This window comes from Oceanomicrobium pacificus, assembly GCF_009833495.1.
In the GTDB taxonomy this organism is placed as follows: Bacteria; Pseudomonadota; Alphaproteobacteria; order Rhodobacterales; family Rhodobacteraceae; genus Oceanomicrobium; species Oceanomicrobium pacificus.
Genome location: NZ_WUWG01000003.1, coordinates 505,801 through 561,876 on the forward strand (window position 1 = coordinate 505,801; position 56,076 = coordinate 561,876).

55 protein-coding genes (2 of these 55 cut by a window edge) are annotated in these 56,076 nt (G+C 64.5%); 46 read left to right on the plus strand and 9 right to left on the minus strand.

Features of this window, described 5'->3' with window-relative positions:
• A protein-coding gene (locus GSH16_RS08970; protein WP_205524049.1) for a DUF333 domain-containing protein crosses the window boundary here: on the minus strand, window positions 1–71 show its start. The gene continues 466 nt to the left of window position 1, outside the view; the window shows 71 of its 537 coding nt (coding positions 1–71); the start codon lies at window positions 69–71; its stop codon lies beyond the left edge, outside the window.
• A 173-nt stretch (window positions 72–244) separates the two neighbouring features.
• On the opposite strand from GSH16_RS08970, the gene GSH16_RS08975 reads away from it, so the two are divergent.
• The 13 genes from GSH16_RS08975 to GSH16_RS09030 all read left to right on the plus strand — a co-directional run bounded on the left by GSH16_RS08975 (window position 245) and on the right by GSH16_RS09030 (window position 12,843).
• Window positions 245–736 carry a hypothetical protein gene (locus tag GSH16_RS08975; protein ID WP_160854177.1) on the plus strand — a complete coding sequence of 164 codons (492 nt, stop codon included), beginning with the start codon at window positions 245–247 and terminating at the stop codon, window positions 734–736.
• Window positions 737–903: 167 nt separating this feature from the next.
• On the plus strand, window positions 904–2,232 hold the full coding sequence (locus tag GSH16_RS08980; protein ID WP_160854179.1) for an aspartate aminotransferase family protein: 1,329 nt from the start codon (window positions 904–906) through the stop codon (window positions 2,230–2,232).
• Window positions 2,233–2,245: 13 nt separating this feature from the next.
• Window positions 2,246–3,505 carry a Zn-dependent hydrolase gene (locus GSH16_RS08985; RefSeq protein WP_160854181.1) on the plus strand — a complete coding sequence of 420 codons (1,260 nt, stop codon included), beginning with the start codon at window positions 2,246–2,248 and terminating at the stop codon, window positions 3,503–3,505.
• A 99-nt stretch (window positions 3,506–3,604) separates the two neighbouring features.
• A complete protein-coding gene (gene hydA / locus GSH16_RS08990) occupies window positions 3,605–5,065 on the plus strand; it encodes a dihydropyrimidinase (RefSeq protein WP_160854183.1) in 1,461 nt (486 codons plus the stop codon).
• Window positions 5,066–5,130: 65 nt separating this feature from the next.
• Window positions 5,131–5,931 carry an ABC transporter ATP-binding protein gene (locus GSH16_RS08995; protein WP_205524050.1) on the plus strand — a complete coding sequence of 267 codons (801 nt, stop codon included), beginning with the start codon at window positions 5,131–5,133 and terminating at the stop codon, window positions 5,929–5,931.
• Complete coding sequence (locus tag GSH16_RS16010) at window positions 5,924–6,058, plus strand: hypothetical protein (protein ID WP_268893953.1); 135 nt, start codon at window positions 5,924–5,926, stop codon at window positions 6,056–6,058. Before GSH16_RS08995 ends, GSH16_RS16010 begins: the two co-directional genes overlap by 8 nt.
• Window positions 6,055–6,930 carry an ABC transporter permease gene (locus tag GSH16_RS09000; protein WP_160854187.1) on the plus strand — a complete coding sequence of 292 codons (876 nt, stop codon included), beginning with the start codon at window positions 6,055–6,057 and terminating at the stop codon, window positions 6,928–6,930. Before GSH16_RS16010 ends, GSH16_RS09000 begins: the two co-directional genes overlap by 4 nt.
• Window positions 6,927–7,772, plus strand: a complete 846-nt coding sequence (locus GSH16_RS09005; protein WP_160854189.1) for an ABC transporter permease — start codon at window positions 6,927–6,929, stop codon at window positions 7,770–7,772. The genes GSH16_RS09000 and GSH16_RS09005 overlap by 4 nt, the downstream gene beginning before the upstream one ends.
• A 39-nt stretch (window positions 7,773–7,811) precedes the next feature.
• The gene (locus tag GSH16_RS09010; RefSeq protein WP_160854191.1) at window positions 7,812–8,801 is read left to right on the plus strand and encodes an ABC transporter substrate-binding protein; all 990 of its coding nucleotides are present in this window, start codon (window positions 7,812–7,814) and stop codon (window positions 8,799–8,801) included.
• 76 nt (window positions 8,802–8,877) lie between these two features.
• A complete protein-coding gene (locus GSH16_RS09015; protein ID WP_160854193.1) occupies window positions 8,878–9,174 on the plus strand; it encodes a DUF1330 domain-containing protein in 297 nt (98 codons plus the stop codon).
• A 91-nt stretch (window positions 9,175–9,265) separates the two neighbouring features.
• Entirely contained in the window at window positions 9,266–10,603 is a 1,338-nt protein-coding gene (locus GSH16_RS09020; RefSeq protein ID WP_160854195.1) for an NAD(P)-dependent oxidoreductase, read from the plus strand.
• Window positions 10,604–10,606: 3 nt separating this feature from the next.
• A complete protein-coding gene (preA, locus tag GSH16_RS09025) occupies window positions 10,607–11,911 on the plus strand; it encodes an NAD-dependent dihydropyrimidine dehydrogenase subunit PreA (RefSeq protein ID WP_160854197.1) in 1,305 nt (434 codons plus the stop codon).
• 2 nt (window positions 11,912–11,913) lie between these two features.
• Entirely contained in the window at window positions 11,914–12,843 is a 930-nt protein-coding gene (locus GSH16_RS09030) for a DMT family transporter (RefSeq protein ID WP_160854199.1), read from the plus strand.
• On the opposite strand, the gene GSH16_RS09035 is transcribed toward GSH16_RS09030, so the two are convergent.
• Window positions 12,818–13,441, minus strand: a complete 624-nt coding sequence (locus GSH16_RS09035) for a TetR family transcriptional regulator C-terminal domain-containing protein (protein ID WP_160854201.1) — start codon at window positions 13,439–13,441, stop codon at window positions 12,818–12,820. The two genes, GSH16_RS09030 and GSH16_RS09035, sit on opposite strands and share 26 nt — an antisense overlap.
• A gap of 53 nt (window positions 13,442–13,494) precedes the next feature.
• Window positions 13,495–13,932: an Lrp/AsnC family transcriptional regulator gene (locus GSH16_RS09040; protein ID WP_160854203.1), complete on the minus strand. Its 438-nt coding sequence runs from the start codon at window positions 13,930–13,932 to the stop codon at window positions 13,495–13,497.
• Between the two features lie 143 nt (window positions 13,933–14,075).
• On the opposite strand from GSH16_RS09040, the gene putA reads away from it, so the two are divergent.
• The 21 genes from putA to GSH16_RS09145 all read left to right on the plus strand — a co-directional run bounded on the left by putA (window position 14,076) and on the right by GSH16_RS09145 (window position 37,046).
• Complete coding sequence (putA, locus tag GSH16_RS09045) at window positions 14,076–17,696, plus strand: bifunctional proline dehydrogenase/L-glutamate gamma-semialdehyde dehydrogenase PutA (RefSeq protein WP_205524051.1); 3,621 nt, start codon at window positions 14,076–14,078, stop codon at window positions 17,694–17,696.
• Between the two features lie 186 nt (window positions 17,697–17,882).
• The gene (locus GSH16_RS09050; protein WP_160854205.1) at window positions 17,883–18,248 is read left to right on the plus strand and encodes an NADH-quinone oxidoreductase subunit A; all 366 of its coding nucleotides are present in this window, start codon (window positions 17,883–17,885) and stop codon (window positions 18,246–18,248) included.
• Window positions 18,239–18,787: a NuoB/complex I 20 kDa subunit family protein gene (locus GSH16_RS09055; protein WP_160854207.1), complete on the plus strand. Its 549-nt coding sequence runs from the start codon at window positions 18,239–18,241 to the stop codon at window positions 18,785–18,787. The genes GSH16_RS09050 and GSH16_RS09055 overlap by 10 nt, the downstream gene beginning before the upstream one ends.
• 10 nt (window positions 18,788–18,797) lie before the next feature.
• Window positions 18,798–19,400, plus strand: coding sequence for an NADH-quinone oxidoreductase subunit C (locus GSH16_RS09060; RefSeq protein WP_160854209.1), 603 nt, complete (start codon window positions 18,798–18,800; stop codon window positions 19,398–19,400).
• A gap of 1 nt (window position 19,401) precedes the next feature.
• Window positions 19,402–20,613, plus strand: coding sequence for an NADH-quinone oxidoreductase subunit D (locus GSH16_RS09065; RefSeq protein ID WP_160854211.1), 1,212 nt, complete (start codon window positions 19,402–19,404; stop codon window positions 20,611–20,613).
• Window positions 20,613–21,707 carry an NADH-quinone oxidoreductase subunit E gene (locus GSH16_RS09070; RefSeq protein ID WP_160854213.1) on the plus strand — a complete coding sequence of 365 codons (1,095 nt, stop codon included), beginning with the start codon at window positions 20,613–20,615 and terminating at the stop codon, window positions 21,705–21,707. The genes GSH16_RS09065 and GSH16_RS09070 overlap by 1 nt, the downstream gene beginning before the upstream one ends.
• Window positions 21,708–21,745: 38 nt before the next feature.
• Entirely contained in the window at window positions 21,746–22,228 is a 483-nt protein-coding gene (locus GSH16_RS09075; RefSeq protein WP_160854215.1) for a hypothetical protein, read from the plus strand.
• Window positions 22,229–22,258: 30 nt separating this feature from the next.
• Window positions 22,259–22,477 (plus strand): DUF5337 family protein, encoded by a 219-nt coding sequence (locus GSH16_RS09080; RefSeq protein WP_160854217.1) that lies wholly within the window; start codon window positions 22,259–22,261, stop codon window positions 22,475–22,477.
• Between the two features lie 3 nt (window positions 22,478–22,480).
• Complete coding sequence (nuoF, locus tag GSH16_RS09085) at window positions 22,481–23,776, plus strand: NADH-quinone oxidoreductase subunit NuoF (RefSeq protein ID WP_160854219.1); 1,296 nt, start codon at window positions 22,481–22,483, stop codon at window positions 23,774–23,776.
• Window positions 23,776–24,279, plus strand: a complete 504-nt coding sequence (locus GSH16_RS09090) for a DUF3291 domain-containing protein (RefSeq protein WP_160854221.1) — start codon at window positions 23,776–23,778, stop codon at window positions 24,277–24,279. The genes nuoF and GSH16_RS09090 overlap by 1 nt, the downstream gene beginning before the upstream one ends.
• Window positions 24,280–24,282: 3 nt before the next feature.
• Complete coding sequence (gene nuoG / locus GSH16_RS09095) at window positions 24,283–26,304, plus strand: NADH-quinone oxidoreductase subunit NuoG (protein WP_160854223.1); 2,022 nt, start codon at window positions 24,283–24,285, stop codon at window positions 26,302–26,304.
• A gap of 3 nt (window positions 26,305–26,307) precedes the next feature.
• Window positions 26,308–27,342 (plus strand): NADH-quinone oxidoreductase subunit NuoH, encoded by a 1,035-nt coding sequence (gene nuoH / locus GSH16_RS09100; RefSeq protein ID WP_160854225.1) that lies wholly within the window; start codon window positions 26,308–26,310, stop codon window positions 27,340–27,342.
• Window position 27,343: 1 nt separating this feature from the next.
• On the plus strand, window positions 27,344–27,838 hold the full coding sequence (gene nuoI, locus GSH16_RS09105; protein ID WP_160854227.1) for an NADH-quinone oxidoreductase subunit NuoI: 495 nt from the start codon (window positions 27,344–27,346) through the stop codon (window positions 27,836–27,838).
• A 104-nt stretch (window positions 27,839–27,942) separates the two neighbouring features.
• Window positions 27,943–28,551: an NADH-quinone oxidoreductase subunit J gene (locus tag GSH16_RS09110; RefSeq protein WP_160854229.1), complete on the plus strand. Its 609-nt coding sequence runs from the start codon at window positions 27,943–27,945 to the stop codon at window positions 28,549–28,551.
• Complete coding sequence (gene nuoK, locus GSH16_RS09115) at window positions 28,548–28,853, plus strand: NADH-quinone oxidoreductase subunit NuoK (protein ID WP_160854231.1); 306 nt, start codon at window positions 28,548–28,550, stop codon at window positions 28,851–28,853. Before GSH16_RS09110 ends, nuoK begins: the two co-directional genes overlap by 4 nt.
• Window positions 28,854–28,859: 6 nt before the next feature.
• Entirely contained in the window at window positions 28,860–30,833 is a 1,974-nt protein-coding gene (gene nuoL, locus GSH16_RS09120; protein WP_160854233.1) for an NADH-quinone oxidoreductase subunit L, read from the plus strand.
• Window positions 30,833–32,377, plus strand: a complete 1,545-nt coding sequence (locus GSH16_RS09125) for an NADH-quinone oxidoreductase subunit M (protein WP_160854235.1) — start codon at window positions 30,833–30,835, stop codon at window positions 32,375–32,377. The genes nuoL and GSH16_RS09125 overlap by 1 nt, the downstream gene beginning before the upstream one ends.
• A 15-nt stretch (window positions 32,378–32,392) precedes the next feature.
• Complete coding sequence (gene nuoN / locus GSH16_RS09130; RefSeq protein ID WP_160854237.1) at window positions 32,393–33,832, plus strand: NADH-quinone oxidoreductase subunit NuoN; 1,440 nt, start codon at window positions 32,393–32,395, stop codon at window positions 33,830–33,832.
• A 3-nt stretch (window positions 33,833–33,835) separates the two neighbouring features.
• A complete protein-coding gene (locus GSH16_RS09135) occupies window positions 33,836–34,600 on the plus strand; it encodes a biotin--[acetyl-CoA-carboxylase] ligase (RefSeq protein WP_160854239.1) in 765 nt (254 codons plus the stop codon).
• A complete protein-coding gene (locus GSH16_RS09140) occupies window positions 34,600–35,376 on the plus strand; it encodes a type III pantothenate kinase (RefSeq protein ID WP_160854241.1) in 777 nt (258 codons plus the stop codon). The genes GSH16_RS09135 and GSH16_RS09140 overlap by 1 nt, the downstream gene beginning before the upstream one ends.
• Entirely contained in the window at window positions 35,373–37,046 is a 1,674-nt protein-coding gene (locus GSH16_RS09145) for a ribonuclease J (RefSeq protein ID WP_160854243.1), read from the plus strand. The genes GSH16_RS09140 and GSH16_RS09145 overlap by 4 nt, the downstream gene beginning before the upstream one ends.
• Before the next feature lie 82 nt (window positions 37,047–37,128).
• On the opposite strand, the gene GSH16_RS09150 is transcribed toward GSH16_RS09145, so the two are convergent.
• The gene (locus GSH16_RS09150; RefSeq protein ID WP_160854245.1) at window positions 37,129–39,138 is read right to left on the minus strand and encodes a DEAD/DEAH box helicase; all 2,010 of its coding nucleotides are present in this window, start codon (window positions 39,136–39,138) and stop codon (window positions 37,129–37,131) included.
• Between the two features lie 207 nt (window positions 39,139–39,345).
• On the opposite strand from GSH16_RS09150, the gene GSH16_RS09155 reads away from it, so the two are divergent.
• A complete protein-coding gene (locus GSH16_RS09155; protein ID WP_160854247.1) occupies window positions 39,346–40,149 on the plus strand; it encodes a ferredoxin--NADP reductase in 804 nt (267 codons plus the stop codon).
• A gap of 55 nt (window positions 40,150–40,204) precedes the next feature.
• Here GSH16_RS09155 and GSH16_RS09160 read toward each other — a convergent pair whose 3' ends face one another.
• Window positions 40,205–41,812 (minus strand): peptide chain release factor 3, encoded by a 1,608-nt coding sequence (locus GSH16_RS09160; protein WP_160854249.1) that lies wholly within the window; start codon window positions 41,810–41,812, stop codon window positions 40,205–40,207.
• A 98-nt stretch (window positions 41,813–41,910) separates the two neighbouring features.
• Here GSH16_RS09160 and GSH16_RS09165 point away from each other — a divergent pair, with 98 nt between their 5' ends.
• The 8 genes from GSH16_RS09165 to GSH16_RS09200 all read left to right on the plus strand — a co-directional run bounded on the left by GSH16_RS09165 (window position 41,911) and on the right by GSH16_RS09200 (window position 48,821).
• The gene (locus tag GSH16_RS09165; protein WP_160854251.1) at window positions 41,911–42,534 is read left to right on the plus strand and encodes a hypothetical protein; all 624 of its coding nucleotides are present in this window, start codon (window positions 41,911–41,913) and stop codon (window positions 42,532–42,534) included.
• A 112-nt stretch (window positions 42,535–42,646) separates the two neighbouring features.
• Window positions 42,647–43,426 (plus strand): SDR family oxidoreductase, encoded by a 780-nt coding sequence (locus tag GSH16_RS09170; RefSeq protein WP_160854253.1) that lies wholly within the window; start codon window positions 42,647–42,649, stop codon window positions 43,424–43,426.
• Between the two features lie 150 nt (window positions 43,427–43,576).
• Window positions 43,577–44,980 (plus strand): SLC5/6 family protein, encoded by a 1,404-nt coding sequence (locus tag GSH16_RS09175; RefSeq protein ID WP_160854255.1) that lies wholly within the window; start codon window positions 43,577–43,579, stop codon window positions 44,978–44,980.
• 56 nt (window positions 44,981–45,036) lie between these two features.
• Entirely contained in the window at window positions 45,037–46,173 is a 1,137-nt protein-coding gene (locus GSH16_RS09180; RefSeq protein WP_160854257.1) for an ABC transporter ATP-binding protein, read from the plus strand.
• A gap of 110 nt (window positions 46,174–46,283) precedes the next feature.
• A complete protein-coding gene (locus GSH16_RS09185) occupies window positions 46,284–46,499 on the plus strand; it encodes a twin-arginine translocase TatA/TatE family subunit (RefSeq protein ID WP_160854259.1) in 216 nt (71 codons plus the stop codon).
• Window positions 46,500–46,534: 35 nt separating this feature from the next.
• Window positions 46,535–47,113 carry a Sec-independent protein translocase protein TatB gene (gene tatB, locus GSH16_RS09190; protein WP_160854261.1) on the plus strand — a complete coding sequence of 193 codons (579 nt, stop codon included), beginning with the start codon at window positions 46,535–46,537 and terminating at the stop codon, window positions 47,111–47,113.
• Window positions 47,113–47,967: a twin-arginine translocase subunit TatC gene (gene tatC, locus GSH16_RS09195; RefSeq protein WP_160854263.1), complete on the plus strand. Its 855-nt coding sequence runs from the start codon at window positions 47,113–47,115 to the stop codon at window positions 47,965–47,967. The genes tatB and tatC overlap by 1 nt, the downstream gene beginning before the upstream one ends.
• A gap of 2 nt (window positions 47,968–47,969) precedes the next feature.
• Window positions 47,970–48,821 carry an ATP-binding protein gene (locus GSH16_RS09200; RefSeq protein WP_160854265.1) on the plus strand — a complete coding sequence of 284 codons (852 nt, stop codon included), beginning with the start codon at window positions 47,970–47,972 and terminating at the stop codon, window positions 48,819–48,821.
• A gap of 77 nt (window positions 48,822–48,898) precedes the next feature.
• On the opposite strand, the gene GSH16_RS09205 is transcribed toward GSH16_RS09200, so the two are convergent.
• From GSH16_RS09205 to serS, 4 genes are all read right to left on the minus strand, one after another.
• Window positions 48,899–50,050 carry a peptidoglycan DD-metalloendopeptidase family protein gene (locus GSH16_RS09205; RefSeq protein ID WP_160854267.1) on the minus strand — a complete coding sequence of 384 codons (1,152 nt, stop codon included), beginning with the start codon at window positions 50,048–50,050 and terminating at the stop codon, window positions 48,899–48,901.
• Window positions 50,051–50,095: 45 nt separating this feature from the next.
• Window positions 50,096–50,764 carry a protein-L-isoaspartate(D-aspartate) O-methyltransferase gene (locus GSH16_RS09210; RefSeq protein ID WP_160854269.1) on the minus strand — a complete coding sequence of 223 codons (669 nt, stop codon included), beginning with the start codon at window positions 50,762–50,764 and terminating at the stop codon, window positions 50,096–50,098.
• 8 nt (window positions 50,765–50,772) lie between these two features.
• Entirely contained in the window at window positions 50,773–51,558 is a 786-nt protein-coding gene (surE, locus tag GSH16_RS09215; protein WP_160854270.1) for a 5'/3'-nucleotidase SurE, read from the minus strand.
• Between the two features lie 100 nt (window positions 51,559–51,658).
• On the minus strand, window positions 51,659–52,954 hold the full coding sequence (gene serS / locus GSH16_RS09220; RefSeq protein ID WP_160854272.1) for a serine--tRNA ligase: 1,296 nt from the start codon (window positions 52,952–52,954) through the stop codon (window positions 51,659–51,661).
• A 225-nt stretch (window positions 52,955–53,179) separates the two neighbouring features.
• On the opposite strand from serS, the gene yajC reads away from it, so the two are divergent.
• The 3 genes in view from yajC to secF are tightly spaced (at most 47 nt apart) and all read left to right on the plus strand, a layout consistent with a single transcriptional unit that may run on beyond the window.
• The gene (gene yajC, locus GSH16_RS09225; RefSeq protein ID WP_160854274.1) at window positions 53,180–53,503 is read left to right on the plus strand and encodes a preprotein translocase subunit YajC; all 324 of its coding nucleotides are present in this window, start codon (window positions 53,180–53,182) and stop codon (window positions 53,501–53,503) included.
• Window positions 53,504–53,550: 47 nt separating this feature from the next.
• On the plus strand, window positions 53,551–55,215 hold the full coding sequence (gene secD, locus GSH16_RS09230) for a protein translocase subunit SecD (RefSeq protein WP_160854276.1): 1,665 nt from the start codon (window positions 53,551–53,553) through the stop codon (window positions 55,213–55,215).
• Window positions 55,216–55,227: 12 nt separating this feature from the next.
• On the plus strand, window positions 55,228–56,076 hold the 5' portion of the coding sequence (secF, locus tag GSH16_RS09235) for a protein translocase subunit SecF (protein ID WP_160854278.1). The gene runs 132 nt beyond the window's last position; 849 of the gene's 981 nt are visible here — the first part of the coding sequence; it begins with the start codon at window positions 55,228–55,230; its stop codon lies off the right edge, out of view.

Consider the following 56,076-nt stretch of genomic DNA (forward strand, 5'->3'; position numbering starts at 1 on the left):
GCGCCAGCGGGCAGGACCGGGGCGGTGCAGGCAAGGGCAAGGGCGGTGAGGCAGGTACTGCGGTGTGACATCATCGGTCGCGGCCTTTCGCTTGTGGGCTGGGCGGTGAGTCTTTCAAACGCCACTATTGCCACCAACGCGAAAGATACCAACAGGAAACCGCATGGGTTCGCACTGGGAAAGCTGGCCGACCCTCCCTATATTCGTTTGATAATCCTGTGATTTTGTCCGGCCGGAGGACCCGATGCCCATTGCCCTGAGTGCCATTGTCTTTCTTGCGCTGCTCTACGGGGCGTTCATGGTGCCGCGATTCCGCTGGGCCTTTGCCGTGGCTGCGGTTCTGATGGGGCTTGGTGTCGTCGGCTATATGGTCGTCAATGACCGTGCCCGTCCGGCGCAGGAGGCGCGGATCGCGGTGGAAGAGGTCGAATTGAGCGACCTCAGCTTCACACCCGGGCCACGGTTCCTGACCGTGCAGGGGCGGGCGGTGAACGGGTCCTCGGACTGGGACCTGCTCGACTTCACCCTTCAGGTGACGGTGTTCGACTGCCCCGATCTGGAAGCCGCTCCGCAGGGCTGCGACACGATCGGCCAGTCACAGGGCATTGCGCGGGTCTCCATCCCGCCGGGCCAGTTGCGCAGTTTCTCGGTCCCGCTCAGCTTTCCGAACCTGCCCGACGTCATCGGGGAGCCGTTTTGGGAAGAGGAAATCGTCTCGGTGCGCGCGGGGCGCTGACGGACCGGTGGCTCCGGTCGCGGTTGACCGGGAAGGGCGAATCCGGCAGGGAAATTTCTTGACCGGTTGTGGCACTCTGATAACGTGATTTTGACCAACGGGTCAATTTTTCAATCCCTTGCGTCCTGCGCCATCACGCAGGCGGCAAGATTGTCACGAGAGAGACTATGACTGACGCCCGTTCCATCGCTCCCAACGACCTGCGCGCCTTCTGGATGCCCTTCACGGCAAACCGCCAGTTCAAATCCAATCCGCGCATGTTCGTGGCGGCGCAGGACATGCATTATACCACGCAGGACGGGCGACAGGTGCTGGACGGCACGGCCGGGCTCTGGTGCTGCAACGCGGGCCACGGGCGCCCCAAGATCACCGAGGCCATCCGCCAGCAAGCGGGCGAGCTCGATTATGCGCCCGCCTTCCAGATGGGCCACCCGAAAGCATTCGAACTGGCCAACCGGCTGGTCGATATCGCGCCGGAGGGGATCGACCATGTGTTCTACACGAACTCCGGATCGGAAAGCGTTGATACGGCTCTTAAAATCGCGATTGCATACCATCGCGCTCGGGGCGAGGGCACCCGGACCCGCCTGATCGGTCGCGAGCGCGGCTATCACGGCGTGAATTTCGGCGGCATCTCGGTCGGCGGCATCGTGGCCAACCGCAAGCATTACGGCACGCTTCTGACCGGCGTCGACCACCTGCCGCACACGCACCAGCCGGACCTGAACGCCTTTACCCGCGGTCAGCCCCAACATGGCGAGGATCTGGCCGACGAGTTGGAGCGGCTGGTCGCGCTGCACGATGCATCCACCATCGCGGCGGTGATCGTCGAGCCGATGGCCGGCTCCACCGGCGTGCTGATCCCGCCGAAGGGCTATCTGAAGCGCCTGCGCGAGATCACCAAGAAGCACGGCATCCTGCTCATCTTCGACGAGGTCATCACCGGTTTCGGCCGCCTCGGCTCGCCCTTTGCCGCCCAGCATTACGATGTGCTGCCCGACATGATGACGACGGCCAAGGGCCTGACCAACGGCGTGATCCCGATGGGCGCGGTGCTCTGCACTTCCGACATTCATGACGCGTTCATGACCGGGCCGGAGAACATGATCGAACTGTTCCACGGCTACACCTATTCCGGCAACCCGATGGCGGCGGCAGCCGGTATCGCGACGCTCGACACCTATGCCGAGGACGGTCTTCTGACCCGCGCGGCGGAACTGGCACCCTATTGGGAGGATGCGCTCCATTCGCTGAAGGGCCTGCCGCATGTGATCGACATCCGCAACACCGGCCTGATCGGCGGCATCGAACTGGAGCCGATTGCCGGTGCGCCGACGAAACGCGCCTTCCAGGCCTTCCTCGATTGTTATGACCGCGGCGTGCTTGTGCGCACGACGGGCGACATCATCGCGCTGTCCCCGCCGCTCATCATCGAGAAATCGCATATCGACACGCTCGTGGGCACCATCGCTGATGTGCTGAAACAGCTGGACTGACAGGGAGACACACATGGCCGCACCAGCGGAGAACATGAAGATCAATGGCGACCGCCTGTGGGACAGCCTCATGGAAATGGCCCAGATCGGGCCAGGTGTCGCAGGCGGCAATAACCGCCAGACACTGACCGACGAGGATGCCGAGGGCCGGGCCCTGTTCCAGAAATGGTGTGAGGATGCCGGGCTGACGATGGGTGTCGACCAGATGGGCAACATGTTTGCCCGTCGCGAAGGCACCGATCCGGACGCGCTGCCGGTCTATGTCGGCTCGCATTTGGACACCCAGCCCACCGGCGGCAAATATGACGGTGTGCTGGGTGTGCTCGGCGGGCTGGAGCTGGTGCGGACCCTCAATGATTTCGGCCTAAAGACGCGGCATCCGATCGTTGTGACCAACTGGACGAACGAGGAGGGCACCCGCTTCGCACCGGCCATGCTCGCCTCGGGCGTTTTTGCCGGTATGCACACGCAGGACTGGGCCTATGACCGGGTCGATGCCAAAGGCAAGCGCTTCGGCGACGAGCTGGAGCGGATCGGCTGGCGTGGTGAGGAGACCGTCGGCGATCGCAAGATGCACGCCTTTTTCGAGTTGCATATCGAACAGGGTCCGATCCTCGAGGCCGAGGACAAGGATATCGGCGTCGTCACGCACGGGCAGGGGCTCTGGTGGATTCAGGTCACGCTGACCGGCAAGGAAAGCCACACCGGCTCCACGCCGATGCCGATGCGCCGCAATGCCGGCCTTGGCATGGCGCGGATCACTGAACTGGTGCACGAGATCGCGATGGACAACCAGCCCGAGGCCGTCGGTGCCATCGGGCATATCGACGTCTATCCCAATTCGCGCAACGTGATCCCCGGCCAGACGGTCTTCACCATCGATTTCCGCTCGCCGCATCAGGATGTGCTGGATGCGATGAAGGCGCGGCTGGAAAAGGAAGCGCCGAAAATCGCCGAGGATCTGGGGCTGGAGATTGCCTTCGAGGAGGCGGGGCATTTCGATCCGGTGACCTTCGACGATGATTGCGTCGCCGCCGTGCGCCGCGCGGCGGAACGGCTGGGCTACAGCCACCGGAACCTGATTTCCGGCGCCGGACATGATGCCTGCTGGATCAACCGGGTGGCCCCGACCGCGATGGTCATGTGCCCCTGCGTCGACGGGCTGAGCCACAACGAGGCGGAGGAGATCAGCCCTGCCTGGGCCGAGGCGGGCGCCAATGTGCTCTTCCACGCAGTGGTGGAGACCGCCGGTCTCGTGGAAGAGGATGACTGACAGACTTTCGCGCCCGCGCACCCGGACAGGGGCGCGGGCGCATCAGCAAAGAGGATCGGGTCACGCAATCCGGTCCCGCCGCACCAACAGGAGGGTCGTATGACCAAGGTTATCAAAGGGGGCACCGTCTGCACGGCCGACCGGACGTGGAAGGCCGACGTGCTCATCGAAGGCGAGATCATCAAGCAGATCGGCGAGGATCTGAAAGGTGACGAATATATCGACGCCGAGGGCGCCTATGTGATCCCGGGCGGGATCGACCCGCATACCCATCTGGAAATGCCCTTCATGGGCACAACGGCGGCCGAAACCTTCGAGAGCGGCACCTGGGCGGCGGCGGCGGGCGGCACCACCATGCTCGTCGATTTCTGCCTGCCCGGCGCGGACGGTTCGATCAAGAACGCGATCAACGAATGGCACCGCAAGTCCGCGCCGCAGATCTGCTCGGATATCGGCTATCACATGGCGATCACCGGCTGGGACGAGACGATCTTCGCCGAGATGGAGGACGCCGTGAAAATGGGCGTCAACTCCTTCAAGCATTTCATGGCCTACAAGGGCGCGCTGATGATCGAGGATGACGAGATGTTCGCATCCTTCAAGCGCTGCGGCGAGCTGGGCGCACTGCCCATGGTCCATGCGGAGAACGGCGATCTGGTGGCCGAGTTGCAGCAGAAGTACCTGGCCGAGGGCATCACCGGGCCGGAAGGTCATGCCTATTCGCGCCCGCCGGAGCTGGAGGGCGAGGCCGCGAACCGCGCCATCACCATTGCCGACGCGGCCGGCGTGCCGCTCTATATCGTGCATGTGTCCTGCGAACAGGCGCATGAGGCGATCCGGCGCGCGCGCCAGAAGGGGATGCGGGTCTATGGCGAGCCGCTGATCCAGTTCCTGACGCTCGACGAGTCGGAATATTTTGACAAGGATTGGGACCATGCCGCGCGGCGGGTCATGTCGCCGCCCTTCCGGTCCAAGGACCATCAGGACAGCCTCTGGGCGGGTCTGCAATCGGGGTCGCTGCAAGTGGTCGCGACGGACCACGCGGCCTTCACGACCGACCAGAAGCGGATGGGAAGGGACAATTTCACCCTGATCCCGAACGGCTCGAACGGGCTGGAGGAACGGCTCGCCGTGCTCTGGACCCGAGGTGTGGAAACCGGCCGGCTGACGCCCAACGAATTTGTTGCGGCCACCTCGACCAACGTGGCCAAGATCCTCAACATCTATCCGCGCAAGGGCGCGATCGTCGAAGGGGCGGATGCTGATATCGTCGTCTGGGACCCGAAGATTTCCAAGATGATCTCCACCTCCAACCACCATTCGGTGCTCGACTATAACGTCTTCGAAGGCTTCGACGTGTCGGCGCAAGCCCGTTACACGCTCAACCGCGGTGACGTGATCTGGGCCTGGGGCAAGAACAGCCAGCCGCAACCGGGGCGTGGCAAGTTCATCCCGCGTCCGGCCTTCCCGTCGGCAAGCGTCGCGCTGTCCAAATGGAAGGAACTGACCGCGCCGAAACGGATCGAACGCGATCCGCTCAACATCCCCGCCGGGATCTGACCAAGGGGGCAAGGCGCCTGCGCGCCGGCCCGCACCGTCCGCCCGAAGGGGCGGGCGGCCCGACCATGAAAGAAAGACCAGACGTGACAAAGACCCCGGTGATCGCGGCCCGCGACCTCAGCCTGACCTTCGAGACAAATGACGGGCCGGTCCACGCCCTGAAAGATGTGACCCTCGACATCGAGGAAGGGGAGTTCGTTTCCTTCATCGGACCGTCGGGCTGCGGCAAGACGACGTTCCTTCGGGTGATCGCGGATCTCGAACAGCCGACCGGCGGCACGATCACCGTCAACGGCCAGACCCCGCGCCAGGCGCGCCTGGCGCGCGCTTACGGCTACGTGTTCCAGGCGGCGGGCCTGCTGCCCTGGCGGACGATCGGGCGCAACATCGCCCTGCCGCTGGAGATCATCGGCCTGTCGAAAGAGGAACAAGCCGAGAAGGTCGCGCAGGTCCTCGATCTTGTCGACCTGTCCGGGTTCGACAAGAAGTATCCCTGGCAGCTGTCGGGCGGCATGCAGCAGCGCGCGTCGATCGCGCGGGCGCTGGCTTTTGACGCGGACATCCTTTTGATGGACGAACCGTTCGGCGCGCTCGACGAGATCGTGCGCGACCATCTGAACGAACAACTGCTCGCGCTCTGGGCGCGTACCGGCAAGACCATCGGCTTTGTCACCCATTCGATCCCCGAAGCCGTCTACTTGTCGACCAAGATTGTCGTCATGTCGCCGCGGCCGGGGCGCGTTACGGACGTGATCGAGAGCAGCCTGCCGAAGGAGCGGCCGCTCGATATCCGGGAGACGCCGGAGTTTCTGGAAATCGCGCACCGCGTGCGCGAGGGCCTGCGCGCGGGGCATTCCTATGATTGAGGCGGTTCTGCACCGGGTAGCACGGATCGGGCTGCGGCTCCTGTGTGCGGTGGCTTACGCCGCCGGCGTCGGGGCCGGACTGATGCGGGGTGTGCGGCTCGGCCTGAACGGGCGGTTGCCGTCATGAGCCGGTTCCTGTCCCACGCCCTGCCGATCCTGACCGTCGTCGCCCTGATCGTCGGTCTCTGGTATCTCGCGGCCATCGCGCTCAACGCCCCGTGGGCACGCGATCAGGCGACCCGCGCGGGCGTTGACCTCAGCGCGTCGGAACTGGTGGCCGACACGTGGAGCCAGGACAAGCCGAAATTGCCGGCCCCGCACCAGATTGCCACCGAGATCTGGGAAACCACGGCAGAAAAGAAAATCACGTCGAAGCGCTCGCTCGTCTATCACGGCTGGATCACGCTCTCGGCGACGCTCTTGGGCTTCGTTTTCGGCGCAGGCTTCGGCATCCTGCTTGCCATCGGCATCGTCTATAACCGGGCGATGGACATGAGCGTCATGCCCTGGGTCATCGCGAGCCAGGCGATCCCGATTCTGGCCATCGCGCCGATGATCATCGTGGTGCTGAACGCGGTCGGCCTGTCGGGCCTGATCCCGAAGGCAATCATTTCCATGTATCTGAGCTTCTTCCCGGTCGTCGTCGGCATGGTCAAGGGGCTGCGCAGCCCTGACGCGATGCTGATCGACCAGATGCGGACTTATAGCGCTTCGCCGGCCCAGACCTTCTGGAAATTGCGCTTCCCCTCGTCGGTGCCGTATCTCTTCACGTCGCTGAAGGTCGCGGTGGCGGCCTCGCTCGTCGGTGCGATCGTCGGCGAGTTGCCGACCGGCGCGGTCGCCGGGCTCGGCGCGCGCCTGCTTGCGGGCAGCTATTACGGGCAGACGATCCAGATCTGGTCGGCGCTCATCTCGGCCGCGGCGCTCGCGGCCTGCCTTGTCGGGATCGTCGGGCTGGTCGAGCGGGTTGTGAACAAACGTATGGGGTTCGCGCGATGAACGGGCTCATCATCCTTGCCGCACTCCTGTTCTGGCTGGCCGCATGGGCGGTGAATGTGCGTCTGTCGAAGAACCCCGACAAACCGGGCCGGCGGATCATCGTGCCGGTGCTCTTCGGCATCGCGATCATCGTCCTGTGGGAAGGGCTGGTGCGCGGCCTGGAGGTCAAGGCGGTGCTCCTGCCGCCGCCGTCGGCCATCGTGGTGGCGCTCGGCGACAAGGCGGGCACGCTCTGGATCGATTTCGTCCAGACCTTCATCAAGGGCGCGCTCACCGGCTATGCGATCGGCTGCGGCGCCGCCTTCCTGACCGCGATCCTGATCGACCGCTCGCCCTTCCTGCAGCGCGGGCTGCTGCCGGTCGGCAATTTCGTGGCCGCGCTGCCGATCATCGGCATGGCGCCGATCCTCGTCATGTGGTTCGGGTTCGACTGGCAGAGCAAGGCGGCGGTGGTTGTCGTCATGTGCTTCTTCCCGATGCTCGTGAACACGGTGCAGGGGCTGCAGCAGGCCGATCCGATGAGCCGCGACCTGATGCGGACCTATGGCGCGAGCTACTGGCAGACGCTGTTCAAGCTGCGGCTGCCGGCAGCGGGACCGTTCATTTTCAACGGATTGAAAATCTGCACCACGCTGGCCCTGATCGGGGCTATCGTGGCGGAGTTCTTCGGCTCTCCCATCAAGGGGATGGGCTTTCGCATCTCGACCGAAGTGGGGCGGCTCTCGCTCGACATGGTCTGGGCCACCATCGTGGTATCCGCGCTCGCGGGCACCGCATTCTATGGGGTGGTAACGCTTCTGGAGAAAGCGGCCACTTTCTGGCACCCGAGCCAGCGGAGGTAACGCAAGTCGGGCAACGAGGTTCAACAAGGAGAGTAAAAAATGAAAAAAATACTAATCGGGGCCGCGGTTGCGGCCATGGCCCTCGGCGCTGGCATGGCGCAGGCGGCCGATGACCTGACGCTGCAGCTCAAATGGGTCACCCAGTCGCAGTTCGCCGGCTATTATGTGGCGCTCGACAAGGGCTTCTACGAGGAAGAAGACCTGAACGTGACCATCCAGCCCGGTGGGCCGGACATCGCGCCGACGCAGGTGATCGCCGGTGGCGGCGCCGACGTGACGGTGGAATGGATGCCCGCTGCACTGGCCGCGCGTGAGAAAGGCCTGCCGCTCGTCAACATCGCGCAGCCGTTCAAATCGTCGGGCATGATGCTGACTTGCCGCAAGGATACCGGCATCGCCTCGCCGGACGATTTCGCCGGCAAGACGCTGGGCGTCTGGTTCTTCGGCAACGAATTTCCCTTCCTCAGCTGGATGTCGAAGCTCGGCCTGTCGACCGAAGGCGGCGACGAGGGCGTGACGGTTCTGAAACAGGGCTTCAACGTCGATCCGATCCTGCAGGGCCAGGCGGACTGCGTGTCCACTATGACCTATAATGAATATTGGCAGATCATCGACGCGGGCCTGACGCCCGACGATCTGGTGGTCTTCAAATATGAGGATCAGGGCGTCGCAACGCTGGAGGACGGTCTTTACGTGCTCGAAGAGAAGCTCGCCGATCCGGCCGAGGTCGACAAGCTGGTGCGTTTCGTCCGCGCGTCGATGAAAGGCTGGAAATATGCTGAGGAAAACCCGGACGAAGCCGCGATGATCGTGCTCGACAATGACGCGACCGGTGCCCAGACCGAGGAGCACCAGAAGCGCATGATGGGCGAGATCGCCAAACTGACCGCAGGGTCGAACGGCGCACTTGATCCGGCCGATTACGAGCGGACGGTTGAATCGCTCCTCTCGGGCGGGTCCGATCCGGTCATCACCAAGGCCCCGGAAGGCGCCTGGACGCATGACATCACCGATGCCGCGCTCAACTGAGCCACGCTGACAGGGTGAGTGCATGAGGGGCGGGTCCGGACGGGTCCGCCCTTCTTCATTCCCGAGGGAGAACGACATGACAGCCTATCTGATCGTGGATACGAAAATTTCCGACCCGGACGCCTATGAGGAGTACAAGCGTCTGGCCCGCCCGATTGCCGAGAAATTCGGCGGCCGCTACCTCGCCCGAGGGGGCGCGATGGAGGTGATCGAGGCCGATCTCTGGTCGCCCACACGGATGGTCCTGATCGCCTTTCCCGATATGGAATCGGCGCGCGGCTTCATCGACAGCCCCGAATATGCGCCTGTGAAACCGATCCGCCACGCCAACGCGGACTGCACGATGGTGCTCTTCGAGGGGACAGGAGCCTAACGGCCGGAAAAGCGTAATATTTTACCAGTTGATAAAAAAATGGACCTGACTTACGCTTTTTCCAACCGATAAAAAAACAGGGAAGTTCAATATGGACGCCACTGCCACGCCGGGCATTGAAGCGGGCCGCCTCAGTCCCGAAGACTATGCCAAGAATTTCAGTGACCTGCATCCGGCCTACGACGCGCATGAGGCGCAGGTGGCCGCGGATCGCTGCTATTTCTGCCACGATGCGCCCTGCATCACCGCCTGTCCGACGGATATCGATATCCCGCTCTTCATCCGCCAGATCGCGACAGGTGCGGAACTGGCCGCGGCGGATACGATCCTGTCTCAAAACATTCTTGGCGGCATGTGCGCCCGCGTCTGTCCGACCGAAACGCTCTGCGAGGAGGCCTGCGTCCGCGAGGCGGCCGAGGGCAAGCCGGTGGAGATCGGCCGCTTGCAGCGCCACGCGACCGATACGCTGATGGCCACGGGACGGCATCCATTCACCCGCGCGGCTGCGACCGGCAAGACGGTGGCCGTGGTCGGCGCGGGTCCGGCTGGCCTCGCCTGTGCACACCGGCTTGCGATGCACGGTCATGATGTGACGCTTTACGACGCGCGCCCCAAAGGTGGCGGGCTCAACGAATATGGCATTGCCTCCTACAAGACGGTCGACGGGTTCGCGCAGGCCGAACTGGACTGGCTGCTGGAGATCGGCGGGATCACCCTCAAAACCGGGACCGCGCTCGGGTCGGATCTGACCCTTGACGGTCTGCTCGGCGAACATGATGCTGTATTTCTCGGCATGGGGCTTGGTGGCGTGAACGCGCTCCGGGCCGAAGGCGAGGGCAAGGCCGGTGTCGAGGATGCGGTCGACTTCATCGCCCGCCTGCGACAGGCCGATGACTTGGCCACCGTGCCGGTTGGCAAGCGGGTCGTGGTGATCGGCGGCGGCATGACGGCGGTCGATGCCGCCGTGCAGGCCAAGCTCCTCGGCGCTCAGGATGTGGCCATGGTCTACCGCCGCGGGCGGGATGCGATGGGTGCCTCGCGCTTCGAACAGGATCTGGCCGCGTCCAAGGGCGTGCGGATCGTATTCAATGCCCAGCCGGTCAAGGTAGAGGGCAACGGCGCCGCCACGGGTGTCGTGTTCGAGCGCACCGCATCCGGCCCCGACGGGCTGGTGGCGACCGGAGAGACATTCGTGATCGAGGCCGATCAGGTGCTCAAGGCCATCGGCCAGCGGCTCGACGGCACGCCGGACGGGCTCACGCTTGCGGGCAATAAGATCGCGGTAGACGGTCCGGGGCGCACGAGCCACGACCGGGTCTGGGCCGGTGGCGACTGCGCCGCGGGCGGCGAGGACCTTACCGTGACAGCCGTGGCCGAAGGCCGCGATGCCGCCGAAGATATTCATGCGAAACTGATGGGGAAGGGGTGAACCATGGCTGATCTCAGTGCCGACTTCGTGGGGATCAAGTCCCCCAATCCGTTCTGGCTCGCCTCGGCGCCGCCGACCGACAAGGAATATAATGTCCGCCGCGCCTTCGAGGCGGGCTGGGGCGGCGTCGTCTGGAAAACCCTCGGCGAGGCCGGACCGCCGGTCGTGAACGTGAACGGGCCGCGCTATGGCGCGATCTGGGGGGCCGACCGCCGGTTGCTCGGGCTCAACAATATCGAGCTCATCACCGACCGCCCGCTGGAGGTCAACCTGCGCGAGATCAAGGCGGTCAAGCGCGACTATCCGGACCGCGCCTTGGTCGTGTCGCTGATGGTGCCCTGCGAGGAAGAGGCGTGGAAACGCATCCTGCCGCTCGTCGAAGAGACCGGCGCAGACGGGGTGGAGTTGAATTTCGGTTGCCCGCACGGGATGAGCGAGCGCGGCATGGGATCTGCCGTCGGGCAGGTGCCGGAATATATCGAGATGGTAACCCGCTGGGTGAAGCAGAACACCCGCATGCCCTGCATCGTGAAGCTGACGCCCAATATCACCGATGTCCGGCGGCCGGCCGAAGCCGCTCATCGCGGTGGCGCCGATGCGGTGAGCCTGATCAACACGATCAACTCGATCACCTCGGTGGATCTGGACCTGTTCGCGCCGGAGCCGACCATCGACGGCAAGGGCGCACATGGCGGCTATTGCGGCCCGGCGGTGAAGCCGATCGCGCTCAACATGGTGGCCGAGATTGCCCGCAATCCCGAGACCGCCAACCTGCCGATCTCCGGCATTGGCGGCGTGACGACCTGGCGTGACGCGGCCGAATTCATGGCGCTCGGCGCGGGCAATGTGCAGGTCTGCACCGCGGCGATGACCTACGGGTTCAAGATCGTGCAGGAGATGATCACGGGTCTTGGCCAGTGGATGGACGAGAAGGGCCACGACAGCATCGACGCCATTGTCGGCCGCGCCGTGCCCAACTGTTCCGATTGGCAGAACCTGAACCTCAACTACATCACCAAGGCGCGGATCAGCCAGGAGGACTGCATCAAATGCGGGCGCTGCTATGCCGCCTGCGAGGACACGTCGCATCAGGCGATCTCCATGTCCGAAGACCGGACCTTCGAGGTGATCGACGAGGAATGCGTGGCCTGCAACCTCTGCGTCAATGTCTGCCCGGTCGAGGGCTGCATCACGATGGAGGAACTGGCCCCCGGGGCGACCGACCTGCGCACCGGCAAGGTGGTCGAGGCCACGCCGGCCGACTGGACCACGCATCCCAACAACCCCGCCCGCGTCGCGGCGGAATAGGGATGGACCAGACAGCGTCCCCGGCGGAGCGTCGCCGGGGGCATCTCGCCATGCTGCTCTTCTCGGCGCTGGTGGCGGGCAGTTTCGCGCTTGGCGGGCTGGCCGCGCCGGCGATCGACCCGTCGGCGCTCAACCTTGTCCGCTTCGTCATTGCCACGGCGGCGGTCGGTCTGGTTGCGCGGGCGCAAGGACACAGGCTCGGCTGGCCGGAGCATCGCGCCGCGTGGCGGTTTCTGCTGTTGGGTGCGCTCGGCGCGACCTATTTCGTGACCATGTTCCACGCGCTGCAGATCACCGACCCGGTGGCGACCTCGGCCGTTTTCACGCTGACGCCCTTGATGGCCGCCGCTTGCGGCTGGATCCTGATGCGTCAGCGCACCTCCATTGCGATGCTTGTGGCCATGACCCTCGCGGCAACGGGCGCGCTCTGGATTATCTTCCGGGCCGACCTCGGTGCTCTGCGCGCCTTTGCCATCGGGCCGGGCGAGCGGATCTTTGCCATCGGTTGCCTCGCCTATGCGTTGCAGACGGCGCTTGTGCGCCCGCTCAACCGGGGCGAGCCGGTCATCCTGTTCAGCTTCTACACGCTCGTCGCGCAAACCGTCGTGATCGGGATCTGGGGCTGGAGGCCGATCCTCGCAACCGACTGGCTGGCGCTGCCGGCGATTGTCTGGGTCACGATCCTCTACACGGCGCTTGCGGCGAGCGCGGCGACCTTCTTCCTGATCCAGTATTCCGCCCTGCGGCTGCCGGCGGGGCAGGTCATGGCCTATACCTACCTGACACCGAGTTTCGTGCTGGTCTGGTCGGGGCTACTCGGGCAGGGCTGGTCCGATCCGGTGATCTGGGTCGGTACGGCGCTCGCGGCGGCGGGCCTCGGACTTCTGCTCGTCACCGGTGCGCGGGTCAGGGGCGCGGCCGCAGCCCGCTGAAGACGAGCGTTTCCACCGCCCGGGCCGCATCGTTGAACCGGCCGTCGCCGGAATCGTCGAGCACCGTGCGCACCTGCGCGTCGAAATCCGCATAGTGTTGCGTCATCGCCCAGATCGCGAAAAACAGGTGTCGCGGGTCGATCTCGGCCATCTGGCCGCGCGCGATCCAGCCGCGGATGATCTCGGATTTCTCGTTCACCAGCGTACGCAGATCCTCAAGCTCCTCGGTGATGATCGGCGCGCCACGAATGATCTCGTTCGCATAGAGCCGGCTCTCGCGCGGAAAGTCGCGCGCCATTTCCAGCTTGCGGCGGATATAGTTGCGCAGTTCCGACACTGCATCGCCGTCCGGGTCGATGGCGCGCAGCGGCTCCAGCCAATTGTCGAGCGTGGCGTCGAGCACGGCGCGATAGATCTCTTCCTTGGTGGCGTAATAGTAGAGCAGGTTCGGCTTCGACATGCCCGCCGCCGCCGCGATCCGGTCGATGGTCGCCCCGCGAAACCCTTCGGCCGAGAAGACGTCGAGCGCGGCCTCCCGGATCTTGCGCGAATTCTGCTTCTGGATGCGGGTCTGTCCCTTGCCGGACTGGTCGTTCATGCCTGTTCCCCGAACTGCCTGAAATCACAGCATGCGCCGTTCTGACCTTTTGGTCAAATATCCTTGACCGGTTCCATCGACACATAGGTCGAGGTTTTGCCCACATGCGGCAGGCCGGAGATGGATTCTCCGAGAATACGCCGGAAATGCTGGATGTCGCGGGTCCGCACTTTCAGCAAATAATCGAAATCGGCGGCCATCATGTGGCACTGTTCGATTTCGGGAATGGCATGCACGGCCTTGTTGAACGCGGCGAGTGCGGCCGAGCGCGTGTCGCGGAGCGAGACCTGCACGAAGGCGATATGGCCGGCCTGCAACTGGCTATGGTCCAGCACGGTGGTGTAGCCCTTGATGATCCCGCGGCGCTCGAGCGCGCGCACGCGCTGCTGCACGGGGCTCTTGGACAGGCCCACGCGGTCTGCAAGTGCGGTCATGGTCATGCGTCCGTCTGCGGACAGGGCGGCGATGATGCGGCGGTCTATGATGTCCATTTTTCCTGCCGTGGTCCGTTTCGCAGCATTTTTGGCTGAAAATGAATGAAACTGAAGTTCAAAATTGTGCAGCCGCAGAAAATTCGGGCAAAATGCGCTTCAGGACCGGCGTAGACTTGTACAGTTTCTGGCGGAGTTCACCTATGACCGACCTTCTTTCGCGCCACCGGGACATGATCCGGTCCGCAACCCTTGCCCCCGAAGCCGAATGCCTGTCGGTTCTTGTCGATCTGGCTGCCCTGTCGCCGGAGGACCGGCGGCGCATATCGGGGCGCGGCGCCGCGCTTGTGCGCGCTGTGCGCGATCACAGCGAACCGGCCGTGATGGAGAGTTTTCTTGCCGAATATGGCCTCTCCTCGGAGGAGGGCGTCGCGCTCATGTGTCTGGCCGAGGCGCTGTTGCGCGTGCCCGATGCCGAAACGATCGACGATCTGATCGAGGACAAGATCGCACCGCATGACTGGGCCGCCCATGTGGGCGACAGCGGCTCGATCCTTGTCAATGCCTCGACCTGGGCGCTGATGCTGACCGGACGTGTGCTGGAGGATGAGGAACCGGGGGTCGTCGGCGCGCTGCGCGGCGTGGTGCGGCGACTGGGCGAGCCGGTGATCCGCGTGGCCGTGCGCAAGGCGATGCGCGAGATGGGCGACCAGTTCGTGCTCGGCGAGACGATGGATGCCGCCATTGCCCGCGGTGCGGGCGACCGGGCAAAAGGCATCACCTTCTCCTATGACATGCTGGGAGAGGCCGCGCGCACCCATGCCGATGCAGAGCGCTATTTCAACGCCTATGCCGATGCGATTGCCCGTCTGGCCAAGGCGCCGTCCGCGCCCGACCTGCGTGACGCGCCGGGGATCTCCGTCAAACTGTCGGCGCTCCATCCGCGATACGAATATGGCCAGAAGGCCCATGTGGTGCCTGCGCTCGGCGCACGGTTGCTCGATCTCTGCCGTGCCGCGAAGGATGCCGGCATCGGCCTCAATGTCGATGCGGAGGAAGCCGACCGGCTCGACCTGTCGCTCGACATTCTGGACCATGCCCTGTCGTCGCCCGACCTTGCCGGATGGGACGGGTTCGGCGTCGTGGTGCAGGCCTACGGGCGCCGCGCGCCGCATGTGCTCGACTGGCTGCATGCGCTGGCCGAACGGCACGACCGCCGCATCATGGTCCGGCTTGTGAAGGGCGCTTATTGGGACACGGAGATCAAGCGGGCGCAGGTGCTGGGGCTCGACAGCTATCCGGTTTTCACCCGCAAGGTCGCGACCGACGTCAGCTATATTGCCTGTGCGCGCAAGCTGCTGGGTATGCGAGACCGGATCTACGGGCAGTTCGCCACGCACAATGCCCACACGATGGCCGCGATCCTGCATATGGCGGGCGAAGACCGGGATGGGTTCGAGTTCCAGCGCCTGCACGGGATGGGCGGGGCGCTCCACGATATCGTGCGCCGCGATTTCGGCACCCGCTGCCGTGTCTATGCGCCTGTGGGCGCCCATCGCGACCTGCTGGCCTATCTGGTGCGACGGCTTCTGGAGAATGGCGCCAATTCGAGTTTCGTGCACCAGATCGTGGACGAGAATGTCGCACCCGAGGAGATCGCTTCCGATCCGTTCACGGCGCTGGAGGTGGCCGAACCTGTCGCCAATCCGGCGATTCCGGCGCCGCCCGCGATCTTCAGCCCGGTGCGGGAGAATGCGCGGGGTTGGGACCTGACCGATCCGGACACGGTCGACCGGATCACCGGATCGGCCTTCATGGGGGACCATCGCTGGGAGATGGCGCCCGAGGGCCTCTCCGGACCGGTCCAGACCCTGACCAATCCCGCGCGGCCCGGCGACAGCCCCGGCTCGATCCGTCAAGCCGCGCGTAGCGATGTCGCACCTGCAGTTGCCCGCGCGGCGGCTGCAGCGCAGGCTTGGGCGGCGACGCCGGTTGCAGAGCGGGCGGCCTGTCTGTCCCGCGCGGCCGCCCTGTTCGAGGCGCATGCGCTGGAACTGTTCGCGCTGGCCGCGCGGGAGGCCGGCAAGACCCTGCCGGACTGTGTGGCCGAACTGCGTGAAGCGATTGATTTCCTGCATTATTACGCCGCCGAGGCCGAAGAGGCTTGTGCCGGATCGGAGGCGCGCGGCCCGCTCGTCTGCATCTCGCCCTGGAACTTTCCGCTGGCGATTTTTACCGGACAGGTGGCTGCTGCGCTCGTTACCGGCAACACGGTGCTGGCCAAACCCGCCGAACAGACGCCGCTCATCGCGGCCCGCGCGACCGCCTTGCTGCACGAGGCGGGCATCCCGCGCGATGTGTTGCAGCTTCTGCCGGGCGACGGGCCGGAGGTCGGGGCAGCCCTGACCGCCGATCCGCGCATAAAAGGGGTCTGTTTCACCGGCTCGACGGAAGTCGCACGGCTAATCGAGCGGTCCCTTGCCGCCCATGCGGCGCCTGATGCGATGCTGATCGCCGAGACGGGCGGCCTCAATGCGATGATCGTCGACAGCACGGCGCTTCTGGAACAGGCTGTGCGCGACACGCTGGCCTCGGCCTTCCAGAGCGCGGGCCAGCGCTGTTCCGCCTTGCGCATCGTCTATGTGCAGGAGGATATCCGGGCACCTTTCATCGAGATGCTGACAGGCGCGATGGATGCGCTGCGGCTGGGCGATCCGCGCGACCCGGCGACCGATGTCGGCCCGCTGATCGACGCGGAAGCGCAGGCGGATTTCGCAGCCTATGTTGCCAGCGCCGCGGCGGACGGCCGGCTCATCCACCGCACCGACGCGCCGTCCGAAGGCCATTTCCTGGCGCCGACGCTTCTGGCCGTGGACGGGATCGGGGCGATGGAGCGCGAGATCTTCGGCCCCGTCCTGCATCTGGCGGGGTTCCGCGCGGACAGGATCAATGCGGTGATGGCGGAGGTGAATGCCCGCGGCTACGGGCTGACCTTCGGGCTGCATACTCGGATCGACCGGCGCGCACAGGATGTGGTGGACCGGATGGAGATCGGGAACCTCTATATCAACCGCAACCAGATCGGCGCGATCGTGGCGGCCCAGCCATTTGGCGGGGAGGGGCTGTCAGGCACCGGACCGAAAGCGGGCGGGCCGCACTATCTGCCGCGGTTCCGCAAGCGGGCAGGGGCAGGACCGGCTCCTGCGGGGCAGGGTCCGGCGCAGTCCGATGCAGGTGCAGATACGGACCTGCTGGCCGCGCTTGATAGACTGTCCGCACGGCCGATGCCGCCCGGTGATCCTCTGGGCGCGTTGCGGGCCGCTCTGCGCGGCCGCGGGCGTGCGGCACTGGCGAAGGCTGCGCAAGTCGATATGGGACCCGTGGACCTGCCCGGTCCGACCGGAGAGGCGAACAGCCTCAGCCTGCACCCGCTTGGCACGGTGGCGATTCTGGGGCCCACGGCAGCGGATTTCCTGACCCAGGCCATTCATGCGCTGCGGTGCGGAAACCGTGTGCTGGCCGTCGGCGCGCAGGCTGGCGCGCTGTCCCACCTGTCGCGCGCCGGGTTGCCGCTGGAGATTGTCCCCGCGGATGCCACGTCCGATGCGCTGGCACACGTGCCGGTGGCCGCATTTGCCATCGATCCGGCCGCACCGCTGCTCGCCCCCCTGAGGCGCGCACTGGCCGCAGAGGACGGCCCGATCCGCCGGATCATATCGGACGCGGACCGCCCGGCGGCCTTCGCGCTTGAGCGCGCTGTCTGCGTCGACACGACCGCCGCCGGTGGCAATGCCGCGCTTCTGGCGGAAACGGGGGGCGATTAACCGAGCAAAACAGTCTGAAATCCGTCCCGTGGGTGGGACGATTTAACCCGGAACAAACCCGGTTTTTCGGGCCGTTGGCGGGGGTCATTCAGTTGACCTCCTACCGGGGGGCGGCTAAACGGAGGCAGTCCTGTGGCGTGCCTCTCGAGTCTGGTCCGTCACCGCAGCCAAGAGGAGAACCGGGTCTTGGACGAACTGCTTCGCGAATATCTTCCGATACTCGTTTTTCTGGGTCTCGCCATCGTGCTGGGCCTCGTGCTCGTGCTGGCCGCCGTCGTGGTTGCCGTGCGCAATCCCGACCCTGAAAAAGTGTCCGCCTATGAATGCGGGTTCAACGCGTTCGATGATGCGCGCATGAAGTTCGACGTGCGCTTCTACCTCGTGTCGATCCTGTTCATCATCTTCGACCTCGAAGTGGCGTTCCTGTTCCCCTGGGCGGCCGGGTTCCAGCATATCGGCGAGTTCGGTTTCTGGTCGATGATCGTCTTCCTCGGCGTGCTGACCGTCGGTTTTGTCTATGAATGGAAGAAGGGAGCGCTCGAATGGGAGTGACCCAGTCCGCTTCGCCCGCCCTGTCCACCGCTGCCGGTGAGGACAAGGAGGCGACCACCCGCGCGCTCAACGCCGAACTGGCCGACAAGGGGTTCCTCGTGACCTCGACGGCCGATGCGATCAACTGGGCCCGCACCGGATCGCTGCACTGGATGACCTTCGGTCTGGCCTGCTGCGCCGTGGAGATGATGCACACCTCCATGCCGCGCTACGATCTGGAACGGTTCGGCACCGCGCCGCGGGCCTCCCCGCGCCAGTCCGACCTGATGATCGTCGCGGGCACGCTGACCAACAAGATGGCCCCGGCGCTGCGCAAGGTTTACGACCAGATGCCCGAACCGCGCTACGTGATCTCCATGGGGTCCTGCGCCAACGGAGGCGGCTACTATCACTACAGCTATTCCGTCGTGCGCGGCTGCGACCGCGTGGTGCCGGTGGACATTTACGTGCCCGGTTGCCCGCCGACCGCGGAAGCGCTGCTCTACGGGATCATGCAGCTCCAGCGGAAAATCCGCCGGACCGGCACGATCGTGCGCTGAGGAGGGAGCGATGAGCGAAAAACTTCTCGAACTCGCGGCCCATATCGAGGCGCGCCAGCCCGATTGCGTGATCGCGACCTCTGTCGCGAACGGAGAACTGGAAGTGACGGTGTCGCCCGAGGCGCTGCCGACCTTCACCGAGTTCCTGAAATCCGACGCGACCTGCGAATTCACCACGCTGACCGACCTGACCGCCGTGGACTATCCGGGCCGCGATCGCCGGTTCGACATGGTCTACCTGTTCCTGTCGATGACGCAGAACCAGCGAATCCGCGTGAAAGCACAGGTGCACGAATCCGCGCTGGTGCCGACGATCACCGACGTGTTTCCCTCCGCAAACTGGTTCGAGCGCGAAGTGTTCGACATGTACGGGATCCTCTTCTCGGGTCATCCCGACCTGCGCCGGATCCTGACCGACTACGGGTTCCGCGGCCATCCGCTGCGCAAGGATTTCCCGACCACCGGCTATGTCGAGCTTCGGTATGACGAGACGGAAAAGCGCGTGGTCTACGAACCTGTCAGCCTGACGCAGGACTATCGCCAGTTCGATTTCATGTCGCCGTGGGAAGGGGCCGAATATATCCTGCCCGGCGACGAGAAGAAGGGAGCCTGACATGGACGGTTCCAATCCCGACGCCCTCAGCGGCGAACAGCAGATCCGCAATTTCAACATCAACTTCGGGCCGCAACACCCTGCGGCGCATGGTGTTTTGCGGATGGTGCTGGAGCTTGACGGCGAGATTGTAGAGCGTACCGATCCGCATATCGGCCTGCTGCATCGCGGCACCGAGAAGCTGATGGAAAGCCGCACCTACCTGCAGAACCTGCCTTATCTCGACCGGCTCGACTATGTGGCGCCGATGAACCAGGAACATGCCTGGTGCCTCGCAATCGAAAAGCTGACCGGGACCGAGATCCCGCGTCGCGCGAGCCTGATCCGGGTGCTCTTCTCCGAGATCGGCAGGGTTCTGAACCATCTTCTGAACGTGACCACGCAGGCCATGGATGTCGGCGCGCTGACGCCGCCGCTCTGGGGCTTCGAGGAACGCGAGAAGCTGATGATCTTCTACGAGCGGGCCTGTGGCGCACGCTTGCACGCGGCCTATTTCCGGCCGGGCGGGGTGCATCAGGACCTGCCGCAGGAGTTGATCGACGATATCTTCCAGTGGACCGAGGAATTCCCCGAAATTCTCGACGATATTTCCGGCCTGCTGACCGAGAACCGCATCTTCAAGCAGCGCAATGTCGATATCGGCGTCGTGACGCCCGAGGAATGCCACAGCCTGTCCATGTCAGGCGTGATGGTGCGCGGCTCCGGCCTGGCTTGGGACCTGCGCCGCGCGCAGCCCTATGAATGTTACGACGAGTTCGAGTTCCAGGTGCCGGTTGGCACGCGGGGCGACTGCTATGACCGCTATCTCTGCCGGATGGCCGAGATGCGGGAAAGCGTCAAGATCATGCGTCAAGCGATTGAAAAGATGGAACTCACCAAGGGTGAGGACGTGCTGGCGCGGGGCAAGTTGACGCCGCCCAAGCGCGACGAGATGAAAACCTCGATGGAGGCGCTCATCCACCATTTCAAACTCTATACCGAAGGGTTCCACGTGCCCGCGGGCGAGGTCTATGCCGCCGTCGAGGCGCCGAAAGGCGAATTCGGTGTATATCTCGTCGCCGATGGCACGAACAAACCCTACAAAGTGAAACTGCGCGCGCCGGGTTACCCGCACCTGGCGGCCATGGACCATGTCTGCCGCGGCCACCAGCTGGCCGATGTCTCGGCGATCCTCGGCTCCATGGATGTCGTGTTTGGGGAGATTGACCGCTAATGCTCCGCCGCTTGCATCCCGAACAGCCGGACAGCTTCGAGTTCACCCCGGCCAACAAGGCCTGGGCCGAGGGCCAGATCCGCAAATATCCCGAAGGGCGGCAGGCCTCTGCCGTGATCCCGCTTCTGTGGCGGGCGCAGGAGCAGGAGGGCTGGGTGACCCGTCCGGCCATCGAATATGTGGCCGACATGCTCGGCATGGCCCATATCCGTGTGCTCGAAGTGGCGTCCTTCTACTTCATGTTCCAGCTTCAGCCGGTCGGCTCGGTCGCCCATATCCAGGTCTGCGGCACCACGTCCTGCATGATCTGCGGGGCCGAAGCGTTGATTGCCGTCTGCAAGGAGGTGATCGCACCGAACCCGCACGAATTGAGCGCGGACGGCCGGTTCTCCTGGGAAGAGGTGGAATGCCTCGGGGCCTGCACCAACGCGCCGATGATCCAGGTCGGCAAGGATTTCTACGAGGATCTGACGCCGGACAGCTTCCGCGAGATCCTCGAAGGGCTCGAGCGCGGCGAGGTTCCGGTTCCGGGCCCGCAGAACGGACGTTTCGCGGCCGAACCGCTCGGCGGTCCGACGACGCTCGAAGAGTTTGCCAATGGCGACCATGCGCAGAATGCATCCGTCGCGCGTGCCCTTGAATATGGCGACACGATCAAGCGGATCGACGGGACCGAGGTGCCGATACTGACCGGCGCGGCCCTGAAGCGTGCCGCGAACGAGAAGGCCGCGAAGAAGGTCGAGGCCGAGAAGCCCGCGAAAAAAGCGGCCAAGAAAGCCGCCAAGTCGGTCGACAAGCCCGAAGGTCCGAAAAAGGGCGCGGACAAGCCTGTTGCGCCGAAGTCGGACGGGCCGACGCCGGAACTGCTCGACGCCCCGCGTGGGGGCGGAGCCGATGATCTGAAGAAGATCACCGGCATCGGGCCGAAGTTGGAAGAGGAACTGAACAAGGCGGGGATCTGGCATTATGACCAGATCGCGCAATGGTCGGATGAGGAAGTGGCCTGGGCGGACGAGAATCTCGTGCGCTTCAAGGGCCGGGTGACGCGGGACGACTGGCGGGCGCAGGCCCGTGCGCTCGTCAAGGCGGACTGAGTTTCAGTTCCGCCGCTGGCACGGAAAGGAGTGACAGGATGAAGAACAATTGGGCGTTTTTGCAAAAACCCGCCAATGTCGCGCTTCTGGGAGCGGTTCTGGTCTTTGTCCTGCTCTTCGTGCTCTTCGACGCGGGCTTCATCCTGTCTTTGGTGCTTGGCGGGGCGGCCTGGTTCGGCCTGTCGAAATTCCTGACCGACCGGATGGCCGCTGAAGTGGCCGAAGCCGCCGACCGGTTCGAGGACAAGGCCCGTGCCGCCGTGGCCGACCTGCCCGAGACGATGGACAAGGCCACCAAGGCCGCGCGCGACGCCGCCGCCGAAGTGAGCGGGGCCATCGACGAGCAGGTCTCGAAACTGCGCGACCAGGGGTCTTCGGATGACGAGGGCGAGATCATCGAGGGCACTGCCAGTGCCGCGCCGGCATCGGGTGCCTCCGGACCGCGTGTGAAGCCCAGCAAGAGCCTGCCCGGGCAGGCCGATCTGGCGGCCCGCAAGGGCACATGGAAATACGAGGGATGAGCGCAGAACGCGCCAGCAGGAAAGACGGACGTGCCGGACCAGACCGAACAGCAGCGCCGACAGACGCGTCAGGCCGCCATCGTGATCGCGGTGGCCTTTCTCGGCTGGATGGGCGTGTCCTTCCTCGGCGGGCAGCTTGGCCTGCCGGTGCGCTATGCCTTTCTGGCGGATTTCGCCGCCCTCGCGGCGCTCGCATGGGCGCTGATCGTATTGTTTCGCGTCTGGCGGCAGCGCCAGCAAGGAGAGTGACGGATGCTCGCTGACAAGGATCGGATCTTTACCAACCTCTACGGGATGCATGACCGCACCCTGGCCGGCGCCAAGGCGCGGGGCCATTGGGATGGCACGGACAAGCTCATCCAGAACGGGCGCGACTGGATCGTGGAGCAGGTCAAGGCCTCGGGGCTTCGCGGCCGCGGCGGGGCAGGGTTCCCGACCGGCCTGAAATGGTCCTTCATGCCCAAGGAAAGCGACGGGCGGCCGGCCTATCTGGTCGTCAATGCCGACGAATCCGAACCGGGCACCTGCAAGGACCGCGAGATCATGCGCCACGATCCGCACACGCTGATCGAGGGCTGCCTGATCGCCGGGTTCGGCATGGGCGCGAATGCGGGCTATATCTATATTCGCGGCGAGTTCATCCGCGAGCGCGAGGCGCTGCAGGCCGCGATCGACGAGGCCTACGACAACGGGCTTCTGGGCAAGAACGCCGCCGGTTCGGGCTGGGATTTCGACCTCTACCTCCATCATGGGGCAGGCGCCTATATCTGCGGCGAGGAAACGGCGCTTCTGGAAAGCCTCGAGGGCCGCAAGGGCATGCCGCGCCTGAAGCCGCCATTCCCGGCCAATACTGGCCTTTACGGCTGTCCGACCACGGTCAACAATGTCGAATCCATTGCCGTTGTGCCGACCATCCTGCGCCGCGGCGCGGACTGGTTCGCGGGCTTTGGCCGCCCGAACAATGCGGGAACCAAGCTCTTTGCCATCTCGGGCCATGTGGAGCGCCCGTGCGTGGTCGAGGAAGCCATGTCGATCCCGCTGCAGGAATTGCTGGAGAAACATTGCGGCGGCGTGCGCGGTGGCTGGAAGAACCTGAAGGCGGTGATCCCGGGCGGCTCTTCCGTGCCGCTCCTGCCGGCCGATATTTGCGGCGATGCGATCATGGATTTCGACTGGCTGCGCGAGCAGCGTTCGGGCCTCGGCACCGCGGCCGTGATCGTGATGGACCAGTCCACGGACGTCATCAAGGCGATCTGGCGCCTGTCGAAATTCTACAAGCATGAAAGCTGCGGCCAGTGCACGCCCTGCCGCGAAGGCACAGGCTGGATGATGCGGGTCATGGACCGGCTCGTCACGGGCGATGCAGAACCCGAAGAGATCGACATGCTGCTTGATGTGACCAAGCAGGTCGAGGGTCACACGATCTGTGCACTCGGGGATGCCGCCGCCTGGCCGATTCAGGGCCTGATCCGGCATTTCCGCGACGAGATCGAGGACCGGATCAAGCACAAGCGCACGGGCCGTGTCTCCGCGGTGGCCGCCGAATAATGGTCCAGCCGGCAGGACATAACCTGGCCCAGCTCAACATCGGGCGGCTAGTGGCGGATCCCGGTGATCCGGCCGTGGCCGATTTCGTGGAGGCCATCGACCGCGTGAACGGGCTCGGCAAACGCATGCCGGGTTTCGTGTGGATGATGGGAGGGTCCGGTGCGCCCAATGCCGGCAATCTGGAGACCAAGATCGACGACGATCCGCGCTTCGTGTCCAACCTGACGGTCTGGACCGATGCGGCAAGTCTGGAGAATTTCGTGTGGAACACGGTCCACCGGCAGTTCTATGAGCGCCGGGCCGAGTGGTTCCGCGTGATGGACGGGATGCATCTGGTGATGTGGTGGGTGCCCGAAGGGCATGAGCCGACGCTGGAGGAGGGGCTTGCCCGCCTCGCGCATCTGGAAGAACAGGGAGACAGCGACCATGCATTCGGCTGGCGCTGGCTCCAGGACGCAAACTTGTGGCGCACGCACCAGTGCGGCGCCGTCGCGGCGGAGTAACGCATGTCTGACCTGCGCAAAATCATCATCGACGGGACGGAGATCGAGGTCGATCCGGCCATGACGATCCTTCAGGCCTGTGAAGTGGCCGGTATCGAGGTGCCGCGCTTCTGCTATCACGAGCGCCTGTCGATTGCCGGCAACTGCCGCATGTGTCTGGTCGAGGTCGTCGGCGGGCCGCCGAAACCGGCGGCCAGCTGCGCGATGCAGGTCCGCGACCTGCGGCCCGGGCCCGAAGGCCAGCCGCCGGAGGTGAAGACCAAGTCGCCGATGGTCAAGAAGGCCCGCGAGGGGGTGATGGAGTTCCTGCTCATCAACCACCCGCTCGACTGCCCGATCTGCGATCAGGGCGGCGAATGCGACCTGCAGGATCAGGCCATGGCCTATGGCGTGGACTTTTCGCGCTACCGCGAGCCGAAACGTGCCGCGATCGACCCCGATCTCGGTCCGCTCGTGGCCACCACCATGACGCGCTGCATCTCCTGCACCCGCTGCGTGCGCTTCACCACCGAAGTGGCCGGCGTGTCGGAGATGGGCCAGACCGGCCGCGGCGAGGATAGCGAGATTACCTCCTATCTCGGCCAGATGCTGACCTCGAACCTGCAGGGCAACGTGATCGATCTGTGCCCGGTCGGGGCGCTCACCTCGAAGCCCTATGCGTTCACCGCGCGGCCTTGGGAACTGACCAAGACCGAGAGCATCGACGTGATGGACGCGCTCGGCTCGAACATCCGCGTCGACACCAAGGGCCGCGAGGTCATGCGCATCCTGCCGCGCAACCATGATGGCATCAACGAGGAGTGGATCTCCGACAAGACCCGCTTCATCTGGGACGGGCTGCGCCGCCAGCGGCTCGACCGGCCCTATATCCGTGAAAACGGCAAGCTGCGGCCCGCAAGCTGGGGCGAGGCGCTCGCCGCTGCCGCAACCGCGCTCAAGGGGAAGAAGGTCACCGCGCTGGCGGGCGACCGCGCACCGGTTGAAGCCATGTATGCGCTCAAGGCGCTGGTCGACGGGCTGGATGGCGCCGTGGAATGCCGCACCGACAATGCCAAGCTGCCGATCGGCAACCGTGGTGCCTATGTGGGCACGGCCAACATCGCGGATATCGACGATGCGGAGCGGATCCTGCTGATCGGCACCAACCCGCGCGACGAGGCCGCCGTTCTGAATGCGCGCATCCGGAAAGCCTGGCTGAACGGTGCGGAAATCGCGGTTGTCGGCCCGGCCGCCGACCTGACCTATGACTATCACCATGCGGGCGACGATATCGCCGCGCTGCAGTCGGTTGTCGACATGGGCGGCTCGGACGAGATCAAGGGCAAGAAGAGCCTCGTCATCATCGGGCAGGGCGCGCTGGCGCGGTCCGACGGTGCAGCAGTTCTCGCAGCGGCCCAGACCATTTGTGACAATACCGAAAGCGGCCTTCTGGTGCTCCACACCGCGGCAGCGCGCGTCGGCGGCATGGATATCGGCTTTGCGACCGAGGGCGGCATGGGCGCGATCATGGACGGGGCGGAGGTAGTCTACAATCTCGGCGCAGACGAGATCGACATCGCCGAGGGTCCGTTCGTCATCTATCAGGGCAGCCACGGGGATCGCGGGGCGCATCGCGCCGACCTGATCCTGCCGGCGGCCGCCTATACCGAGGAAAGCGGCATTTTCGTCAACACCGAGGGCCGGCCCCAGATGGCCGCGCGGGCCGGTTTTGCACCGGGCGATGCGCGCGAGAACTGGGCGATCCTGCGGGCGCTGTCGGGCGAGATGGGTGCGACACTGCCCTATGACAGCCTGCCCGCGCTGCGCGCCGCGCTCTTTGCCGACCATCCGCATCTGGCCGCGATCGACCAGGTGCCGGAAAACGAGGTCGTGCGCGTCGAGGCGTCGGGCGGCTTTGCCGACACGCCGTTCGAGTACGTTATCAGCGATTTCTACCTGACCAACCCGATTGCCCGGGCATCCACGGTGATGGCCGACCTGTCGAAACTGGCCGCCGCAGTGGCGCTGCCGGTGGCTGCGGAGTAAGACATGGAATATTTTGACAGCGGTTTCGGCCTCTTCCTCCTGATCCTCGGCCAGTGTCTTCTGGTCACGGTCTGCGTGCTCGTGGCACTGGCCTTCCTGATGTATGCCGACCGCAAGGTCTGGGCCGCCGTGCAGATGCGCCGCGGACCGAACGTGGTCGGCCCGTGGGGGCTCTTGCAGAGCTTTGCCGACTTCCTGAAATATATCGTCAAGGAAGTGGTGGTGCCGGCCGGGGCCGACAAGACCATCTTCTTCATCGCACCGATGATCACCTTCGTGCTGGCGGTTATCGCCTGGGCGGTGATCCCGTTCAATGAGGGCTGGGTGATCGCCAACCTCAATATCGGCATCCTCTATATTTTCGCCATCTCCTCGCTGGAGGTCTATGGCGTGATCATGGGGGGCTGGGCGTCCAACTCGAAATATCCGTTCCTCGGCTCGCTGCGCTCCGCCGCGCAGATGATCTCCTACGAGGTCTCGATCGGTTTCATCATCGTGGGCGTGCTGATCTCGACCGGGTCGCTCAACCTCAGCGCCATCGTGATGGCGCAGGATGGCGGCTACGGGATCTTCAGCTGGTACTGGCTGCCGCACCTGCCGATGGTCGTGCTCTTCTTTGTCTCGGCGCTGGCCGAAACCAACCGTCCGCCCTTCGATCTGCCGGAAGCAGAGGCCGAACTGGTGGCCGGCTATCAGGTGGAATACAGCTCCACCCCGTTCCTGCTCTTCATGATCGGGGAACTGATGGCGGTCGTGCTGATGTGCGCGCTCATCACCATCCTCTTCTTCGGCGGCTGGCTGTCGCCCATTCCGGGCCTGCCGGACGGCGTGCTCTGGATGGTCCTGAAGATGCTGTTCTTCTTCTTCCTCTTCGCGATGGTCAAGGCGATCGTCCCGCGCTATCGCTACGACCAGCTGATGCGTCTGGGCTGGAAAGTCTTCCTGCCCATGTCGCTCGCCTGGGTCGTGATCGTCGGAATTTTTGCACAATATGGCTGGTTCTGGGGCGCCTACCAGCGCTGGACCGTAGGGGGCTGACATGGCTGCGATTGACTGGAACCGTGCGACCAAATATTTCCTGCTCTCCGATTTCATCGGCGGCTTCAAGCTGGGCATGAAATATTTCTTCCGCCCGAAGCCGACGCTGAACTACCCGCATGAAAAGGGGCCGCTCAGCCCGCGTTTCCGCGGTGAGCATGCGCTGCGCCGCTACCCCAACGGGGAAGAGCGCTGCATCGCCTGCAAACTCTGCGAGGCCGTCTGCCCCGCGCAGGCGATCACCATCGACGCGGAACCGCGCGAGGACGGCTCGCGCCGCACCACGCGCTACGATATCGACATGACGAAATGCATCTATTGCGGCTTCTGTCAGGAAGCCTGCCCGGTGGATGCGATTGTCGAGGGACCGAATTTCGAGTTCGCCACCGAAACCCGCGAGGAGCTTTTCTACACCAAGGAGAAGCTGCTGGAGAACGGGGAGCGCTGGGAATCCGAGATCGCCCGCAATCTGGAATTGGACGCCCCCTACCGCTAAGCGGGGGCTGAGGGACAGTCAGCCGCGCCGGGGCCCGGGGCGGCGGGACTTAGAAAGACAGGAGCGCCAGACATGGTGCCGAACAAGTTCGAGGAGCAGGCCGCATGATTGCCTTCGCTTTCTATCTATTCGCCGGCGTCGCCGTCGCCTCCGGGCTGATGGTGGTACTGTCGCGCAACCCGGTGCATTCGGTGCTCTGGCTGATCCTGGCCTTCTTCTCCTCGGCCGGACTGTTCATCCTCATGGGGGCGGAATTCGTCGCCATGCTGCTGGTCATCGTCTATGTGGGCGCGGTCGCGGTGCTGTTCCTCTTCGTGGTGATGATGCTCGACGTGGATTTCGCGGAGCTTCGTGAAGGGTTCGCGCGCTACCTGCCGCTCGGCCTTCTGATCGGGCTGGTGCTGATCGTGGAACTTGGACTGGTCTTCGGCACATGGGTCTTTGCGGACAATGCGCCCGAGCTGCGCGCCGCCGTGGCGCCTGCGCCCACGGATGTGGAGAACACGGTCGCTCTGGGGCAGCTCATCTACACGCAATATGTCTATCTCTTCCAGGCAGCGGGTCTGATCCTCTTCGTGGCCATGGTCGGCGCGATCGTGCTGACCCTGCGCCACCGGACCGACATCAAGCGCCAGGACATTCTGGACCAGATCTATCGCGATCCCGCCACGGCGATCGAGATGAAGGACATCAAACCGGGGCAGGGACTATGATCGGCCTAGAGCATTACCTGACGGTGGCGGCGATCCTCTTCGTCACCGGCATTTTCGGGATCTTCCTGAACCGCAAGAACGTGATCGTCATCCTGATGTCGATCGAACTGATGCTGCTTGCGGTCAACATCAACTTCGTCGCCTTTTCCACCCATCTGGGGGATCTGGTCGGGCAGGTTTTCACGCTCTTCGTGCTGACCGTTGCCGCGGCCGAGGCGGCCATCGGCCTTGCGATCCTTGTCTGTTTCTTCCGCAACAGCAGCACGATCGCGGTCGACAAGATCAACGTGATGAAGGGGTAAGAGACAATGACCGACATCATTCTCTTCGCCCCGCTCGTCGGCGCACTCATTTGCGGTTTCGGCCACCGGTTCATCGGCGAGAAGGCCGCCATGTGGACCGCGACCGGGCTTCTGTTCCTGGCCTGTGCGCTTAGCTGGATCGTGTTCCTGTTCGGCGACTATCACCATCATGCGGTAAGCCATGCGGTTCTGCGCTGGATCGAGAGCGGCACGCTGTCCTCCGAGTGGGGGATCCGGCTCGACACGCTGACCGCGATCATGCTGATCGTGGTGACCAGCGTCTCGGCGCTCGTCCATCTCTACAGCTTCGGTTACATGGACCATGACCCGCAGTGGAAAGAGGGCGAGAGCTACAAGCCGCGCTTTTTTGCCTACCTGTCCTTCTTCACCTTCGCCATGCTGATGCTGGTGACGTCCGACAACCTTCTGCAGATGTTCTTCGGCTGGGAAGGCGTGGGCGTGGCCTCCTACCTGCTGATCGGGTTCTACTATCGCAAACCGTCGGCCAATGCGGCGGCGATGAAGGCCTTCATCGTCAACCGCGTGGGGGATTTCGGCTTCCTGCTCGGCATCTTCGCAACCTACATGCTGGTCGACAGCATCCGGTTCGACGATATCTTTGCCGCCGCACCTGCGCTGGCCGAAGAGAGCTTCCACTTCCTGTCCTGGGAGGTTCCGGCGGTCGAGACGATTGCGGTGCTCCTCTTCATCGGCGCGATGGGCAAGTCGGCCCAGCTGTTCCTGCACACCTGGCTGCCGGACGCGATGGAAGGCCCGACGCCCGTGTCCGCGCTCATCCATGCCGCGACCATGGTGACCGCAGGCGTGTTCCTTGTCTGCCGCATGTCGCCGGTGATGGAATATGCGCCGGGTGCCCTGATGTTCGTGACCGTGATCGGCGCATCGACGGCCTTCTTCGCCGCGACCATCGGTCTGGTGCAGAACGACATCAAGCGCGTGATCGCCTACTCGACCTGCTCGCAGCTCGGCTACATGTTCGCGGCGGCCGGCGTCGGCGTCTATCAGGCGGCGATGTTCCACCTGTTCACGCATGCGTTCTTCAAGGCGATGCTCTTCCTTGGCGCCGGTTCGGTGATCCATGCGATGCATCACGAGCAGGACATGCGCAACTATGGCGGCCTGCGCTCGAAAATCCCCTATACGTTCTGGGCGATGATGCTCGGCACGCTGGCGATCACGGGTGTCGGTATTCCGCTCACCCATATCGGCTTCGCAGGCTTCCTGTCGAAAGATGCGATCATCGAGAGCGCATTCGCCGCCCATAGCGGTGTCGGCACCTATGCGTTCACGCTGCTGGTGCTCGCGGCCGCGATGACGAGCTTCTATTCTTGGCGCCTGATGTTCCTGACCTTCTACGGCAAGCCGCGCGGCGACGCGCATACGCATGAACATGCGCATGAAAGCCCGATGGTCATGGTCGTGCCGCTCGGTATCCTGGCGCTTGGTGCGATCTTCGCCGGCATGATCTGGTATGAGGATTTCTTCGGCCATCACGCCAAGGAATTTTTCGGGGCCTCGGTCTTCATGCATCCCGACAATCACGTGATGCACGATGCGCATGAGGTTTCCAAACTGGTGAAAGTGTCGCCCTTCCTGGCGATGCTGGTCGGCCTTGCGCTCGCCTACTGGTTCTACATCGTGAACCCGTCCATCCCGGGCCGGATCGCGAAGACCAATCACGGGCTCTACCAGTTCCTGCTCAACAAATGGTATTTCGACGAGCTTTATGACGCGGTCTTCGTCCGCCCGGCCAAGGCGCTCGGCCGCTTCCTGTGGAAGCGCGGCGACGGGTCGGTGATCGACGGGGGCATCAACGGGCTTGCGATGGGCGTCGTGCCCTTCTTCACCCGCCTCGTCGGACGCGCCCAGTCGGGCTACATCTTCCACTATGCCTTTGCCATGATCCTCGGCGTGGTGGTGATCGTCACTTGGTTTGCCGTCAGCGGAGGCGCGCAGTAATGGACTATCTTCTGTCCCTCGTTACATTCCTGCCGCTGATCGGCGCGGCGATGCTCATGCTCTTCCTGCGCGGAGAGGATGAGGCTGCACAGCTGAATGCCAAGCGGCTGGCCCTGTTCACCACCGGCGCGACCTTCCTTGTGTCGCTCGGCATCCTGAGCCAGTTCGATCCGTCGAACCCCGGCTTCCAGATGGTCGAGGAGCGCGAATGGCTCGGCGGCCTGACCTACAAGATGGGCGTGGACGGGATTTCTGTCCTGTTCGTGATGCTGACCACATTCCTGATGCCGATCGTCATCGGCGCCTGCTGGACGGTGGAGCATCGCGTGAAGGAATATATGATCGCCTTCCTCGTGCTTGAGACCCTGATGATCGGGGTATTCTGCGCGCTGGACCTGATCCTTTTCTACTTCTTCTTCGAGGCCGGTCTTATCCCGATGTTCCTGATCGTCGGCATCTGGGGCGGCAAGGACCGCGTCTATGCGGCGTTCAAGTTCTTCCTCTATACGCTGCTCGGCTCGCTCCTGATGCTGGTCGCCATGATCGCCATGTATTTCGATGCCGGCACAACCGACATCACGCGGCTGCTGCAGCACCAGTTCTCCTACGCGACGCTGGAGATTGCCGGCTGGCAGATCGTCGGCGGCGTGCAGACCCTGCTGTGGCTGGCCTTCTTCGCCTCTTTCGCGGTGAAGATGCCGATGTGGCCGGTCCATACCTGGCTGCCGGACGCGCACGTGCAGGCGCCCACGGCCGGGTCGGTCGTTCTGGCGGCGATCCTTCTGAAAATGGGCGGCTACGGCTTCCTGCGCTTCAGCCTGCCGATGTTCCCGGTGGCCTCCGACATGATGGCGAATTTCGTCTTCACTCTGTCGGTGATCGCGATCATCTACACGTCGCTCGTCGCGATGATGCAGGAGGATATGAAGAAGCTGATCGCCTACAGTTCCGTGGCCCATATGGGGTTCGTGACCATGGGCATCTTCGCCGCCAACCGGCAGGGCGTGGACGGGGCCATCTTCCAGATGCTGAGCCACGGGTTCATCTCCGGCGCGCTCTTCCTGTGTGTCGGGGTGATCTACGACCGGATGCACACGCGCGACATCGACGCCTATGGCGGTCTGGTGATCCGGATGCCGATCTACGCGCTGGTCTTCATGCTCTTCACCATGGGCAATGTCGGCCTGCCGGGCACGTCGGGCTTTGTGGGTGAATTCCTGACCCTGTCGGGCGCCTTCCAGGCGAACAGCTGGGTCGCGTTCTTCGCGGCAACCGGCGTGATCCTGTCGGCGGGCTATGCGCTCTGGCTTTACCGCCGGGTCGTGTTCGGCGACCTGATCAAGGAAAGCCTGAAGGCGATTTCCGACATGGACCGGCGGGAGAAGGCGCTCTTTGCCCCGCTCATCGTGATGACGCTCCTGCTCGGGATCTACCCCGCGCTGGTCCTCGACATGATCGGCCCGTCCGTGGACGCGCTTCTGAACACTTACACCGCAGCCCTGGCCGAGGCGGCGCCTGCCGCGACCCAGGTCGCCGCACACTGATCGAGAGACGGTTACATGATTGCACAAGACATCTCAGTGGTGCTGCCGGAACTGGTCCTGGCGATTTATGCCATGGCCGCGCTCATGTGGGGCGTGTTCATGGGGCAGGACAAGCAGTCCGATTTCATCCTGCACCTGACCGCGGGCCTCCTGATCCTTGTCGGCTTCTGGATCGGCTTCTCGGGCGAGGGCACGCAGACCGCCTTTGGCGAGAGCTTCGTCAATGACGGGTTCGCCCGCTTCTCCAAGGTGATGATCCTCTGGGGGTCGGCGGTGATGCTGCTCCTGTCGCGCGAATATCTGATCCGCAACCATCTGATGAAGTTCGAGTTCCCGGTGCTCGTCACACTGGCCACGCTCGGCATGATGATGATGGTGTCGGCGGGCGACCTGATGGCGCTCTATATGGGGCTGGAGCTTCAGTCCCTGTCGCTCTATGTGGTCGCGGCCTTCCGGCGCGACAGCCTGCGCTCGACCGAGGCGGGGCTGAAATATTTCGTGCTCGGCGCTCTCTCTTCGGGCCTGCTGCTCTACGGCGCATCGCTCGTCTACGGCTATGCGGGCACCACGCTCTTCAGCGGCATTGCCAGCGTCGTCGATGCCGAAGGCATCTCACTCGGCCTTCTCTTCGGGCTTGTGTTCCTGTGCACCGGCATGGCCTTCAAGGTTTCCGCCGCGCCGTTCCACATGTGGACGCCCGATGTCTATGAAGGCTCGCCCACGCCGGTGACGCTCTTCTTCGCGACCGCGCCGAAAGTGGCGGCGGCTGGCATGTTCGCCCGCGTCCTCTTCGACGGGTTCGGCAATGCGGTGGCCGACTGGCAGCAGATCCTGATCTTCCTGTCGGTCCTGTCCATGTTCCTCGGCTCCATCGCCGCGATCGGCCAGAGCAACATCAAACGCCTGATGGCCTACAGCTCGATTGCCCATATGGGCTTCGCGCTGATGGGGCTGGCCGCGGGGACCGAGCAGGGCGTGCAGGCGCTTCTGATCTACCTTGCCATCTACGTGACGATGAATGTCGGCGTCTTTGCCTTCATCCTGAACATGGAACATGACGGCCGTCCGGTGACCGATATCAACGCGCTCGGCATGTATTCCACGTCCGAGCCCGCGCGGGCGCTGGCGCTGGCGGTACTGATGTTCTCGCTCGCGGGCATCCCGCCGCTCGTCGGGTTCTTCGGCAAGTTCTATGTGCTGAAAGCCGCCGTGGATGCCGGCCTTGTCTGGTTCGCGGTCGCCGGTGTCATCGCCTCTGTGATCGGGGCCTTCTACTATCTGCGCATCATCTACCTGATGTATTTCGGCACGGCCTCCGATGTGCTGAACGGCCGGATGCCGCTTCTGCACTATACGATGCTGATGGCCTCGGCGCTCATCATGGTGGTTGGCATCGTCAACCTGCTCGGCATCGAGGGGCTTGCAGCGCAGGCGGCCGCAACGCTGGTCAACTGACGCATGGCCGCTTGGCCCGAGGGGATCGGGCGGGACCTGCTCGGCACCGTCGACAGCACCAATGCCGAGGCCCTGCGCCAGGCGGCGGCAGGGCGGCGGGCGCCGGGCTGGATTCTGGCCCGTGCCCAATCCGGCGGCCGCGGCCGGCGCGGGCGGGCCTGGTCCTCTCCCGAAGGCAATTTCTTCGCGACCTATCTCGGTTTTCCCGAAGGCGGGCCGCAGATGGCGGCGCTGCGCAGCTACGCGGCCGCGCTGGCGCTACGCGATGCGCTCGTCGAGGTGACGGGCCGCGCGCCGCTCTTCTCGCTCAAATGGCCCAATGACGTGCTCCTGTCGGGCCGCAAGCTCGCGGGCATCCTTTTGGAGCATACGGCCGAGGCCGGCGGCGCGCTTGCCGTGGGCATCGGGGTCAACCTGCGCCATGCGCCAACGGCAGGGGCGCTGGAGCCCGGTGCGCTCCTGCCCGCGACGCTGACCGAAGCGGTCACACCGGCGCCGACGCCCGAGGCCTTTCTGGACGCGCTCGCCCCCGCCTTCGACCGGTGGGACCGGCAATTGGCGACCTACGGGTTCGCGCCGCTGCGCACGGCCTGGCTCGACAATGCGGCGCGTCTGGGAGAGGTGATCACCGCGAAACTGCCGGACCGGGCGATCACCGGAATATTCGAGTCGATTGACGCGGACGGGTCCTTGGTCCTCAATACCGAAGCCGGACGCGTGACGCTGGCAGCCGCCGAACTGCATTTTGCGACAGAGGGACGGGTCTGATGCTTCTGGCCATCGATGTTGGCAATACGAACACGGTCTTCGCCCTGCATGACGGGTCGGACGTGGTCGGGGAATGGCGCTGCCGGACCGAGCACAAGCGGACCGCGGACGAATATTTCGTCTGGCTGCAACAGCTGATGCAGTTCAACGGGATCGACATGCGGGTCGAAGCCGTGGTGATTTCCTCGGTCGTGCCGCAGATCGTTTTCAACCTGCGGGTCCTGTCCGACCGCTATTTCAACTGCCGCCCGATGGTGGTCGGCAAGCCGGAGGTGGAACTGGGCGTGCCGGTGCGCGTTGATGCGGACACGCGGGTTGGTGCGGATCGGCTGGTGAACACCGTGGGCGCGTTCGACCGCTATGGCGGCAATCTGATCGTCGTCGATTTCGGCACGGCAACGACGTTCGACGTGGTCGGCGCGGATGGCGCCTACGAGGGCGGGGTGATCGCGCCGGGCGTGAACCTGTCGCTGAAGGCGCTCTCCGACGCGGCTGCGGCCTTGCCCTTCATCGACGTGACCAAGCCCGAGCGGGTCATCGGAACGAACACCCGCGCCTGCATGGAGAGCGGGATCTTCTGGGGCTATGTCTCGATGATCGAGGGCATTTGCGCCCGGATCGCCGAAGAGCATGAAAGCCCGATGCAGGTGATCGGGACCGGTGGCCTCTCGACGCTCTTTGCGCAGGGCACCGATGTGATCGACGTGATCGACACGAAACTGACGATACACGGGCTGGTCCTGATCGACCGGCTCAACCGGAAAGGAACGGCATGAGCGACGCGCGACTGATCTATCTGCCCCTTGGCGGCGCCGGCGAGATCGGCATGAACATGTATCTGTACGGATACGGGCCGGAAGGGGAGGAAGAGTGGATCATCGTCGATACCGGCATCACCTTCCCCGACATGGAAACGACGCCCGGTGTCGATGTCATCATGGCCGATATCGATTTCATCCAGGCGCGGGCGGACCGGCTTCTGGGCATTTTCATCACCCACGCGCATGAGGATCATGTCGGCGCGCTGGGGCACCTGTTTCCGAAGCTGCTCGCCCCGGTCTATTGCCGCAAGTTCACCGGCTATGTGGCGCGCAACAAGATGGAACGCACCGGTCAGGATCCCGAGCAGGTCAACGTGGTCGGCGCGTGGCCGCATCAGGTCAAGCTCGGGCCGTTCCAGGTCGGGTTCATGCCGATTGCCCATTCGATCCCGGAAACTTCGGCGCTCGTCATCGACACGCCCGCGGGCCGCGTGATGCACACGGCCGATTTCAAGGCCGACAAGAGCCCGGGCGTGGGCGAGCCGTTCGATCCCGACCTGATCCGCAGCATCGCGGGCGACGGGCTTCAGGCGCTTGTCTGCGACAGCACCAATGTCTTCTCGCCCGCGCCGGGCCGGTCGGAGGCCGACATTATCGGCCCGATCCGCGACGTGATGCGCGAGGCGCGCGGCCTTGTGGTCGCCACGACCTTTGCATCCAACATCGCGCGGCTGCGCACGCTGGCGCAGGCCGCGACCGATGCCGGCCGCAGCGTCGTCGTGCTGGGCCGTGCCATGAATTTCATGTTGGAGGCCGGACATTCCACCGGCGTGCTCGACAGTTTCCCGCCCGTGGTGCCGGTCGAAGATATGCATGACATCCCGCGCGAGAACCTGCTTGTGCTGGCCACCGGATCACAGGGCGAGCGCCGCGCGGCCTCGGCACAGTTGGCGCGCGACAGTTACATGGGGCTGGAACTGAAAGAAGGCGACACGTTCCTGTTCTCTTCCAAGACAATTCCGGGCAACGAAGTGTCGGTCGGGCGGATCCTCAACCAGTTGAGCGAGAAGGGTGTGACGGTCATCGACGACAGTTCGGACCGCTATCACGTGTCGGGCCATGCGAACCGGCCGGATATTCTCCAGATGCACGACCTGACCAACCCGAAGATCGTCGTCCCGATGCATGGCGAGCACCGGCATCTGAGCGCGCAGGCAAAGCTTGCCACCGAACAGGGGCGAACCGCCGTCGTGGCACCGAACGGCACGATGGTCGATATTGGCGGCGATGCGCCCGAGATCATCGGTTATGTGGAGGCCGGACGGACCTATCTGGACGGCAACCAGCTGATCGGTGCGCTCGACGGTGTGGTGCGCGACAGGATCCGCATGGCGCTGCGTGGAACGGTGACTGTGTCGCTCATCCTTGAATCGGACGGCCGCCCGGTGGACGGGGCTTGGGTGGAATCGCTCGGCATCGCCGATGCGAGCCATATTGACGGCGGGCTGGACGGGGCGCTTGAGCGCGAAATCGACAGCGATCTGGAAGAGGCGAACCGCAAGACGCTTCTGTCCGACGAGGCGCTGGAACTGCTGGTGACACGGGCCTGCAACCGGATCTGCAAGGCGCTGGCGGGCAAGAAGCCGCTCGTTTCCGTGATGATCAACCGGCTGGAACTGGACTGAGGCCAGCTGGCCCTAACCTGTCGGAACGAGAAACGGCGACCCGATCGGGTCGCCGTTCTTGATTCCGGTTCGGAATTTCGCGTCAGCCTTCTGACGGGGCCGTGTCCGTCGCGGTCTCTGCTGCCGCGTCGCTCTCGGCCGCATCGGCTTTCTTGCGGGTGGTCCGCTTGCGCTTGGGCTTTTCCGCGGGCTCCGACTGGGCGTCGGTGGCCTCTGCCGGGTCCTCGACCTTTTTCTTGCGCGGCGCACGCTTGCGCTTGGGCTTTTCCTCAGCCGCGCCGTCCGTTTCTGCCGGTGCGTCTGTCGCGTCCGCGCTTTCAGTTGCTTCGACCGCCGTATCGTCAGTCTTCTTCTTGCGCGATGCGCGTTTGCGTTTCGGCTTTTCCTCGCTCACTTCTGCAGGTGCAGCAGCCTCCGACTCGGCGGTCTCGGTCGTCTCGGTTGCATCCGTTTCAGTTTCAGCCGCAACGGGTGCGTCAGCCTTCGGCTTGCGGGGCGCGCGCTTGCGCTTGGGCTTCTCGTCCTCGGCGGCGTCCGGGGCAGGGGTGTCGACCGTTTCGGTCTCCGCCTCAGCGTCACCTTCCTCGGCGCGGCGGCCCGGCCCGCGAATGTCGCGTGTCAGGAAGGCCGGCACATGCGAGCCGAGGCCGACTACAGCATCGTCGCGGTCACGGCGACCACGGCCGCGCCCGCCCGACTTGCCGCTGCGTCGATCATTGCTGTTGTTGTCGCGCACCGGAGCGTCCTTGCGCTCTGACGGTGCCTCGGGGGCCTTTTCCGCCACGGTCTGCGGCTTTTCCTCGGTCTGCGGAGCATCCGAGCGGGGTTCGCCCCGACCGCGGCCACCCCGGCGACCACGGCTGCGGCCACCCTCATCCTTGCCGTCGCGATCCGACGACCGGCGCCGTCCGCCGCGTGCGCCGAGCGCTTCGGCATCCTCGGCTCCGAGCGGCGAGGGGATGCGCGGGATTTCCTTCTTCACAAGTTCCTCGATCTTGGCGAGATACTTGTCGTCAGCGGGCACCGCGATCGTGATCGCGCGCCCGGTGCGGCCGGCGCGGCCCGTACGCCCGATCCGGTGGACATAATCCTCCGAATGGATGGGGACATCATAGTTGAACACATGGCTGACATTGGGAATGTCGAGGCCACGGGCAGCCACGTCCGACGCCACGAGCAGCTTCAATTCGCCGTCGCGGAACCCGTTCAGGATCTTCATGCGCAGGGACTGGTCGAGGTCGCCATGAATGGGGCCGGCATCAAACCCGTGCTTTTTCAGCGACTTGGCGACGATGTCCACATCACGCTTGCGGTTGCAGAAGATGATTCCGTTGGTCAGCGTCTCGTCCTCGGCCTTGATCAGGCGGCGCAGGACCTCGCGCTTCTCGGTGTCTGTCCGGTCGCGGCGGCTCGGCTTGTGTTCGCAGACCGCCTGGTCGATCGTCTCCGACGTGGTGGCCTGACGGGCCACCTCGACGCGCACCGGATTGTGCAGGAATTCCTCGGTGATGCGGGTGATCTCGGGCGCCATCGTGGCCGAGAAGAAGAGTGTCTGGCGGGTGAAGGGCGTCAGCTTGAAAATGCGCTCGATATCGGGGATGAACCCCATGTCGAGCATCCGGTCGGCCTCGTCCACCACCATGATCTGGACGCCGGTGAGCATCAGCTTGCCGCGCTCGAAATGGTCGAGCAGGCGGCCGGGCGTGGCGATCAGGACATCGACACCGCGGTCGATCTTCTTGTCCTGGTCGGCAAAGGAGACGCCGCCGATCAGAAGCGCCATGCTGAGCTTCATGTTCTTGGCGTAGATTTCGAAATTTTCCGCCACCTGGGCGGCCAGTTCGCGCGTCGGGCAGAGCACCAGCGACCGCGGCATCCGCGCCCGTGCGCGGCCCTTGGCGAGCATGGTGATCATCGGCAACGTGAAGCTGGCCGTCTTGCCGGTGCCGGTCTGGGCGATGCCCAGCACGTCACGCGCGGCCAGCGCATGTGGAATGGCCTGGGCCTGGATGGGCGTGGGGCTTTCGTATCCGGCTTCGGACACGGCCTGCAGGACCCGCGGGTCCAGCTCGAGATCAGAGAATTTTGTCATTCGGTTCCGTCTGCAGCGGCTGATGGGTGACCGCTGGTTCAGCGCGGCCTGAGGCACCCGGATTGGCGCGTCATTTCATTGATGCGTTCCCTAGCCGAAAGCGACGCAAACGTCAATCAACTGCGCCGGTGGCACTGGGTCGCGGGCCTGTGGGGGTGACAAAGTAGCGGCACTCGCCTAGGTTCCCCGCGACTTTTTCCGAGGATCATGCCGATGAGCGAGACCGAAGAGCTTCCCCGCGCGCTGCGCGGTCTGGCCGAACTGACCGTCACCGCCTGCCACCACTGGACGGACCGGACCTTTTCCTTCACCTGCGAACGCCCGCAGGGGTTCCGCTTCCGCTCCGGCGAATTTGCCATGATCGGCCTGCGCGACGGCGACAAGCCGCTTCTGCGCGCCTATTCCATTGCCTCGCCAAACTGGGCGGAGGAACTGGAGTTCTATTCGATCAAGGTCCCTGACGGGCCGCTGACCTCGCGGCTTCAGCACCTGAAGGTGGGCGACAGTATCTACATGCGCCCGAAACCCGTCGGCACGCTTGTCCATGACGCGCTTCTGCCGGGCAAACGGCTGATCCTCTTCTCCACCGGAACGGGGATTGCACCCTTTGCGAGCACGATCCGTGACCCGGAAACCTATGAGAAATTCGACGAGGTGATCCTGACCCAGACCTGCCGCGAACTGCATGAGCTTGATTTCGGGCACCATCTGGTCGCCCAGATCCGCGAAGACGAGCTTCTGTCCGAACTGGTGGGCGACAAATTGCGGTTCATCGCCACGACGACGCGGGAAGAGAGCCCGCAGATGGGCCGGATGACCGACTGGCTGCGTGACGGGCGGTTTGCCGAAGCCACGGGCGCCGCACTCGATGCGGAAACCGACCGTGTGATGATTTGCGGGTCCATGGCGATGCTGCAGGACCACAAGGCGATCTGCGAAGCCGCCGGCATGGTCGAGGGTTCGAACAGCGAGCCGGGCGCCTTCGTGATCGAAAAGGCCTTCGTGGACTGATCGGCTCAAAACAGGGCGCACATGAAAAGGGGCCGCATCTGCGACCCCTTTCTTGTCAGACCAGCATTTCCTTGGTGGCCGAAAGCTTGATGTCGGGATAGTCGCGCTCGACCCGGTCAATGTCCCATTGCAGGCGGGTCATGTAGACCGGTGCACCATCGCTGTCGGCGGCCATGTGACCCTTGTTCGACGCGGCGAACGCATCGACCTTGTCTTTCGGGCCGGTGACCCAGCGCGCGGAGGTGAACTGGGTCGGCTCGAACCGCACCGGTAGCCCGTATTCCAGCTCGATCCGGCTCGCCAGCACTTCGAATTGCAGCGCGCCGACGACGCCCACGATCCAGCCCGCACCGATCATCGGCTTGAAGAGCTTGGCCGCGCCTTCCTCGGCAAATTGCGTCAGCGCTTTGTCGAGATGCTTGGCCTTCATCGGGTCGCCCGCGCGCACGCTTTGCAGAAGTTCCGGCGCGAAGGAGGGGATGCCGGTGAACCGCAGGTCCTCGCCCTCGGTCAGCGCGTCACCGATGCGCAGCTGCCCGTGGTTCGGGATACCGATAATGTCGCCGGCCCAGGCTTCCTCGGCCAGTTCGCGGTCGGAGGCAAGGAAGAGAACCGGGTTCGATACGGCCATCGGCTTGCCGGAACGCACATGTTTCAGCTTCATCCCGCGTTTGAAATGCCCCGCACAAAGCCGCAGGAAGGCGACGCGGTCCCGATGCTTCGGATCCATGTTCGCCTGAACTTTGAACACAAAGCCGGAAACCTTTGTTTCATCGGGTGAAATCTGTCTGGAGACAGCGGGGCGGGGCTGCGGTTCCGGTCCGAATGAGCCGATCCCGTCCATCAGTTCCTGCACGCCGAAACTGTTGATCGCGGAGCCGAACCAGATCGGCGTCAGTGTGCCGTCAAGGAAGGCCTGGCGGTCGAAGGCGGGCAGGAGTTCGCGAGCCATCTCCACCTCTTCACGCAATTTGTCGAGCAGCGGACCCGGTACGTGCTTTTCCAGTTCCGGATCGTCGAGCCCGGAGATGGAGATGCTGTCGGCTTTCACGTTGCGGTCGGCGCGGCTCATCAGTTCCAGCCGGTCGTTGAGCAGGTCGTAACAGCCGAGAAACTCGCGCCCGACGCCGATCGGCCAGCTGGCCGGGCAGACGTCGATGGCGAGGTTTTCTTGAATCTCGTCGATAATCTCGAACGTGTCGCGGCTTTCGCGGTCCATCTTGTTACAGAAGGTCAGGATGGGCAGGTCGCGCAGGCGGCAGACCTCGAACAGCTTGCGGGTCTGGCTTTCCACGCCCTTGGCCCCGTCAATCACCATGATCGCGGCGTCGACAGCGGTGAGAGTGCGGTATGTATCTTCGGAAAAGTCGCTATGGCCCGGCGTATCCACCAGATTGAACCAATAGTCGCGGAACTCGAAGCTCATCGCCGAGGCAGAGACCGAGATGCCGCGATCCTGTTCCATCTTCATGAAGTCGGAGCGGGTGCGGCGGGCCTCGCCTTTGGCGCGCACCTGTCCGGCCATCTGGATCGCGCCACCGTAGAGCAGGAACTTCTCGGTCAGCGTGGTCTTGCCCGCATCGGGATGCGAGATGATGGCAAAGGTGCGGCGCCGCGCGATTTCCGGCGGCAGGGCAGGTGCATTATGGTCTCGGTCAAGCATGGCAGGTTCTATAGGGGCTTGCCGGAGGCTTGAAAACACCAAATGATCGGGTCCGCGCCGCGCGGGCCGCTGCCTGTGCGCAGGATCGGGGGAATGGCATGGTCCGCTTTGTCTGGGCAGGAATGCTGATGCTGCTGACCGGCTGTTTCGAAGCCGAGCTGGCACATCATGTCAACGAAGACCGGTCTCTGACCCGGCGCACGGCATTGGCAATCGACAGCCGCTTCTACGATCTGGTCGACTGGACGGGGCAGGCGGCTGCGCTCTGCCCGTCCGATGCGCGGGTGGAGGAGAACGACCGTGTCATCTGCCGCACAGAAGCCGTTCTGCCCCTGTCTGCCCTGCCGTCGCGGCCCGGCCTCACCGACGAGGGGCTTGCCGTGTCCGCGCGCGAAATGGCCGGCGGGCTGGTCCGGATCTCGATCCCCGTCGGTGCGATCCGCGCCCGGATGGCCGAGCAGGTGGAGGAACAGGTTTCGGGCGCCGCGCCGAAGGGCCTGACGATGGCGCTCATGCAGGGCAGCATGGCCGACCGTACGATCCAGTTCACCATTTCCGGTGCCAAGGTGCAGGCGAGCACGGGCACGATCCTGCCCGGCGCGGGCGTTGCGGAATATCATCTGCCGATGGCCGCCCTGTTCGACCCGACGGTCGAGGTGCCCGAGACATTCAGCGCCGATGTGAAGCCGAAAGTCTGCGCCAATTCCTTCATCTGCGACTAGCAAACGGGCTTGCACCCGCGCCGCCCGGCGCTAGGGTCTTGCCCGACAGCTGGCGCGGCGATGACCCTTTGGCGCGCGGGTATGACAGAACAGGGAACAGGGAGTTCGGACGATGGATCTGGGAATCAAGGGCAAGACGGCGATTGTCTGCGCGGCCTCCAAGGGGCTCGGGCGCGGCTGTGCGGAGGCGCTGGCCGAGGCGGGCGTGAACCTTGTCATCAATGCGCGCACCGAAGGGCCGCTCGAAGAGGCCGCTTCTGCTATCCGCGACCGCCATGGTGTCGAGGTGACCGCCGTAGCCTGCGATATCACGACCGAGGAAGGACGGGCCAAGGTGCTCGCGGCCTGCGACGCGCCGGACATCCTTGTAAACAATGCCGGCGGTCCGCCGCCGGGGCTCTGGTCCGACTGGGAGCGGGACGATTTCATCAAGGCGCTCGACGCCAACATGCTGACGCCGATCATGCTGATGAAAGCCGTGATGCCCGGCATGATGGAGCGCGGCTGGGGCCGGATCGTCAACGTGACGTCCCAATCGGTGAAAGCGCCGATCCCCGTGCTTGGCCTGTCCAACTCGGCCCGCGCCGGTCTGACAGGCTATGTGGCCGGCACCTCGCGTCAGGTCGCGCCGCAGGGTGTGGTCATCAACAACCTTCTGCCCGGCATCCATGATACGGACCGCGCGCTCAGCCTCGACACGGCCGCCGCGGCGCAGCAGAAAGTGTCGCTTGATGACGCCCGCAAGGCGCGCGAGGCGACCATTCCCGCCCGGCGCTATGGCACGACGGCAGAATTCGGCGCCACATGTGCTTTCCTCTGCTCGCAATATGCGGGTTTCATTGTCGGTCAGAACATCCTGCTCGATGGCGGTGCGACCAACGCAACCCTCTGACGCGGTGCGGTTTTCACGCATGACCGGTGGCTGCGGATCACGCGATCCGTGGCCGCCGTCACGTTTGCGTGGGCGACCGGACTGCACCGTTGCGCTTCCGAGCCATGGCGCTAGGCATGGGGGCGACTGACCACTGACCGGACCCCCGACATGATCGACTTTTCCTCGCCGCTTCTGCTCAGCCTGTCGCTGGGACTGATCCTTCTCGCCTCCTTCGCGCTGTCGCCGCGCCGCGTCGGGGATGGCGGTTTTTACAGGGGCACGGATACAGGCGGGCAGGCCCCCGGCCTCTGGACGCTCGTGTTCAGTCAGGTCACGACGTGGATCTTCGCCCGCTCGCTGATGAATGCCGCAATCCTCGGCTATTTCTATGGGGTGGCTGGCACGCTGGCCTACACGGCCTATTACGGCAGCTTTCTGACCGGAATGGTGATCGTCGACCGGATCCGTGCCGGAGGCGGCGGGTCGGTACAGGACTGGCTGGTGGCGCGGTTCGGGCGCGCCGGCACGGCGTGTTACAACCTCGTCATCGCGCTGCGGCTCATGTCGGAGCTTTTCGCCAACTTGCTTGTCGTAGGCACCATCTTTCAGGCCGCCTATGGCGGGTCGGTGCTGGCCGGGCAGGTGGCGATCGTGCTCGTGGCGCTGGTCGGGCTCGGCTATGCGATGCTGGGCGGGCTGCGCGCGGCGCTGCGCACGGACGTGTTCCAGATGGTTTTCTTCCTGTTGGTCTTTGCCGTCGCCCTTGTCGCGCTCCTGACCTCCGACGGGTTCAGCCTTGGCGCGGCTCTCACGGCGCCCGGCGTGTCCGGCCCGCAGCCGGGCTGGATTCTGCTCGGCGTCGCGCTTCTGCAGGTCATCTCCTACCCGGCGCATGACCCGGTGATGATGGATCGCGGCTTTCTGGCCGACCGCAGCGTCACCCGCCGGAGCTTCCTGCTGGCTTTCCTCATCTCGTCTCTCTGCATTTTTGCCTTCGGCCTCTTCGGCATCGAAGCGGGCCTGCGTGCAGTCGAGGGCGACACGATGCAAACCGTCTGGGCGCGCATGTTCGGGCCGGGGATCCTCTTCTGCCTCAATCTCTCGCTTCTCGTCTCGGCGCTGTCCACGCTCGATTCGGCACTGGCTTCGGCGGCGCGGCTGAGCACTGTGGAACTGGGGTTGGGCGCGCCCGTGGCCCGTTCGGGGCGAATCGCGATGGCGCTCTTCATGCTCGGCGGGCTTTTGTTCCTGCTGGCCGGAACGGATGATCTGTTCGCGGCCGTGGCCGTGTCCGGAACGGCGTCGATGTTCCTTGTGCCGGTTCTGGCCGTCGGGCTTCTGGCAGGGCGCGCGATCCCGCTCTGGTCCTTCCTTCTGGCATTTGCCGCGGCGATGGCTGGTGCGGTCGCCTATTTCTTCCAGGCGAGCGATCTGGTGCAGGCGCTCTTCGGCTCCGGCCATAAATATGAGCGGCTCCTGTGGATCTGCCTCAGCGTGTTGATCGTCGGTTTTGCCGCCGTGTTTGCGGGCGCGGCGACGCGGCGCAGGGTTGCCGAACCGATCGGGCATTGATATTGGCGGGCAATTCCGATTGTTTCCATCGGGTAAGCAAGGAAAGCGCGCGCCCCGTGCCCACCCAGACCGTGTCGAGCCAGAAACCGCAGCCCAGCCTCGAGCTGGACCATGTCAGCCGCGTCTATGACGGCCGGCCGGTGGTGCGCGACCTGTCGCTGCGGCTGGAGCCGGGACAGGTGACCTGTCTGCTCGGCCCGTCGGGCTGCGGCAAGTCCACGACGCTGCGCATGGCGGCCGGCGTCGAGCGGCAGGATAGCGGCCGGGTCCTTTCGGAAGGGCGTGTCCTGTCCGACGATGCGATCCACCTCCCGCCCGAGCGGCGCGAGATCGGCCTGATGTTCCAGGATTTCGCGCTCTTTCCGCATCTGACCGTTGCCGACAATATCGGTTTCGGCCTGCGTGCCCTGTCGGGGCGCGAACGGGCGCGGCGGATCGGCGACCTGCTCGACCGGATCGGGTTGCCGGGCTTTGCCGACAGTTTCCCGCACCAGCTTTCAGGCGGCGAACAGCAGCGGGTGGCGCTCGCACGCGCGCTGGCACCGCAACCGCGCATCCTGCTGATGGACGAGCCGTTCTCGGGCCTCGACAACCGCCTGCGCGACGAGATCCGGGACGAAACTCTCTCGCTCCTGAAGGAAGAGGGGACGACGGTCCTCCTTGTGACCCACGAGCCGGACGAGGCGATGCGCATGGCCGACCAGATCTGCCTGATGCGGCAGGGCCGGATCGTGCAGTCGGGCGCGCCCTACAATGTCTACAACACGCCGGTGGACCGGGACGCGGCGGCCTTCTTCTCCGATATCAATGTGGTGCGCGGCGTCAGCCGCAACGCGATCACCGAGACACCTTTCGGCCAGTTCCTCACACCGGGATTCGGGGAAGAGGAAAATGTCGAGATCATCATCCGTCCGCAGCATCTGAAACTTGACTTCGACCGGTCCGGCAGCGGCCCGAACCCGACGCCGCAGGATGGCGCCCCGGCGCGCGGACTGGTGGAACGAGCGCGTTTCATGGGCCATGAAAGTCTGGTCGAAATGCGCATGGAATATGACGGATCAATGCTAAAGGCGACGATTCCGGGCGTTTTCCTGCCGCAGGCGGGCACGCCGCTCTGGATGTCGCTGCGCCGTGACCGTTGCTTCGTTTTCCCCGCCGGCACCCGCCGCGGCGCCACCGCACCGCAGAAATAGTGTACTGCGACGCGATTGCATTTGATCCTGCCTGCACGAATCCATAGATATATGGCTCAGAATGAAATGCGGATCGGCTGTTCCGGTTCGCGCTGACTGGGAGCGAATGAATGCTGAACAATATCGGTTTGCCGGGGATCCTGCTGATCGCGATCGTCGTGCTCGTCCTGTTCGGACGGGGCAAGATTTCGTCGCTGATGGGCGAGGTGGGCAAAGGCATCACCAGCTTCAAACGCGGCGTCGCGGAGGGCAAGGACGAGATCGAGTCCGCCGAAAAGGCCGCCGACGAGCCCGTGGATATCACGCCCGAGAAAGACAAGGCCTGAGTCCGGGCTGACCGGACGGGTCGGAGCAAAGCCGGATGTTTGATATTGGCTGGATGGAGTTGATCCTGATCGGCGTGGTTGCGCTGATCGTGGTCGGACCGAAGGATTTGCCGGGCATGTTCCGCACGGTGGGTCAGTTTGTCGGCAAGGCCCGCTCCATGGCGCGGGATTTCCAACGCGCGATGGAGGAAGCGGCCGACGATAGCGGTCTGAAGGAGGCGACGCGCGGGCTCGACGCGATCAACGAGCTCAACAAGCCGCTGTCGCCGAAATCCATGGCCACCGACTATGCCAAGAGTTTCGTGACGGCCGACACGGCGCCCGGCGGCACAGGTGCTGCCAAGCCGGGCACGGATGCGTCCAATCCGGCCGAGGCCGGCGCGGCCGACATTCCGGTGCCCGAACCGAAACCGGCCGTCCCGCCAAAGAAGAAAGCCGCTGCCGCGAAACCTGCGACCAAGGCGAAAGCGCCGGCCAAGCCGAAGGCTGCAACCAAGCCGAAAGCGGCGACGAAGCCGAAAATCGCCGCGAAATCAGGCGCTAAGGCCAAACCGGCGCCGAAAGCGAAAGCCGGCGCGGCGACCAAAGCCAAGACATCCGGGGACAAGGGCTGATGAGCGACGAGATCGACGACAGCAGCGCGCCGCTCATCGAACATCTGGCGGAGCTTCGGACCCGCCTGATCCATTCCGCGGTCGCTTTCATCATCGCCATGGTGCTTTGCTTCACCGTCGCGGGGCGCATTTTCGACTTTCTTGCCCAGCCGATTCTGGAACTGCTGCGTGCGAACGGCCAGTCGGAAGACCTGATCTATACCGGGTTGCAGCAAGGCTTCATGGTCCATATCCGCATCTCGCTGTTCGGCGGGTTCGTGCTGGCCTTCCCCTACATCGCCTATCAACTCTGGCGGTTCGTGGCACCGGGCCTCTACCGGCAGGAAAAGAATGCGTTCCTGCCGTTCCTGATCGCCTCTCCGGTGCTGTTCACGCTCGGCGCTGCGTTTGCCTTTTATATCGTATTGCCATTGGCTTACGATTTCTTCCTCGGATTCCAGCAGAACTCTGACGGGGCCGACCTGATCGACGCTGTGGGGATCACCTATCTCGGTACGATCAACGAATATCTCGGCCTGACGATGAAGTTCATCCTCGCGTTCGGCCTGTGTTTCCAACTGCCCGTCCTGCTGACGCTGATGGGCAAGGCGGGGCTCGTCTCGGCCGAGGGGCTCGGCAATATGCGCAAATATGCGGTGGTCGCGATCCTCGTGCTGGCCGCCATCGTCACCCCGCCCGATGTGATCACCCAGATCATCCTCTTCGTTGTGGTCTATGCGCTCTATGAACTGTCGATCCAGCTGGTCCGGATGGTCGAGCGCAAACGCGAGGCCGAACTGCGGGCGCAGGGCCTGTACGATGAGGATGAGGAAGAGGCGGACGCGCCGGATGTGGCCGCGGACGGATCCAAATAAGCATGGACCACGCCGCTCTGACCCGCATCGCCGAGGCGCTGGAGCGCCTGTCGCCGCCGCCGATGGGCACGCCCGACCTGACCGGCGCCGATGCCTTTGTCTGGCATGCGTCGCCTGACCGGCTGACGCCGGTGCCGCAGGTGAACCGCGTGGCGCTGGACCTGCTCGTCGGCATCGACCGGTCCCGCGATACGCTTCTGGCCAACACGCGCCAGTTCGCGCAAGGGCAGGCTGCCAACAATGTGCTCCTGTGGGGCGCACGCGGGATGGGGAAATCCTCGCTCGTGAAAGCCGCCCATGCCGCCGCGCTGGCAGATGCGCCGGGACGGTTGAAGCTTGTCGAAATCCAGCGCGAGGACCTGCCGAGCCTCGGTCGCCTCATGGCGGTCCTGCGATCGGCGGATGCGCGGTTCATCCTCTTTTGCGACGACCTCTCCTTCGACCATGATGACAGCCATTACAAGTCGCTGAAGGCGCTGCTTGACGGCGGGATCGAGGGCCGGCCCGACAATGTGATCTTCTATGCCACCTCGAACCGCCGCCACCTGATGCCGCGCGACATGATCGAGAACGAGCGCAGTTCGGCCATCACCCCGTCCGAGGCGACCGAAGAAAAGGTCTCGCTTTCGGACCGGTTCGGTCTCTGGCTCGGGTTCCATCCCTGCAATCAGGACGAGTATCTCGCCATGATCCGCGGCTATTGCGAGCGGGTGGGGATCGAGATCGACGAGGATACGCTCTGGGCGGAAGCGATCGAATGGCAGCAGACGCGCGGCGCGCGTTCGGGGCGTGTGGCCTGGCAGTATGTGACCGATCTGGCGGGACGTCGTGGCGTGCAACTCGATGTTAGCTGATTACGGCAAACATCTGACCTGAAACGAAAACGGCCCGCCTTCCGGCGGGCCGTTCGTTTTTCCGGGATCCGGACGCGTCAGCGGAAATAGGGCGCCGGGTCGACCGCTTCCGTGCCGCGGCGCACCTCGAAATGCAGCCGCGGCTTGTCGCTCGCGGCCACTGTCGCGATCTGCTGGCCCCGGGCGACCTTGGTGCCCTTGGACACGCTCACATTGTCGACGCGCCCGTAGACCGTCAGGATATTGTCCTTGTGCCGGATCAGCACAATGGTCCCGAGACCCGAGAGCGACGGAGAAATGAGCGCGACCTCGCCGGCCTCTGCGGCCTTCACCGGTTCGCCCGCCTTGGCGCCGAATTCCACGCCCTCGGACTTGGCCGTATAGCCCTCGACCACATTTCCGCTGACCGGTTTGGCGAATTTCGACGAACTGGCCGCCTGCTGGGTCGGGGCGGGTGTGGGTTTCGGCTCCGGCTTGGGCTTGGCGCTTTCCGGCACCGGCACATCGGCGGGCAGGGGTGCGGTTGCACTCGGCGGCGGGGGCAGGGGCGTGCCGCCGCCGGACCCGGGCTGGGTCACGGTGGCCGGCGCGGCGGCGGCGGTGGTCCGCGTGCCGGATTCGGGCACCGGGATCAGGAGTTCCCGGCCCGGCCGCACGGCAAGATCGGGGCCGAGCCCGTTCCAGGAGGCCAGAGCGGTGACCGACACATTGTAAAGCCGCGCGATGCTGTAGGCGGTTTCCCCCGGCTCGACGCGGTGACGGATCGGCTCGATCGCGCCCTCGGGGCCGGAGCCGTTGTTGAACGGGTTCGTCCCCGGCGCGGCCGACGCGCTGTCGATGGCCGCCGTGGCGATCTCGGGCGACCAGGCGGTGCTTGTGCCGGCCACCGTGCCGCCCACATTGCGCGGCAGCACCAGAAGCTCGCCCGCAAGCGGGCTGTAGGTTTCGGGCAATCCGTTGTGGCGGGCCAGTTCGGTCGGGCTGAGGCCCACACGCTGCGCCATGCTGGAGACCGTGTCACCGGACCGGGCCACCATGACCTGATAGGTCGGATAGGTGATGACGCCGCGGCTGTCGGCCGGCGGCCGTTCGGCCGAAGCGGGCGCGGAAGTGCCGCCATACTGGCGCCCGCCCAGCGTGATTCCCTCGTCGGTACATGCGCTCAAAGTCAACAGGGCCGCGGTGGCGATCAGGCCCACGCGGCTGGTCACGATCTCAGTGAAGGTCATGTTGCGCCTCTGTTACTGCTCTGCCCCTGTTGCCGGGGCTTGGTGTCAAACGTCCTCGGCCAGTCCCTCGACAAGCGGCACGAACCGGACGTCTCCTAGGTCTTTATACTCCAAACCGGACTCGGTTTTCACCACTTTAATCAATTGCTGCACGGTATCCGACTGTCCGACCGGCAGAACCATGATCCCGCCGACCCGCAATTGCGCCAGCAGATTGGCTGGCGGATCCTCCGCCGCGGCTGTCAGGATGATGCGGTCGAACGGTGCCTGTTCGGGCAGGCCGCGCGATCCGTCCCGCGCGATCACGGTCACATTGACGAGGCCGAGCCGCTCCAGAAGTTTCGTCGCGGACCGCGCCAGCGGCTTGTGGCGCTCGAGCGAATAGACGCGCCGTGCGAGCGGCGACAGGATCGCGGCCTGATAGCCCGATCCGGTCCCGACCTCGAGCACCTTGCAACGTTTGGTCACATCGAGCGCCTGGGTCATCAGACCGACCACCGAAGGCTGGCTGATGGTCTGACCGCAGGCGATCGGCAGGGGGGTATTTTCGTAGGCGCGGGCGCGGAACAGTCCTTCGAGGAACTGTTCGCGCGGCGTGCGTTCCAACGCGTTCAGCACGGCCGTATCGGTCACGCCGCAGCGGCGCAGTTCGAAGACGAATTGCATGCGCTGTTCGTCCAGCGCCGGATCATCGGAATGCGGGTCGGCCATCATCACGAAGACTAGCCGATCGCGTCCGCAACCGCATCCATCAAATCATGGGCGGTCAGATCGGCGCGCAGCGGTGTGATCGAAATCTCTCCGTCGAGATTGGCGCCCACATCGGTGCCGGGGCCGGGATGGTCGTCCTGCCGCGATCCGGTGACCCAGAGGTAGCGCCGGCCGTTTGGCGCGAGGAACCCGTCCATGCCGAAGCCCGCGGCCGGCCGCTTGCCCTGCCGGGTGGCGCTGGTGCCGGTGACATCGGCGGCGCCTACAGGCGGGAAGTTGACGTTGTAGAACGTGTGATAGGGGTCCGAAGGCCAGATGCCGGCCTTCCAGATCCGTGCGACCGTGTCCGCGCCATACACGCGCGCGGCCTCGAACGGGTCATCGAGGGCCGCCGTGCCGGGGCCCATGAACTGCGACAGGGCGATCGAGGGCACACCGTGCAGCGCCCCTTCCATGGCGCCGCCGATCGTGCCCGAATAAAGCACATTCTCGCCGGCATTGTTGCCCCGGTTCACACCCGACAGGATCAGGTCGGGTCGCGCATCCTCCATCACGTCATGGAGCGCGGCGAGCACGCAATCGGCGGGCGATCCGTCGATGGTGAAGCGCCGGTCGGACAGTTTCTGCAACTGCACCGGCTTGGTGTAGGAGATGCAATGCGCGACGCCCGATTGCTCAAACGCCGGCGCGACCGTCCAGATATCAGCGTCCGGACCGCCAAATTTGCGGGCGATCTCCTCGGCCACGGTCAGGCCGGGTGCCGAGATGCCGTCATCATTGGTGATCAGAATGCGCATCTGCCGAACCCCTTCTGCCGTCCTTGCCTGCCTTCCGACTGTTTAGGCAGGCACGGGCAGCAGGTCCAGAGCCAATGGCCGGTCCTGCTGCCGCAAGGGATCACTCGGCGAGGGTGCCGTCGGCCGTGATGCGGCGCTTGCCGCCCAGATAGGGGTGCAGAACCTCGGGCAGGTCCACGCTGCCATCGGCCTGCTGGCCGTTCTCGAGCACCGCGATCAGGCAGCGCCCGACGGCAAGGCCCGATCCGTTCAGCGTATGGACGAATTCCGGTTTCGCCTCCGCTTCGGGGCGGAAGCGGGCATTCATCCGCCGCGCCTGGAAATCCCCGCAATAGGAGCAGGAGGAAATCTCCCGATAGGTGTTCTGTCCGGGCAGCCAGACCTCGATATCGTGGGTCCGTCGTGCACCGAAACCCATGTCGCCGGTGCACAGCGCCACGGTGCGGTAGGGCAGGCCGAGCTTTTCGAGAATACCCTCGGCGCAGCGCGTCATGCGCTCCAGTTCCGCAAGCCCTGCATCGGGGCGGGTGACCGACACCATCTCTACCTTTTCGAACTGGTGCTGGCGCAGCATGCCGGACGTGTCACGCCCCGCACTGCCGGCCTCGGAGCGGAAACACTGGCTGTGGGCGACATAGCGGCGCGGCAGATAGTCATTGTCGATGATATGGCCGGCCACGAGGTTGGTGAGCGACACTTCGGATGTCGGGATCAGCCACCAGCCATTGGTGGTCTGGTAGCTGTCCTCGGCAAATTTCGGCAACTGGCCGGTGCCGAGCATGGCCTCCTCGCGCACGAGAACGGGTGTCCAGACCTCGGTCAGACCGTTCTCTTCGACATGCGTGTCGATCATGAATTGCGCGAGCGCTCGGTGCAGGCGCACGACCGCGCCCGAGAGCACGACAAAACGCGAGCCCGACAGTTTGGCCGCCGCCTCGAAATCCATCCCGTCCTGCGTGGCGGGCAATTGGTAATGTTCCTGCGGTGCAAAATTGAAGCTGCGCGGCTCGCCCCAGCGGCGGATTTCGACATTGTCCTCTTCGTCGGCCCCGTCCGGCACATCGTCGAGCGGCAGGTTCGGGATTGTCATCAGAAGATCGGTGAGCTTCTGGTCCTCGGCCTTGGCTTCTTCCTCCAGCCGCGCGATCTCGGCCTTCTTCTCGGTCACGAGCGCCCGCAGCCGTTCAAATTCGGCCTCGTCGCCGCGGGCTTTGGCCGCGCCCACCTGCTTGGAGGCCGCATTGCGGTCTGCCAGTGCCTGTTCCGCCGCCGTGATCCGGGACCGGCGGGACGCGTCGATTTCGAGGATGCGGGACGCGACCGGCGCCTCTCCCCGGCGCGCAAGCGCGGCGTCGAACCCATCGGGATTGTCTCGGATCAGTCGGATATCATGCATGGCTTACCCCATTTGCGTGAAAGCGCCGTGCTTATGCCAAAGCCGCGCGCATGTGGAAAGCCGTTTGTTGCGATGCCACCGCCCGTGTGCCGGGCGTGACAGTTGTGCCGCGCGTGCGGCCCCGCATCATTCGTCCGGTTCACCTTGCATTGGATATGCGCCGCCGCTAGTGTCCGCCGCGAAGAAAAACGGGTCGAAGACGGCCCTGAACCCAAGGATAACTGCATGTTTGTTTCCCCTGCCTATGCCCAGGCCGCCGGTGGCGGTGCCGCGGGTCTGACCAGCTTTGTTCCGATCATCCTGATCTTCGCGATCATGTATTTCCTGATGATCCGCCCGCAGCAGAAAAAGATGAAAGAACACAAGGCGATGATCTCCGCGCTGCGCCGCGGCGACCAGATCGTCACCCAGGGCGGGATCATCGGCAAGGTGACCAAGGTCAAGGAAGATAACGAGATCGAAGTCGAGATTGCGCAGGGCATCAAGGTGCGGGTCGTGCAGTCCACGGTCGCGACCGTCCTGAACAAGACCGAAGTGTCCGAGGGCTGACGCCCCCGCAACAGCCTTCGTTTCAACCACACCGGATTGCGAGCCCAATGCTGAACTTCCCATCCTGGAAAAAGGGTCTCATCGTCCTGATCTGCCTGTGCGGCGTGATCTTCGCGATGCCGAACCTTTTCTTCTCGCGTGTCGAACAGGCCAATGACGCCCGCGCGCTGGTCGAGACGGGGGCCACCCTGACCGACGAACAGGCCGCAGCGCTCGACGGATGGCCCGCCTGGGCGCCGTCCTCGCTCGTCAATCTCGGTCTCGACCTGCGGGGCGGGGCGCATCTGCTCGTCGAAGTGGATGTGGAAGGCGTCTATGCGGAGCGGGTCGAAGGCTACTGGCCGGAAGTGCGCGATGCGTTGGGAGCCATGCGCGACACGGTGGGCACCGTCCGCCGCGTCGAAGGCGCGCCGGGCGAGTTGCGGGTTCGGATCGGCAATGCCGAGGCCATGCCGCAGGCGCTCGCCGCCGTCGAGGACCTGTCGCGGCCGGTCGTGTCGTTGACGGGTGCAGGTGCGCGCGACTTCGACGTGACCGCCGACGGCGACGAACTGGTCCTGACCCTGTCGGAGGCCGAACAGATCGCCACCGACGACCGGACCATGCAGCAGAGTCTCGAGATCATCCGCCGCCGCGTGGACGAGGCCGGCACGCGTGAGCCGACGATCCAGCGTCAGGGGGCGGACCGTATCCTGGTGCAGGTGCCCGGCATCGGCTCGGCGGAAGAATTGCTGGCGCTCATCGGCCAAACGGCGAAACTCTCGTTCAACCCGGTCGTGCAGCGCACCTCCGACCCCGACACGCGCCCGGGCATCGGCAACCTGCTGCTGCCGAGCGTCGACGAGCCCGGCTCCTACTATGTGGTGGAGAAACGCGCAGTCGTGACCGGCGAGGAACTGGTCGACGCGCAGCCGAGCTTCGACCAGAACGGCGCGCCTGCGGTCAATTTCCGCTTCAACCCGTCGGGCGGGCGCAAGTTCGGCCAGTATACGGCGCAGAATATCGGGTCGCCCTTTGCCATCGTGCTCGACGAGGAGGTGATTTCCGCCCCCGTCATCCAGAGCCATATTCCCGGCGGCACCGGCATCATCACCGGCCAGTTCACGGTCGAGGATTCGACCCGTCTGGCGGTCCTGCTGCGTGCCGGTGCGCTGCCGGCCGAAATCCAGGTGCTTGAACAGCGCACCATCGGACCCGAGCTTGGCAAGGACAGTATCGAGGCCGGCAAGCTGGCGTCGATCATCGCTTTCGTTGCGGTGCTGATCTTCATGATCCTCGCCTACGGTCTGTTCGGCGTCTTCGCCAATGTGGCGCTTCTGCTGAACGTGGCGATGGTCTTCGCGCTCCTGTCCACCATCGGAGCCACGCTGACCCTGCCGGGGATCGCGGGCATCATCCTGACAATCGGGATGGCGGTGGATGCGAATGTGCTCGTCTTCGAGCGTATCCGCGAGGAACTGAAAGCCGGACGCGGTCCGGCGCGGGCGATCGAGCAGGGCTACGAAAAGGCCTTTTCCGCGATCATCGACGCGAATGTCACCACGCTGATTGCAGCGGTGATCCTGTTTGCTGTCGGCTCCGGTCCGGTGCGCGGCTTTGCCGTGACGCTCGGCTTCGGGATCGTCACCTCCGTCTTCACGGCGATCTGGGTCACACGCCTGATGATCGCCACATGGTTCGCGCGCCGGCGCCCCAAAACCCTGACCGTCTGAGGGAGCACTCACATGCGATTGAAACTGGTTCCCGCCGACACCCATATCGACTTCTTCCGCTTCGCCAAGGCGACCTTCGGCATCTCGATCCTGCTGGTCATCATCTCGCTCGCCCTGCTGCCGACCCGTGGCCTCAACTTCGGGATCGACTTCAAAGGCGGCTCGATGATCACCACGGAAACCCCGGCCGAAGTGCCGGTGGCGGATTATCGTGCCGTGCTGTCGGGGCTGGAGCTTGGCGACTATTCGGTGACCGAGATTGTCGACCCCGCCGCTGCGCTCACCGGTGCGGCCGCCCATTCGATGCTGATCCGCATCGACCAGTCCGACGGCGATCCGGCGATTCAGAATGACAAGATCGTGGCGGTGAAGGACGCGCTGACCGCCGAGATCCCCGAGATCACCTTCCTGTCCACCGAAAGCGTCGGTGCGAAAGTGTCGGGCGAGCTGGTCAAATCGGGCTTTCTGGCCATTGCCCTCGCCGTGGCGGCCATCCTTTTCTACGTCTGGCTGCGGTTCGAGTGGCAGTTCGCGCTCGGCGCGGTGGCCGCACTTGTCCATGACGTGGTGCTGACGCTCGGCATGTTCAGCCTGTTGCAGATCCAGTTCAACCTGTCGATCATCGCGGCGATCCTGACCATTGTCGGTTACTCGCTCAACGATACGGTCGTGATCTTCGACCGCGTGCGCGAGAACCTGATCAAATACAAGTCCCGCCCGCTGCGCGAGGTGCTGAACCAGTCGATCAACGAGACGCTGAGCCGCACGCTCATGACCTCCGCCACTACGCTGGTCGCGCTCATCGCGCTCTATGTGCTGGGCGGAGAGGTGATCCGCGGCTTCACCTTCGCGATGATCTGG

What these genes read in the sequence shown, in the direction of transcription:
- GSH16_RS09125 (WP_160854235.1), top strand. Translation starts at nt 30,833, where the DNA reads ATGGACTATCTTCTGTCCCTCGTTACATTCCTGCCGCTGATCGGCGCG.
- GSH16_RS08995 (WP_205524050.1), top strand. Translation starts at nt 5,131, where the DNA reads ATGAAAGAAAGACCAGACGTGACAAAGACCCCGGTGATCGCGGCCCGC.
- serS (WP_160854272.1), bottom strand. Translation starts at nt 52,954, where the DNA reads ATGCATGATATCCGACTGATCCGAGACAATCCCGATGGGTTCGACGCC.
- GSH16_RS09015 (WP_160854193.1), top strand. Translation starts at nt 8,878, where the DNA reads ATGACAGCCTATCTGATCGTGGATACGAAAATTTCCGACCCGGACGCC.
- nuoF (WP_160854219.1), top strand. Translation starts at nt 22,481, where the DNA reads ATGCTCGCTGACAAGGATCGGATCTTTACCAACCTCTACGGGATGCAT.
- putA (WP_205524051.1), top strand. Translation starts at nt 14,076, where the DNA reads ATGACCGACCTTCTTTCGCGCCACCGGGACATGATCCGGTCCGCAACC.
- GSH16_RS09175 (WP_160854255.1), top strand. Translation starts at nt 43,577, where the DNA reads ATGATCGACTTTTCCTCGCCGCTTCTGCTCAGCCTGTCGCTGGGACTG.
- nuoH (WP_160854225.1), top strand. Translation starts at nt 26,308, where the DNA reads ATGGAATATTTTGACAGCGGTTTCGGCCTCTTCCTCCTGATCCTCGGC.
- surE (WP_160854270.1), bottom strand. Translation starts at nt 51,558, where the DNA reads ATGCGCATTCTGATCACCAATGATGACGGCATCTCGGCACCCGGCCTG.
- GSH16_RS09035 (WP_160854201.1), bottom strand. Translation starts at nt 13,441, where the DNA reads ATGAACGACCAGTCCGGCAAGGGACAGACCCGCATCCAGAAGCAGAAT.
- GSH16_RS09000 (WP_160854187.1), top strand. Translation starts at nt 6,055, where the DNA reads ATGAGCCGGTTCCTGTCCCACGCCCTGCCGATCCTGACCGTCGTCGCC.
- GSH16_RS16010 (WP_268893953.1), top strand. Translation starts at nt 5,924, where the DNA reads ATGATTGAGGCGGTTCTGCACCGGGTAGCACGGATCGGGCTGCGGCTC.
- GSH16_RS09070 (WP_160854213.1), top strand. Translation starts at nt 20,613, where the DNA reads ATGCTCCGCCGCTTGCATCCCGAACAGCCGGACAGCTTCGAGTTCACC.
- nuoL (WP_160854233.1), top strand. Translation starts at nt 28,860, where the DNA reads ATGACCGACATCATTCTCTTCGCCCCGCTCGTCGGCGCACTCATTTGC.
- GSH16_RS09155 (WP_160854247.1), top strand. Translation starts at nt 39,346, where the DNA reads ATGCCGATGAGCGAGACCGAAGAGCTTCCCCGCGCGCTGCGCGGTCTG.
- GSH16_RS08975 (WP_160854177.1), top strand. Translation starts at nt 245, where the DNA reads ATGCCCATTGCCCTGAGTGCCATTGTCTTTCTTGCGCTGCTCTACGGG.
- GSH16_RS09205 (WP_160854267.1), bottom strand. Translation starts at nt 50,050, where the DNA reads ATGACCTTCACTGAGATCGTGACCAGCCGCGTGGGCCTGATCGCCACC.
- nuoG (WP_160854223.1), top strand. Translation starts at nt 24,283, where the DNA reads ATGTCTGACCTGCGCAAAATCATCATCGACGGGACGGAGATCGAGGTC.
- secD (WP_160854276.1), top strand. Translation starts at nt 53,551, where the DNA reads ATGCTGAACTTCCCATCCTGGAAAAAGGGTCTCATCGTCCTGATCTGC.
- GSH16_RS09185 (WP_160854259.1), top strand. Translation starts at nt 46,284, where the DNA reads ATGCTGAACAATATCGGTTTGCCGGGGATCCTGCTGATCGCGATCGTC.
- GSH16_RS09210 (WP_160854269.1), bottom strand. Translation starts at nt 50,764, where the DNA reads ATGATGGCCGACCCGCATTCCGATGATCCGGCGCTGGACGAACAGCGC.
- GSH16_RS09055 (WP_160854207.1), top strand. Translation starts at nt 18,239, where the DNA reads ATGGGAGTGACCCAGTCCGCTTCGCCCGCCCTGTCCACCGCTGCCGGT.
- GSH16_RS09140 (WP_160854241.1), top strand. Translation starts at nt 34,600, where the DNA reads ATGCTTCTGGCCATCGATGTTGGCAATACGAACACGGTCTTCGCCCTG.
- GSH16_RS09075 (WP_160854215.1), top strand. Translation starts at nt 21,746, where the DNA reads ATGAAGAACAATTGGGCGTTTTTGCAAAAACCCGCCAATGTCGCGCTT.
- nuoI (WP_160854227.1), top strand. Translation starts at nt 27,344, where the DNA reads ATGGCTGCGATTGACTGGAACCGTGCGACCAAATATTTCCTGCTCTCC.
- GSH16_RS09135 (WP_160854239.1), top strand. Translation starts at nt 33,836, where the DNA reads ATGGCCGCTTGGCCCGAGGGGATCGGGCGGGACCTGCTCGGCACCGTC.
- GSH16_RS09030 (WP_160854199.1), top strand. Translation starts at nt 11,914, where the DNA reads ATGGACCAGACAGCGTCCCCGGCGGAGCGTCGCCGGGGGCATCTCGCC.
- GSH16_RS09010 (WP_160854191.1), top strand. Translation starts at nt 7,812, where the DNA reads ATGAAAAAAATACTAATCGGGGCCGCGGTTGCGGCCATGGCCCTCGGC.
- GSH16_RS09145 (WP_160854243.1), top strand. Translation starts at nt 35,373, where the DNA reads ATGAGCGACGCGCGACTGATCTATCTGCCCCTTGGCGGCGCCGGCGAG.
- tatB (WP_160854261.1), top strand. Translation starts at nt 46,535, where the DNA reads ATGTTTGATATTGGCTGGATGGAGTTGATCCTGATCGGCGTGGTTGCG.
- preA (WP_160854197.1), top strand. Translation starts at nt 10,607, where the DNA reads ATGGCTGATCTCAGTGCCGACTTCGTGGGGATCAAGTCCCCCAATCCG.
- GSH16_RS08985 (WP_160854181.1), top strand. Translation starts at nt 2,246, where the DNA reads ATGGCCGCACCAGCGGAGAACATGAAGATCAATGGCGACCGCCTGTGG.
- yajC (WP_160854274.1), top strand. Translation starts at nt 53,180, where the DNA reads ATGTTTGTTTCCCCTGCCTATGCCCAGGCCGCCGGTGGCGGTGCCGCG.
- GSH16_RS09005 (WP_160854189.1), top strand. Translation starts at nt 6,927, where the DNA reads ATGAACGGGCTCATCATCCTTGCCGCACTCCTGTTCTGGCTGGCCGCA.
- tatC (WP_160854263.1), top strand. Translation starts at nt 47,113, where the DNA reads ATGAGCGACGAGATCGACGACAGCAGCGCGCCGCTCATCGAACATCTG.
- GSH16_RS09020 (WP_160854195.1), top strand. Translation starts at nt 9,266, where the DNA reads ATGGACGCCACTGCCACGCCGGGCATTGAAGCGGGCCGCCTCAGTCCC.
- GSH16_RS09160 (WP_160854249.1), bottom strand. Translation starts at nt 41,812, where the DNA reads ATGCTTGACCGAGACCATAATGCACCTGCCCTGCCGCCGGAAATCGCG.
- GSH16_RS09040 (WP_160854203.1), bottom strand. Translation starts at nt 13,932, where the DNA reads ATGGACATCATAGACCGCCGCATCATCGCCGCCCTGTCCGCAGACGGA.
- GSH16_RS09110 (WP_160854229.1), top strand. Translation starts at nt 27,943, where the DNA reads ATGATTGCCTTCGCTTTCTATCTATTCGCCGGCGTCGCCGTCGCCTCC.
- nuoN (WP_160854237.1), top strand. Translation starts at nt 32,393, where the DNA reads ATGATTGCACAAGACATCTCAGTGGTGCTGCCGGAACTGGTCCTGGCG.
- GSH16_RS09165 (WP_160854251.1), top strand. Translation starts at nt 41,911, where the DNA reads ATGGTCCGCTTTGTCTGGGCAGGAATGCTGATGCTGCTGACCGGCTGT.
- GSH16_RS09065 (WP_160854211.1), top strand. Translation starts at nt 19,402, where the DNA reads ATGGACGGTTCCAATCCCGACGCCCTCAGCGGCGAACAGCAGATCCGC.
- GSH16_RS09060 (WP_160854209.1), top strand. Translation starts at nt 18,798, where the DNA reads ATGAGCGAAAAACTTCTCGAACTCGCGGCCCATATCGAGGCGCGCCAG.
- GSH16_RS09150 (WP_160854245.1), bottom strand. Translation starts at nt 39,138, where the DNA reads ATGACAAAATTCTCTGATCTCGAGCTGGACCCGCGGGTCCTGCAGGCC.
- hydA (WP_160854183.1), top strand. Translation starts at nt 3,605, where the DNA reads ATGACCAAGGTTATCAAAGGGGGCACCGTCTGCACGGCCGACCGGACG.
- GSH16_RS09170 (WP_160854253.1), top strand. Translation starts at nt 42,647, where the DNA reads ATGGATCTGGGAATCAAGGGCAAGACGGCGATTGTCTGCGCGGCCTCC.
- nuoK (WP_160854231.1), top strand. Translation starts at nt 28,548, where the DNA reads ATGATCGGCCTAGAGCATTACCTGACGGTGGCGGCGATCCTCTTCGTC.
- GSH16_RS08980 (WP_160854179.1), top strand. Translation starts at nt 904, where the DNA reads ATGACTGACGCCCGTTCCATCGCTCCCAACGACCTGCGCGCCTTCTGG.
- GSH16_RS09090 (WP_160854221.1), top strand. Translation starts at nt 23,776, where the DNA reads ATGGTCCAGCCGGCAGGACATAACCTGGCCCAGCTCAACATCGGGCGG.
- GSH16_RS09200 (WP_160854265.1), top strand. Translation starts at nt 47,970, where the DNA reads ATGGACCACGCCGCTCTGACCCGCATCGCCGAGGCGCTGGAGCGCCTG.